This is a genomic window from Nonomuraea basaltis, from assembly GCF_005893125.1.
GTDB lineage: Bacteria > Actinomycetota > Actinomycetes > Streptosporangiales > Streptosporangiaceae > Nonomuraea > Nonomuraea basaltis.
The window spans coordinates 57,342-101,399 of record NZ_VCJS01000023.1 but is presented as its reverse complement, the minus strand read 5'-3'; the positions used below and the strand labels follow the sequence as shown (position 1 = coordinate 101,399).

Annotated in this window: 41 protein-coding genes (1 of these 41 cut by a window edge); 26 read left to right on the top strand and 15 right to left on the bottom strand. The window is 70.8% G+C overall.

The features are described 5' to 3' along the window. The 4 genes from EJK15_RS70525 to EJK15_RS14050 form a co-directional block, all read left to right on the top strand. Window positions 1-892: DUF8094 domain-containing protein (locus EJK15_RS70525; RefSeq protein ID WP_171074287.1), on the top strand; the 892-nt coding region annotated here is incomplete at its 5' end. A gap of 217 nt (window positions 893-1,109) precedes the next feature. Next, window positions 1,110-1,343 carry a hypothetical protein gene (locus EJK15_RS14060; protein ID WP_138710836.1) on the top strand — a complete coding sequence of 78 codons (234 nt, stop codon included), beginning with the start codon at window positions 1,110-1,112 and terminating at the stop codon, window positions 1,341-1,343. A 276-nt stretch (window positions 1,344-1,619) separates the two neighbouring features. Continuing rightward, the gene (locus EJK15_RS14055) at window positions 1,620-2,522 is read left to right on the top strand and encodes an ABC transporter ATP-binding protein (protein WP_138710835.1); all 903 of its coding nucleotides are present in this window, start codon (window positions 1,620-1,622) and stop codon (window positions 2,520-2,522) included. Next, entirely contained in the window at window positions 2,519-3,364 is an 846-nt protein-coding gene (locus tag EJK15_RS14050) for an ABC transporter permease (protein ID WP_138710834.1), read from the top strand. The genes EJK15_RS14055 and EJK15_RS14050 overlap by 4 nt, the downstream gene beginning before the upstream one ends. 54 nt (window positions 3,365-3,418) lie before the next feature. On the opposite strand, the gene EJK15_RS14045 is transcribed toward EJK15_RS14050, so the two are convergent. The 4 genes from EJK15_RS14045 to EJK15_RS14030 form a co-directional block, all read right to left on the bottom strand. Next, entirely contained in the window at window positions 3,419-8,293 is a 4,875-nt protein-coding gene (locus EJK15_RS14045) for an NAD-glutamate dehydrogenase (protein WP_138710833.1), read from the bottom strand. A gap of 38 nt (window positions 8,294-8,331) precedes the next feature. Beyond that, window positions 8,332-9,135, bottom strand: a complete 804-nt coding sequence (locus EJK15_RS14040) for a tryptophan 2,3-dioxygenase (RefSeq protein WP_138710832.1) — start codon at window positions 9,133-9,135, stop codon at window positions 8,332-8,334. A gap of 85 nt (window positions 9,136-9,220) precedes the next feature. Next, window positions 9,221-9,418, bottom strand: a complete 198-nt coding sequence (locus EJK15_RS14035) for a zf-HC2 domain-containing protein (RefSeq protein WP_138710831.1) — start codon at window positions 9,416-9,418, stop codon at window positions 9,221-9,223. Further along, entirely contained in the window at window positions 9,418-9,900 is a 483-nt protein-coding gene (locus EJK15_RS14030) for a sigma-70 family RNA polymerase sigma factor (protein WP_240776961.1), read from the bottom strand. Before EJK15_RS14030 ends, EJK15_RS14035 begins: the two co-directional genes overlap by 1 nt. A 180-nt stretch (window positions 9,901-10,080) precedes the next feature. Here EJK15_RS14030 and EJK15_RS14025 point away from each other — a divergent pair, with 180 nt between their 5' ends. From EJK15_RS14025 to EJK15_RS13980, 10 genes are all read left to right on the top strand, one after another. Next, on the top strand, window positions 10,081-10,725 hold the full coding sequence (locus EJK15_RS14025; RefSeq protein ID WP_138710829.1) for a DUF4142 domain-containing protein: 645 nt from the start codon (window positions 10,081-10,083) through the stop codon (window positions 10,723-10,725). After that, the gene (locus EJK15_RS14020; protein ID WP_240776960.1) at window positions 10,722-12,164 is read left to right on the top strand and encodes a DUF1996 domain-containing protein; all 1,443 of its coding nucleotides are present in this window, start codon (window positions 10,722-10,724) and stop codon (window positions 12,162-12,164) included. Before EJK15_RS14025 ends, EJK15_RS14020 begins: the two co-directional genes overlap by 4 nt. Before the next feature lie 74 nt (window positions 12,165-12,238). Then, a complete protein-coding gene (locus EJK15_RS14015; RefSeq protein ID WP_138710828.1) occupies window positions 12,239-13,093 on the top strand; it encodes a hypothetical protein in 855 nt (284 codons plus the stop codon). A gap of 28 nt (window positions 13,094-13,121) precedes the next feature. Next, window positions 13,122-14,756 (top strand): NADH-ubiquinone oxidoreductase-F iron-sulfur binding region domain-containing protein, encoded by a 1,635-nt coding sequence (locus EJK15_RS14010; protein ID WP_338089869.1) that lies wholly within the window; start codon window positions 13,122-13,124, stop codon window positions 14,754-14,756. 163 nt (window positions 14,757-14,919) lie between these two features. Further along, entirely contained in the window at window positions 14,920-16,377 is a 1,458-nt protein-coding gene (locus tag EJK15_RS14005; protein WP_171074286.1) for an FAD-binding oxidoreductase, read from the top strand. Window positions 16,378-16,471: 94 nt separating this feature from the next. Continuing rightward, entirely contained in the window at window positions 16,472-17,122 is a 651-nt protein-coding gene (locus EJK15_RS14000; RefSeq protein ID WP_138710826.1) for an HAD family hydrolase, read from the top strand. 94 nt (window positions 17,123-17,216) lie between these two features. Further along, window positions 17,217-17,726: a DUF6912 family protein gene (locus EJK15_RS13995; protein WP_138710825.1), complete on the top strand. Its 510-nt coding sequence runs from the start codon at window positions 17,217-17,219 to the stop codon at window positions 17,724-17,726. An 89-nt stretch (window positions 17,727-17,815) separates the two neighbouring features. Beyond that, window positions 17,816-18,268, top strand: coding sequence for a DUF2690 domain-containing protein (locus EJK15_RS13990; protein WP_171074285.1), 453 nt, complete (start codon window positions 17,816-17,818; stop codon window positions 18,266-18,268). A gap of 80 nt (window positions 18,269-18,348) precedes the next feature. After that, window positions 18,349-18,975: an HAD family hydrolase gene (locus EJK15_RS13985; protein ID WP_138710823.1), complete on the top strand. Its 627-nt coding sequence runs from the start codon at window positions 18,349-18,351 to the stop codon at window positions 18,973-18,975. 109 nt (window positions 18,976-19,084) lie between these two features. Then, complete coding sequence (locus EJK15_RS13980) at window positions 19,085-19,792, top strand: HAD family hydrolase (protein WP_138710822.1); 708 nt, start codon at window positions 19,085-19,087, stop codon at window positions 19,790-19,792. A 26-nt stretch (window positions 19,793-19,818) separates the two neighbouring features. Here EJK15_RS13980 and EJK15_RS13975 read toward each other — a convergent pair whose 3' ends face one another. Next, a complete protein-coding gene (locus EJK15_RS13975; RefSeq protein ID WP_138710821.1) occupies window positions 19,819-21,429 on the bottom strand; it encodes a penicillin-binding transpeptidase domain-containing protein in 1,611 nt (536 codons plus the stop codon). Between the two features lie 87 nt (window positions 21,430-21,516). Here EJK15_RS13975 and EJK15_RS13970 point away from each other — a divergent pair, with 87 nt between their 5' ends. The 3 genes from EJK15_RS13970 to EJK15_RS13960 are packed head-to-tail and all read left to right on the top strand — an operon-like array spanning window position 21,517 to window position 25,342. After that, on the top strand, window positions 21,517-22,434 hold the full coding sequence (locus EJK15_RS13970; RefSeq protein ID WP_138710820.1) for a LysR family transcriptional regulator: 918 nt from the start codon (window positions 21,517-21,519) through the stop codon (window positions 22,432-22,434). Beyond that, window positions 22,431-23,309, top strand: a complete 879-nt coding sequence (locus EJK15_RS13965; RefSeq protein WP_138710819.1) for a serine hydrolase — start codon at window positions 22,431-22,433, stop codon at window positions 23,307-23,309. The genes EJK15_RS13970 and EJK15_RS13965 overlap by 4 nt, the downstream gene beginning before the upstream one ends. 59 nt (window positions 23,310-23,368) lie before the next feature. Then, window positions 23,369-25,342, top strand: a complete 1,974-nt coding sequence (locus EJK15_RS13960) for an acetoacetate--CoA ligase (RefSeq protein ID WP_138710818.1) — start codon at window positions 23,369-23,371, stop codon at window positions 25,340-25,342. Here the strand turns inward: EJK15_RS13960 and EJK15_RS13955 are convergent. Then, window positions 25,326-25,889 carry an NADPH-dependent FMN reductase gene (locus EJK15_RS13955; RefSeq protein WP_138710817.1) on the bottom strand — a complete coding sequence of 188 codons (564 nt, stop codon included), beginning with the start codon at window positions 25,887-25,889 and terminating at the stop codon, window positions 25,326-25,328. The two genes, EJK15_RS13960 and EJK15_RS13955, sit on opposite strands and share 17 nt — an antisense overlap. A gap of 9 nt (window positions 25,890-25,898) precedes the next feature. Further along, window positions 25,899-27,572 carry an alcohol dehydrogenase catalytic domain-containing protein gene (locus tag EJK15_RS77165; RefSeq protein WP_338089868.1) on the bottom strand — a complete coding sequence of 558 codons (1,674 nt, stop codon included), beginning with the start codon at window positions 27,570-27,572 and terminating at the stop codon, window positions 25,899-25,901. Window positions 27,573-27,678: 106 nt separating this feature from the next. Here EJK15_RS77165 and EJK15_RS13940 point away from each other — a divergent pair, with 106 nt between their 5' ends. The 5 genes from EJK15_RS13940 (at window position 27,679) to rhaS (ending at window position 33,382) form a co-directional block, all read left to right on the top strand. After that, window positions 27,679-28,638 (top strand): AraC family transcriptional regulator, encoded by a 960-nt coding sequence (locus EJK15_RS13940; protein ID WP_138710816.1) that lies wholly within the window; start codon window positions 27,679-27,681, stop codon window positions 28,636-28,638. A 167-nt stretch (window positions 28,639-28,805) separates the two neighbouring features. Beyond that, window positions 28,806-30,302 (top strand): sugar ABC transporter ATP-binding protein, encoded by a 1,497-nt coding sequence (locus EJK15_RS13935; protein ID WP_138710815.1) that lies wholly within the window; start codon window positions 28,806-28,808, stop codon window positions 30,300-30,302. Beyond that, window positions 30,299-31,339 (top strand): ABC transporter permease, encoded by a 1,041-nt coding sequence (locus tag EJK15_RS13930; protein ID WP_138710814.1) that lies wholly within the window; start codon window positions 30,299-30,301, stop codon window positions 31,337-31,339. The genes EJK15_RS13935 and EJK15_RS13930 overlap by 4 nt, the downstream gene beginning before the upstream one ends. Next, complete coding sequence (locus EJK15_RS13925) at window positions 31,329-32,303, top strand: ABC transporter permease (RefSeq protein ID WP_138710813.1); 975 nt, start codon at window positions 31,329-31,331, stop codon at window positions 32,301-32,303. The genes EJK15_RS13930 and EJK15_RS13925 overlap by 11 nt, the downstream gene beginning before the upstream one ends. Window positions 32,304-32,305: 2 nt before the next feature. After that, window positions 32,306-33,382: a rhamnose ABC transporter substrate-binding protein gene (gene rhaS, locus EJK15_RS13920; protein ID WP_240776959.1), complete on the top strand. Its 1,077-nt coding sequence runs from the start codon at window positions 32,306-32,308 to the stop codon at window positions 33,380-33,382. Window positions 33,383-33,398: 16 nt separating this feature from the next. Here the strand turns inward: rhaS and EJK15_RS13915 are convergent, their stop codons facing one another. Both EJK15_RS13915 and EJK15_RS13910 read right to left on the bottom strand, forming a co-directional pair. Further along, window positions 33,399-34,058 (bottom strand): response regulator, encoded by a 660-nt coding sequence (locus EJK15_RS13915; RefSeq protein ID WP_138710811.1) that lies wholly within the window; start codon window positions 34,056-34,058, stop codon window positions 33,399-33,401. A gap of 84 nt (window positions 34,059-34,142) precedes the next feature. After that, entirely contained in the window at window positions 34,143-35,465 is a 1,323-nt protein-coding gene (locus EJK15_RS13910) for a sensor histidine kinase (RefSeq protein ID WP_206060835.1), read from the bottom strand. Window positions 35,466-35,600: 135 nt separating this feature from the next. Here EJK15_RS13910 and EJK15_RS13905 point away from each other — a divergent pair, with 135 nt between their 5' ends. The 4 genes from EJK15_RS13905 (at window position 35,601) to atpB (ending at window position 39,823) form a co-directional block, all read left to right on the top strand. After that, entirely contained in the window at window positions 35,601-36,518 is a 918-nt protein-coding gene (locus EJK15_RS13905; protein ID WP_138710810.1) for an ATP-binding cassette domain-containing protein, read from the top strand. Continuing rightward, window positions 36,515-38,086 carry a DUF1349 domain-containing protein gene (locus EJK15_RS13900; RefSeq protein WP_138710809.1) on the top strand — a complete coding sequence of 524 codons (1,572 nt, stop codon included), beginning with the start codon at window positions 36,515-36,517 and terminating at the stop codon, window positions 38,084-38,086. The genes EJK15_RS13905 and EJK15_RS13900 overlap by 4 nt, the downstream gene beginning before the upstream one ends. Before the next feature lie 29 nt (window positions 38,087-38,115). Beyond that, window positions 38,116-38,892, top strand: coding sequence for an ABC-2 transporter permease (locus EJK15_RS13895; protein ID WP_138710808.1), 777 nt, complete (start codon window positions 38,116-38,118; stop codon window positions 38,890-38,892). 100 nt (window positions 38,893-38,992) lie between these two features. Then, window positions 38,993-39,823: a F0F1 ATP synthase subunit A gene (gene atpB / locus EJK15_RS13890; protein ID WP_240776958.1), complete on the top strand. Its 831-nt coding sequence runs from the start codon at window positions 38,993-38,995 to the stop codon at window positions 39,821-39,823. Here atpB and nagZ read toward each other — a convergent pair. The 6 genes from nagZ to EJK15_RS13860 form a co-directional block, all read right to left on the bottom strand. After that, window positions 39,820-41,115 carry a beta-N-acetylhexosaminidase gene (nagZ, locus tag EJK15_RS13885; RefSeq protein ID WP_138710807.1) on the bottom strand — a complete coding sequence of 432 codons (1,296 nt, stop codon included), beginning with the start codon at window positions 41,113-41,115 and terminating at the stop codon, window positions 39,820-39,822. The genes atpB and nagZ overlap by 4 nt on opposite strands. 38 nt (window positions 41,116-41,153) lie before the next feature. After that, window positions 41,154-42,821, bottom strand: a complete 1,668-nt coding sequence (gene ptsP, locus EJK15_RS13880) for a phosphoenolpyruvate--protein phosphotransferase (protein WP_240776957.1) — start codon at window positions 42,819-42,821, stop codon at window positions 41,154-41,156. Continuing rightward, window positions 42,818-43,081 (bottom strand): HPr family phosphocarrier protein, encoded by a 264-nt coding sequence (locus EJK15_RS13875; protein WP_138710806.1) that lies wholly within the window; start codon window positions 43,079-43,081, stop codon window positions 42,818-42,820. The genes ptsP and EJK15_RS13875 overlap by 4 nt, the downstream gene beginning before the upstream one ends. Before the next feature lie 117 nt (window positions 43,082-43,198). Next, on the bottom strand, window positions 43,199-43,645 hold the full coding sequence (locus tag EJK15_RS13870; RefSeq protein WP_138710805.1) for a PTS sugar transporter subunit IIA: 447 nt from the start codon (window positions 43,643-43,645) through the stop codon (window positions 43,199-43,201). A 10-nt stretch (window positions 43,646-43,655) separates the two neighbouring features. Continuing rightward, window positions 43,656-43,892: a PTS sugar transporter subunit IIB gene (locus EJK15_RS13865; protein ID WP_138671752.1), complete on the bottom strand. Its 237-nt coding sequence runs from the start codon at window positions 43,890-43,892 to the stop codon at window positions 43,656-43,658. Window positions 43,893-43,924: 32 nt separating this feature from the next. After that, window positions 43,925-44,058, bottom strand: partial view of an SIS domain-containing protein gene (locus EJK15_RS13860; RefSeq protein WP_138710804.1) — the 3' end only. It continues 901 nt past the right edge of the window; the window shows 134 of its 1,035 coding nt (coding positions 902-1,035); its start codon lies off the right edge, out of view — the gene reads right to left on this strand; its stop codon occupies window positions 43,925-43,927.

Genomic DNA, 44,058 nt, shown 5'->3' with positions numbered 1-44,058 from the left:
CTCGCCCTCCCCGGCCCCGGTGGCCGTCACGCGGGACGAAGCCGCCAAGGTGTTCACCGAGATCACCGTCACCGACGACACGCTGCGGGTGAAGAGCGACCTCGATGGGCGTCTGGCCTTCGCGGCCGACCTCACGACCGGCGGCCAGACGCCGCTCACCGTGGCCGCCTATCTGTCCACCGACTACGCGCCGCCCCGCTACAGGTGGGGGCGGCCGACGCTGTTCGTGCCCAAGTTCGCGGCGGGCGAGCGGGCGCCGTGGTTCAGCGCGCTGGCGACGCGCGACGGCCGGCCGACGCTGCTGACGTTCGCCAAGTCCGACCGCTGGCGGCTCAGCTCGGCGGCCCAGCTCCTGCCTGGGCAGCGGGTGCCGGACATCAAGACGGACGCCGACGGCTACGCGACCGCGCTGGCGCCCGACGACAAGACCGTCACGATCAGCCCGCAGTTCATGCAGCCCGTGCACGCCAGCGTGGCCGAGACGGGGACCGCCGGGGTCACGGCCGGGCTCATCGCGGAGGGCCCGTACACGACCGAGGTGGCCGAGCAGATCGCCGAGGACCGGGCGCTGGCGCGCGAGGACGGCTACAGCTACGACTCGATCTTCAGCGCCGACAACTGGCCCGTCTACGCGCTGCGCACCGAGAACGGCGGGGCGTTGATCCAGTACTCGCTCTCGCGGACCACCTCCACGAGAACGGTGGCGAACCGGACGTTCATCATCCCGGTGCCAGAAGAGGCCCAGTGGGCGACCGAGAACGGCACGGTGCCGCTCGTGCTCAGGCTCACGGAGATCCACCAGTACGCCACCGCCGTGCCGCCCCTCTCCACTCCCTCCGCCGCCGACGTCATCGCCCATGACGGGGCTCTCACTCGCGCTTCCGGGCAATGAATCCCTCCTTTACGGCCGGCCCTCAATAGATCTTTCTTTACGGCCGGCCAAGTTGCCCGCACGCGCCGTAGTCCCTCCCGTCTGTCATGGCCGGTCGTGAAGGCTCACGGGTCTCTCGCCGTGACGAGCGTCTTCTTGGCCTGTTTCTTCGCTGAATCGTGGACCACTAAGCAACCAGAGTTGACTATCATCGAATTAGTCAACTACAGTTGCTTGTATGCCGGCAGATGAGATTCCCGTTACCCAGGACCCCGCCGACGCGCTTGCGGCCGTGGCGGCGCTGCGGCGGCTGGCCGACCAGTTGGAGGACGCCGGGGTCGAGCAGGCCATGCGCGCGGGCTGGAGCTGGCCGGAGGTCGCCGAGGCCCTCGGCGTCACCCGCCAGGCGGTCCACAAGAAGCACGCCAACCGGCTCATCGCCGCCGGCGTCACGCTGAGGAGACGACAGTGAGCGCGGTCCTGGCCTCCGCCGGTCTCGGCCGCTCGGACGGGGGTTCGCCACCTCCACCGGCAGCCGGCGCCCTGCAGGCGCCGGCCCACGAGCCCAGGTAACCCGCCCGCTTCCCCATCCCCTGTCCCAGACGCCCCGGCCCCTTGGCCGCCGCCCGCGCAGCGACGCGGGCCGGCCGCCGGTTCGGGGCGCGATGTGTCATGCCCTCACGACGGGCACCGCCGGCATGCGTGCCGCCGCGAGGGCGTGAACCCACCACGAAAGAGAGGTCGACTCATGACGACGAGCGAGAAGGTCGTGCTCGACGTCGACGGGCTGCGCATGCGCTACGGCTCGGCCGACGTCCTGGACGATGTCACGTTCCAGGCCTGCCATGGCGAGGTCCTGGCCCTGTTAGGCCCCAACGGGGCGGGCAAGACCACCACGATCGAGATCCTGGAGGGCTTCCGCGCCCGCTCGGAGGGCCGGGTCCAGGTTCTCGGCACCGATCCCGCGCACGGCGACGAGCGGTGGCGGGCCCGGCTCGGGGTCGTGCTGCAGTCCTGGCGCGACCACGGCAAGTGGCGCGTACGCGAGCTGCTTGCCCACCTCGGCACCTACTACACCGCCTACGCCACCGCCCAGATCGAGCGGCCGTGGAACGCCGACGAGCTGATCGAGGCGGTCGGCCTGACCGGGCACGCGGACAAGAAGATCAAGAAGTTGTCGGGCGGGCAGCGGCGCAGGCTGGACGTGGCGATCGGCCTCGTGGGCCGGCCCGAGCTGCTGTTCCTCGACGAGCCGACGGCGGCGTTCGACCCGCAGGCCAGGCACGAGTTCCACGACCTCGTACGCGGCCTGGTCGACACCCACGAGACCACCGTCCTGCTCACCACCCACGACCTGGACGAGGCCGAGAAGCTGGCCGACCGCATCCTCATCCTGAACGGCGGCCAGATCATCGCCGACGGCTCGGCCGGGGAGCTGGCGCGGCGGATCGCCGGCGAGGACGAGGTGCGCTGGGTACGCGAGGGGAAGCGCTTCACGCACAAGACCACCGACTCGACCGGGTTCGCCCGCGACCTGTTCACCCGGTACGGCGACGACATCCGAGAGCTCGAGGTCCACCGGGCCTCCCTGGAGCAGACGTACCTGGCCCTGGTGCGCCAGGCCGAATCAACACCGGAGGCGACCCGATGAGCCCCACCGCGACGGCACTGCGCGCGGGCTGGTCCCGCGGCCTGATCGAGCTGCGGCAGTCGTTCACCAACGGCGCCGAGCTGTTCTCGCACTTCCTGTGGCCCGGGCTGATGGTGGCAGCCCTGTTCTTCATCCGGGACATGTCGTTCGGGTCCAGCGGGCTCCTGCTGGGCGCCCTGGCCCTGCCGAGCATCCTGGGGATGAACGCCGCGATGGGCATGGTCGGCATGAGCCAGCAGCTCACCGCCGACCGCGAGGACGGTACGCTGCTGCGGGCCAAGGCGACCCCGCACGGAATGCCCGGCTACCTCGTCGGCAAGGTGATCTCGGTCTCCGGCGGCCTGCTCGCCGACCTGGTGATCTTCCTGGTGCCCGGCATGCTGATCATCGGGGGCCTGGAGATCGGCCCCGGCTCCTGGCCGACCCTGGCGTGGGTGCTGGCGCTTGGCCTGGTGGCGAGCCTGCCCATCGGCGCGGTCCTGGGCTCGGTGTTCACCAGCGCACGCGCCCAGGGCGTGCTCCAGCTGCCCATCCTCGCCTTGATCGGGATCTCCGGCATCTTCTACCCGATCACCGCGCTGCCCGAATGGCTCCAGTGGATCGCCCAGGTCTTCCCGATCTACTGGATGGGCCTGGGCATGCGCTCGGCCCTGCTGCCGGACGCGGCGGTCGCGGTCGAGATCGGCGAGTCCTGGCGGCACCTGGAGACCGCCGGCGTGCTGGGTGTCTGGGCGGTGCTCGGCCTCCTCGTGGCGCCGGTCGTGCTGCGCAGGATGGCACGCAAGGAGTCGGGGTCGAGCGTGGCCGCACGCCGCGAGCGGGCCCTCCAGCGGATCGGGTGACGGCCTGGGCGTCGCCGCGGCGGCTGACGTGCCGCCGCGGCGCCGCGTAGGACCTCAGGCCTCCGTGTGCGGGAGGTTGCTGGCGGCCACCAGCGTGCGGATGGCGCGCAGGGCCACTGAGAGGGTGGCCAGGTCGAAGTTGTCGCTCTCCCAGATCTCCGACAGCGTCTGCCTGGCCCGGGAGACGGCCGCCGAGTTGGCCTGGGACCACCGGGCCAGCCGCTCCTCCGGCGGCAGGCCCGACGTGCTGTGGGCCAGCACGTCCCGGGTCAGGGAGGCGTGCGCGGCGTACAGGTCGTCGCGCAGGGCCGAGCGGGCCATGGAGTTCCACCGGTTGTCCCTGGGCAGCGCGATGATGCGCTCCCTGAGGCGGGCCAGCTGGAGGCGGTCGGCCAGGTCGAAGTAGACCTCGCCCACTTCGTTGACCGGCCGGCCCGTCACCGAGGCGACCTCGACCAGGTCGAGCGTGGAGTAGGCGGGCACCATGGCGGCCACCCGCTCGGCCAGGTCCAGCGGCACGTCCCTGGCCAGGAACGAGTCACGGCGCTCCTCGTACGCGGCCAGGTCGGGCCCGGTGAGCAGCTTCGGGATGTGAGCGACCAGGCCGTTGACGCCCTTCACGAAGAAGGCGGCGGACGAGGCCAGGTCCAGCGGCGGGCGGCGGTTGATCAGCAGCCAGCGCGCCCCGCGCTCGACGAGTTTGCGGGCCTCCAGCAGCATGGCGATCTGGGTGGCCGTGTCCGCCTTGTTGTCCAGGGACTCCACGGCCCGGTAGAAGCTCGGCAGGTCGAACACCTCCCGCGCCACGAGGTAGGCCCGCACAATGTCGGGCGTCGAGGCGCCGGTCTCCTCGCCGAAGCGGTGCATGAACGTGGTGCCCATGGAGTTGACCAGCTCGTTCACCACACAGGTGGTGATGATCTCGCGCCGCAGCGGGTGCGCGTCCATGTACGGCCTGAACCGCTCCCGCAGCGCCGACGGGAAGTACGACACCAGCCACGACTCCAGGTAGGACTCGTCGGGCAGGTCGGAGCCGAGCAGCTCGGCGTCGGCCACCAGCTTGGTGTAGGAGAGCAGGACGGAGAACTCGGGGGCGGTCAGGCCCAGCCTGGCCTGGCGGCGCTCGGCCAGCGTCTTGTCCGAGGGCAGGAACTCCAGCTCCCGGTTGACCAGCCCCTCGCGCTCCAGCCGCCGCAGGTAGCGGGCGTGGATGTGGAGCATCTCGACGGCCTGGGCGCGGGCGGCGGCCAGGACTACGTTCTGCCCGTAGTTGTCCCGCAGCACCAGGTCGGCGACCTCACCGGTCATCGAGGTGAAGACCTGGTTGCGCTGCTTGTTGGTCAGCTCGCCGTCGCGTACGACCTGGTCGAGCAGGATCTTGATGTTGACCTCGTGGTCGGAGGTGTCCACGCCGGCCGAGTTGTCGATGAAGTCGGTGTTGACCAGCCCGCCGTTCAGCGCGAACTCGATGCGGGCCAGCTGGGTGAAGCCCAGGTTGCCACCCTCGCCGACGACCTTGCAGCGCAGCTCGCCGGCGTTGACCCGCAGCCCGTCGTTGGCCTTGTCGCCCACGTCGGCGTGGGACTCGGCGCTTGCCTTCACGTACGTGCCGATGCCGCCGTTCCACAGCAGGTCGACCGGGGCCCGCAGGATGGCGCTGATCAGGTCGTTCGGGGCCAGCGACGTGACCCCTGCGGGAATGCCGAGCGCCTCGTGCATCTGCGGCGTGATCTGGATGGACTTGGCGGTACGCGGGAACACGCCGCCGCCCGGCGAGATCAGCTTGGGATCGTAGTCCTCCCAGGAGCTGCGCGGCAGCTCGAACAGGCGCTGCCGCTCGCTGTAGGAGCGGGCGGCGTCCGGCGTGGGGTCCACGAAGATGTGCCGGTGGTCGAACGCGGCCACCAGCAGGGTGTGCTGGGACAGCAGCATGCCGTTGCCGAACACGTCGCCCGACATGTCGCCGATCCCGGCCACCGTGAAGTCGGTGGTCTGCGTGTTCACGCCCATGGTGCGGAAGTGGTACTTGACCGACTCCCACGCGCCGCGGGCGGTGATGCCCATGGCCTTGTGGTCGTAGCCGATCGACCCGCCGGAGGCGAACGCGTCGCCGAGCCAGAACCCGTAGTCCTTGGCCACGCCGTTGGCGATGTCGGAGAAGGTGGCGGTGCCCTTGTCGGCCGCGACAACCAGGTAGGTGTCGTCGCCGTCGTGCCTGACCACGTCGGGCGGCGGCACGACCTTTCCGGCCACGAGATTATCGGTCACGTCCAGAAGGCCCGAAATGAATGTCCGATAACAGGCCACGCCCTCGGCGAGGAACTCCTCCCGAGTGCCGTGCACAGGCGGACGCTTGACGACAAACCCACCCTTAGACCCAGTCGGGACAATGACGGTGTTCTTCACCATCTGCGCCTTTACCAGACCCAATACTTCTGTCCGAAAATCCTCCATTCGGTCAGACCATCTCAGCCCGCCCCGCGCCACCTTCCCGAATCGGAGATGAACACCCTCGACCCGCGGCGAGTACACGAATATCTCGAACTTGGGCCGCGGCAGCGGCAGCACGCTGATGGCCTGCGGATCGAACTTGAGTGAAATGTACGATTTGCGCCGTCCGTTAACCTTTTGGAAGTAATTGGTGCGCAGTGTGGCCTGGATCACTTCCAGGTACGCCCGCAGGATCCGGTCCTCGTCCAGCGAGGCCACCTCGTCCAGCGAGGCCAGGATCTCCTCGGTCAGCGCGTCCACGAGATCGCTCCGCAGGTCGTCACCCCGCCGCGGATCGAGCTTGGCCTCGAACAGGTTCACCAGCAGCCGCGCCAGTCGCACGTTGCCCGTCAGCACCTGCTCCATGTACTCCTGCGAGAACGTGCTCCCGGCCTGGCGCAGGTACTTGGCGTACGCCCGCAGGATCTCCACCTCCTCCCACGTCAGCCCGGCCCACAGGATGAGCGAGTTGAAGTCGTCGGCCTGCACCCGCCCCTGCCACAGCGCGGTGAGCCCCTCCTGGAACAGCCGCTTGAACTCGTTCCTGTCCACCTCGTCGGAGGGCGTGTAGCGCAGCCCGAAGTCGTAGATCCAGGCGTTCTTCGTGTGGGGGTCGTTGTCCCGGTCGACCTCGTAGGGCCGTTCGTCCACGACCTCGACGCCGAGCCGCTGGATCAGGGGCAGCGCGTGGGACAGCGAGATGGGGGAGCCGACCTTGTAGATCTTGAGCCGCCGCTCCCCCTCGGCCGCGTCATACGGCTCGTAGAGGTTGATCCCGACCTCGTCGTCATCGCCCGCGGCGACGAGCTCCTCCAGGCGGCGCAGGTCCACGACGGCCACCTTGGGCGGGAAGTCCGCTTTGTACCCTTCGGGGAACGCGGACGCGTACCGCCTGAGGAGGGTCGGCGCCTCCTCCTCGGAGGTCATCTCCCCCAGCGCGGCGGCCAGGTCGTCCTCCCAGGAGCGGGTGAGCCCGGCCAGCCGGGCCTCCAGCTCCTCCAGGTCCACGCTCGGCGGCGGCAGTTGCTTGCCCCGCTCGCCCCGCACCACCACGTGCAGCCGGGCCAGCACCGACTCGCCGATCATCGCGCTGTAGTCGAGCGACCTGCCGCCCAGGGCCTTGAGCAGCGCCTCCTGCATTTTCAGCCGCACCTTGGTGGTGTAGCGGTCGCGCGGCAGGTAGATCAGGCAGGAGATGTAGCGGCCGTAGTCATCGCGCCGCAGGAACAGCTTGACCTGCTTGCGCTCGCGCAGCCGCAGCACGCCCAGCGCGATCGGGAGCAACTGATCGACCGAGGTCTGGAACAGCTCGTCGCGCGGGAACGACTCGAGGATCTCGATCAGGTCCTTGCCGTCGTGGCTGTCGGGCGCCAGGCCGGCTTGGTTCAGCACGTCGGCCAGTTTCCGCCGGAGCACCGGGATCCTGGAGATCGACTCGTTGTAGGCCACATGTGTGAACAGGCCCAGGAAGCGCCGCTCCCCGATCACCTCGCCCTCGGGCGAGAACAGCTTGACCCCGATGTAGTCCAGGTAGGTAGCCCGGTGGACGGTGGCCCGCGAGTTGGCCTTGGTGGTGATCAGGAGCTGCTTCTCGCGCGCCTTGGCCCGCACCTCGGCGGGCAGGGCGGAGAAGCTCTCCGAGCCGACCCTGTCGTCGCGCAGGATGCCCAGCGCCGCCCCCGGCACGGCCCGCAGCGTCTCGCCCTCGTCGGTGTCCTCGAGCCGGTACTCCCGACAGCCGAGGAAGGTGAAGTGCCCGTCGGCGAGCCAGCGCAGCAGGTCGAGACTGTCCTCGACCTCCGCGGGCTCCAGCGGCGGCGGGTTCATGCTGAGGTCTTCCGCGGTCTGCACGGCCAGCGCCCGCATCTTCCTGAAGTCCTCGACCGCGTTGCGCACGTCCCTGAGCACCCGCTGGAGATCGGCCTCGAGCCCCTTGAGCACCTCGGGGTCGGCCTGCCGGTCGATCTCGATGTGAATCCACGACTCGACCAGCATCTGGCCGGTGACGTCCTCCTGGCCGCGGCCCAGCATCCGGCCCGTCATGTCGCGGCGCACCCGCATCTGCGGATGGACCACCAGGTGGATGCCCAGGTCGTGCCGGTCGAGCTCCATCGTCACCGAGTCGACCAGGAACGGCATGTCGTCGGTGACCACCTCCACGACCGAGTGCCCGGGGTCCCAGCCGTGCTCCTCCAAGGTGGGGGCATAGGCGCGGACCACCGCCCGGCCCTGCGGGCGGACCTCGGCCAGCTGCCGCTGGGACATCGCGGGGCCGTAGACGTCGACGGGGTCGCGGTCGAGCAGGTCCTCCGGCGCCACGTACCGGTAGTAGAACCGGAGGAAGGACAGCGCCTCCTCGGTGGTCACGTGTTCGCTGCTCACCGCGCAGCTCTCAGCGGCTCGCTGGAGCAGCTCGTCCTTGGCCTCATCGAGGGGCATGTAGGTCTCACTCCTTTGTGAGTGTTCGCCATGGCCGTTCATAGCCAGGCCCTTAGTTCCCACAGCAGCGGGAAGTAGTGCAGGCGCGTTCTACCGCGCAGATAGGGCGCGCCGGTCGAGCCGCCGGTGCCCGACTTGGTGCCGATCTGGCGTTCGACCATCTGGACATGACGCATCCGCCACAGGGCGGCGGTCTCGTCGTGCGTCAGGAGGTCCTCGGCCAGCTGCCACAGGTCGTCGTGGGACCGGCGGTCTCTGGCCACGGCCAGCAGCGAAGCCATGATCTCGTCGTCCGAGACCGGCAGACCGCGCTGGGCGAGGGCGGCCACGTAAGCATCCCACAGCGTCGGCTCCGCCAGCCTGCGGCGCAGCCTGGCAAGCTCGGCCTCGTCGGCGTGCCGGAAGCTGGTGAGGTAGCGCTCGTCCTTCAGCCCCGACAGGAACTCCAGCTCGCGGAACTGCACCGACTGGAAACCGCTGGCGGGCGACAGCTTCGCGCGGAACGCCAGGAAGTCCTGGGGCGTCATCGTCTCCAGGACGTCGACCTGCTCGATCAACACCCGCTCGACCGCGTGCACCCGCTGGAACAGGTGCCTGGCCTGCCACAGCTCGCCGCCGAACATGGCGGCGCGGGCCGCCTCCAGCTCGTGGAGCAGCAGCTTGAACCACAGCTCATAGACCTGGTGAATGGTGATGAACAGCAGCTCGTCAGGCGCCTCGGACTGCGGCCGCTGCTGGTCGAGCAGCGCAGGCAGGCGAAGATAGCCGCCGTACGACAGCCGGCCGCCTTCCTCGCCGAACTGCCGATCCGGGGGACTGGGCGCATCACCGTCGATGCCCACCGAACACCTCCCCCTGAACCGCCCGGCCTGGTTCGCCGGACGTCATGCCTCGCCGTATCGATACCACCCGAAAAGGTGGTAGACGTCAACGTGACATCGACATAGGGGGATCGTCGTCGGAGGCCGAGGGGGTGTTCTTGAGCCCGTCGAGCTGCTCCGGCAGCTCGGCAAGCTCAATCAGCTCCGCCTGGCACCGCTCACACGTATCGAGGTGGCGTTCGAACGCCTCGTGCTCCTCTTCATCGAGGACGCCGAGGACGTAGGCGGCCACCCCGTCGTGCATCAGCCGGCTACCCCCTTGTCCCGCAGCTGTTCGCGGAGAGCCCGGATCCCGTAGTAGAGCCGGGACTTCACCGTGCCCGGCGGGATCCCCAGAATCGCCGCCGCCTCACTTATCGTACGGTCTCGAAGGTAGGTCTGCTCTATTACTTCGCGGTGTTCTTCAGACAGGCTGCGGAGCGCGTCGGCGACGACGATCGCCGACAGGGCCCGCTCCGAGCCGTCTGGCACCGCCATCATGTCGACCTCAGGGGGCTCGACCTCGTGAGGTCGAGCACTCTTCCGTCGACGTCCGTCAATGACGATCCGGCGGGCTACCGTCAGTAGCCACGCCCATATGAGGCTTGGTTCCCATTGCAGTCTTGCCGAGTTACGCCAGGCTCTGACGAGCGTCTCCTGCACTACGTCTTCGGCCCATTGAAGGTCGTTACCTGTAGATTTACGTACGTGGCGCAGCAGAGGGCCGCCGAACTCCTGGTAAAGCACCGCAATGCGATGCTCCGCCTCGGCATCCGCACTCTCGAACCTGCCGTCGAGGTGACCTAGCACGGGGCACATCTTTACACCTTTGTTATGGGTTCGGTAGCCACTCCGATAACTCCAGTCATTTCTAACTATCTCCGGCTATAAGTGAACCAGGCCAGGGGCCCCCGCGTACCTCCCACCATGCACAGGCTTTTGCGCGGCGAGTTGTTCATGCTCGGCGGCTTCGTCGTAGCCGCCGCCGTGACGATCGTGCTGGTGATGCCACCCTCGATCAACCCGGTGTCAGCCGCATACACGAGCACGGCCTCAGGCCCGCTCGGTCCCGCGGACCGCGATCTGCTGGTCAAGGTGCGGCAGGCGGGACTCTGGGAGATGCCCGCAGGGGACTACGCCCAGACCCGTGCGGAGTCCGCTCGCGTCAAGACGGTCGGGGCAGAGCTCCGGGATGACCACAAGAAGCTGGACGTGCTGGTCCGCCAGCTCGCGGCCAAGCTCGGCGTGGCGCTGCCCGACGAGCCCAGCCCGGATCAGCAACGCTGGCTGGCCCAGCTGGCCTCCGAGACCGGCCCGGCCTTCGACCGCGACTACGCGAACCTCTTGCGGGCCGCACACGGCAAGGTCTTCTCCGTCATTGCCGGGGTGCGGGCGGGCACCCGCAATGACGAGATAAGGAAGTTCGCCAGCCAGTCGAACAACGTGGTCATGAAACACATGACGCTGCTGGAGTCCATCGGTGTCGTCATGTACCACGAGCTGCCCGAACCCCCCACACCCTCACCCGCTCCACCCGCCGCTCTGGCGGTCGAAACGAGGAGAAACGCATGAGGAGACCCAGACGCATGGCCGCGGCCATGTCGGCTTTGGCCGTGACGGCCGGCGGACTGGTGTCCGCAGCCGTCATCGGCGTCGGCCCGGTGCTGGCCGACCACTGCCTCCCGGGCGAGGCCACTCAGAGTCCGCCAGCCCAGCAGCAGCGGAACCAGCAGCAGGATCAGCAGGAGAATCCCGACCAGCAGGACCAGAACCAGCAGCAGGACCCGAACCAGCAAGACCAGAACCAGGACCAGCAGCAGCAGGCCCCTGACCAGTCGGCCGGCGACCAGCAGCAACAGCAGGACGCCGACCAGCAGGCGCCCCAGGGCGGCGGCGCCGCGCTGCTTGACCCGGCCGAGGACCCCGAGACCCAGAACCCCGAGACACAGAACCCCGAGGGCCAGAACCAGGAGACCCAGGACCCCGAGGGCCAGAACCAGCAGCCGGAGCCCGAGGAGAGCGCCTCGACGTTCTCGCGGCGCGGCCGCCCTCAGCCGACCAACTCCGCGAGCCCCAGCCAGAGCCCGACCGCGTCCGCGTCGCCCTCGGCGTCGCCCACGTCGAGCGAGGACCCGGAGCAGTGCGCCGACCTGGGCCCGTTCCCTGAGGACTTCGTCGACATCCGCCAGGTCCCGCCGCGCCAGCTTGGCGCCCGGATAGGCAGGAGCGGCTCGCGCGGCACCTTCGTCTCCCAGTGCGGGACGAACCGTAACCGCCACAACAACCCCGACAACTTCATCGTCGCCCCCGGCGTCGCCAACGGGGCGCACCACCTGCACGACTACGTGGGCAACCTGTCGACGGACGGATTCTCCACCGACGAGAGCCTGGCCGCCGCGGGGACCACCTGCCGGCAGGGCGACCTGTCCACGTACTTCTGGCCGGTGCTGCGAGACCGCAACTCGGACGCCAACAACAACGACCCTGACGGCAACGTCGGCCAGGTGCTGACCGCCCGCTCCGTGCAGCTTCAGTTCCGTGGCAACGCGACCTCCAGGGTCGTCGCCATGCCGAGGTTCCTCAGGCTGATCACCGGTGACGCCAAGGCCGCGACGAACGGCACGGCCAACGCGCGCGCCGCGTGGAGCTGCACGGGATTCCAAAACCGTATAACTCCCGACAAATACCCGCTTTGCCCGCGCGGCAGCCAGGTCCTTCGTATCCTGGACTTCCCCAGCTGCTGGGACGGGCAGAACACCGACAGCGCCAACCACCGCACACACGTGGTCTTCCCCGACCAGAGTGGTGCCTGTCCTCAGGGCACCCAGGCCATCCCGCAACTGCGCATGACCCTCGCCTACTCGGTGCCCCAGGGTCAGTCGTTCGCGGTGGACGCCTTCCCTGAGCAGAAGCACAACCCGGTCACCGACCACGCCGACTTCGCCAACGTCATGCCCGATCGGTTGATGCGTACCGTCGTCGACTGCATCAACCGGGGCCGCCGTTGCTGACCTGAACCCGCGCCCTGAAGGGCAACTCCGCCTTCCGAGTCGCACCCTCACCTCGATCTTGGAGGGAAACAGAGATGCTCCACGAACGACACCCCCAGCACGCTCCCACCAAGCTGGACACCCGAAGCATCCGGCTGGGGGCCAGCGCCGTGATCATGGCTATCATCCTGACGGGTTTCGCCGTGACCAAGACGGAACGCGGCATCGCGATGCTCGGCCGGGTGGTGGGCTTCCTCGAGTTCTACGTGGGCGTGCTCGCCCTGGTGACGCTGACCGCGACGGTCGCGCTCGGCATCATCACCACTGAACGGGTCTTCCTGTCGCCGCTCAACCGCGTCAGGACGCAGCTCGCGCACAAGGCCTTCGGCATCATCGGGATGACCTTCCTGGTCACGCACATCTCACTCATGATCGGTCTGGGACACATCCCGCCGGGCGCGGCGGTCATCCCGATCGCGGGCCTGTACAAAGGGCTCGGCCTGCTGGCCTTCGACCTGATGATTGTGGCCGTGATCACGGGACTGGTGAGAGGGCGCTTCGCGGTGAAGTCCAGGCCATGGATGTGGCGGGTGATGCACTCCGCCGCATACCTGGCCTGGCCCGTCGCGATCATGCATGGACTCACGGCCGGTCGCCCGCCGGCCGGTTGGGTGGCCTGGTCGTACGTGGCCAGCATGGCGGCGGTCGGCGGAGCGCTGGTCGTGCGCGTGCTGGCCTCGCTGCGCCGGCCACCTGTGGTGACCCAGCGGGTCGAAGGGCCCGCGGTGACGGCCCCCGTCGCCGTGGACGTGCCCGTCGAGCGTCCGCAGACGGTCGCGGCAGCGAACAAGGCCGCCGCTGCCGGCGCCGCCGCAGCAGCGGCGGCGGCGGCCCAGAACGCACCGGTGAGCCTCGCCGAGGCTCGACGCAGATACCGGGAGGCGGGATGAACTTGAACGCAACCGCAGAGGAGCGACCGTGATTCCGGCACGAGTTCCACGGGTGTTACGCATGGGACCGGCCCGGCTGACCGCCGGACTCGACCACACCCGGCGCATCGACCTGCCGGCCCACCGTACCCTCCACGGCATCACGGAGCCGCGCACGCTGGACGAGCTCATGTCGTACGCCAACGAAGTGGACATGCGCGGACGGGGCGGCGCGGCGTTCCCGTTCGCGCGCAAGCTGCGTGCCGTTGCTGACGCGGTGCGCGCGGGGGGCGAGTGCGTCGTCCTCATCAACGGTGCCGAGGGCGAGCCGGCCAGCTCCAAGGACGCCATGATGCTCACCCGCAACCCCCACCTGGTCCTCGACGGCGCCGTGCTCGCCGCCGAGGCCCTGGGGGCCCGCGAGGTGGTGCTCGCCACGCCCGGGGGCGAGGTCTCCGAGGCGTCTGTCAACGCCGCCGTGGCCGAGCGCCGGGCCGCCAACGTGGCCGGCGGCGCCGAGAGCCGCGTACCGATCCGCGTGGTCGGCATCAAGGAGCGGTTCGTCTCCGGGGAAGGCGGCGCGCTCGTCAATGCCGTGAACGGCCTAGAGGGTATCCCGCCCGGCCGCAAGAGGCGGGCCGCGCAGAGCGGCGTGGACGGGCTGCCGACCCTGCTGTCCAACACGGAGACGTACGCGCAGCTCGCGCTGCTGGCCGAGTACGGCCCGCAGAAGTACGCCGAGATCGGCACGGCCAAGGAACCGGGCACGATCCTGCTCACGGTCAGCGGCGGCGCGGCCAACGGCGCGGTCATGGAGGTGCCGACGGGCGTCATGCTGGCCGACGTGCTCGACCTGTGCGAGGCCGACATCGGCGACGGCGTGCTCTTCGGCGGCTACCACGGCGCGTGGCTGTCGGCGGAGGCGGTCCAGACGGCCGTGGTCTCGCGCGAGGGCATGAAGGCGGCCGGGGCCACCCTGGGAGCCGGGATCATCGTCCCGGTCGGCTCATCCACGTGCTCGCTGGGCGAGGCCGCCAGGGTCGCCGCCTATCTGGGGTCCGAGTCGGCGGGCCAGTGCGGCCCGTGCCGCCTCGGCCTGCCGGACATCGGCCGGCTCATGTGCGACCTCGTCGACGGCAGGGGCTCGGTGGACGCGATCCGGCGGGCCGTACGCATGGTGGAGCGCCGCGGCGCGTGCTCCCACCCGGACGGCACGGCCAAGTTCGTGCTGTCCGCGCTGGACGCGTTCGAGAACGAGATCGCGCTCCACCTGGAGCAGGGCTCGTGCGGGCGCCCGGTGACGGGTGTGATGCCGATGCCCGAGCACGAGAAGGAGGCCGAGTACCGCCTGGAGGTGGACTGGTCGCGCTGCGTGGGACACGGCCTGTGCGCGCACCTGCTGCCCGAGTTCGTGCACCTGGACGACTACGGGTTCCCGTCGTTCAGGACCGTCCCCGCGTACATGCTCAAGGAGGCGCGGCGAGTGGTCGACATGTGCCCGGCGCTGGCCATCCGGCTGTCCTCGGCCAGCGGGGACGGACATGGCGGGCCCGCCCCGAAGCCGAGCGGATCGCCGCTGCGGCTGGTCAAGGACGGTATGACGAAGGCCGGCACGAATGTGCCGCGGCTGTCGCGGGTAGGCACCGCTCAGGGAGTCTCGAGAGTCGGGGGGACGGCCGGGTGATCCCGGCATGATGGATTTGTGATGAACCCGGCAGGGCCAGCTGGACGTCTCACCGATCAGTGCTCACATCGAGACCACTAGGGAGACGCCCATGGACCGCCGGGATTCGCCGCGTGGGGAAGTGCCCGTGCATCGGTGTGATCCGCCGCACGGGGAGACGCCGATGGACCGGCGCGACTTCCTGCATGCCGCCGCGCTGGCGCCGCTGGCGCTGTCCGGATCGCTTGATCAGGCCGGATCGGCGCTGTCCGGATCGCTCGATCGGGCTGGATCGGCACCGGCCGCGCCGCCGCCCGACTGGGCACGGCTGCGGGGCCGGCTGTCGGGGACGCTCGTGCTGCCCGGCGACGCCGGGTACGCCGCCGCTCGCCGGCTGTACAACCCTGCCTACGACCGGATCAGGCCGGGCGGGGTCGCCTACTGCGCGAACGCGGCGGACGTTTCGGCGTGCCTGGCGTTCGCGCGGGCCAACCGCGTCCCGGTCACCGCCCGCTCGGGCGGCCATTCGTACGCGGGCTGGTCCACCGGCACCGGACTGGTGATCGACCTGTCCAGGATGCGCTCTGTCGCTTACGCGGACGGCCGGGCCACGATCGGCGCGGGCGCCAAGCTGATCGACGTCTACGACCGGCTCTCCCGCCATGGCGTGAGCGTGCCCGCCGGCACGTGCCCCACGGTAGGTATCAGCGGGCTCACGCTGGGCGGGGGCATCGGGGTCATGTCGCGGAAGTACGGGCTCACGTGCGACGTCCTGGAGTCTGTACGCGTCGTCACGGCCGACGGCCGCGTGCTGACTTGCGACGCCACCCGGAACGCCGGGCTCTTCTGGGCCTGCAGGGGCGGTGGCGGCGGCAACTTCGGCGTGGCCGTGTCCTTCACGTTCAGGACCTTCGAGACACGCGACCTGACCGTGTTCTTCCTGAACTGGCCGTGGTCCAAGGCGCGGGCGGTGGTGCGGGCATGGCAGTCGTGGGCCCCGTCGGCGCCCGGCGAGCTGTGGTCGTCGCTGCACCTGACGCGCTCGGCCGGCGGCCTGGACGTGCAGATCGTCGGCACCTACGAGGGGCGGAAGTCCGCGCTCGACCGGCTGCTCGGCCCGCTCGTGGCCGGGGCCGGCCGGCCCTCGTCGCGCTCGGCGCGGTCGGTCCCCTACCTGGAGGCCATGAAGATCATGGGCGGCTGCTCGTCGAGGACGGTGGCCGAGTGCCGGCGGACACCGCGGACGGTGTACTCGGGCAAGTCGCACATGGCGTACGGGAAGCTGTCGGCGGACGGCGTGCGAGCACTGGTGAACGGGGTGGCGCGCGGCGGCCGGCATTCCGTGCTGATGGACGCCATGGGAGGCGCGATCGCCCGCGTCGGCCCGGCGGCGACGGCGTTTCCGCATCGGGCGGCGCTCTTCAGCGTGCAGTATTACCAGGAAGGAATGGATCGGACGTGGCTTCGCAAAATACACGCCAACATGTCCCGATATTTTGGGGATCACGCCTACGTGAACTACATCGACCCCGATCTGATGACTTGGCGTAGCGCGTACTACGGATCCAACGCGGCGCGGCTGGCCCAGGTCAAGGCCACCTACGACCCTGACCGGCTGTTCCGGCTGCCCCAGGGCTTGTAGGGCTGGTCGCGGACGTACCAGGCGACCATGCCTCGCCGGGTGACGGATTCTGGGAACGTTCTATCCTAGAACGGGATTCGAGCCAGGAGGTGTCGTGGTCACGGGTGTGCTGATCGATTGGGGCGGGGTGCTCACAACCAGCCTCACCGATTCCATCGCGAGGTGGATCGAGGCGGACAGGATCGACGGCGCTCACTACCGCGACGTGATGCGCGAGCTGATCGACCACGCCTACCTCGGCGGCGACGGAGAGAACACCGTCCACGCGCTCGAACGCGGCGAGCTCGACGGCCCCGCCTTCGAGCGTGAGCTGGCCGCCCGGCTGCTGACCCTCGACGGGGTGCCGCCGGTGGCCGAAGGGCTGCTCGACCGGATGTTCGCCGGGTTCGAGCGGGTCGAGGCCATGCACGACATGCTGCGTGACGTGCGCGAACACGGCGTCAAGACATGCCTGGTGTCCAATTCCTGGTCCAACACGTACCCGCGCGACGACTGGGACGACATCTTCGACGCCGTCGTGATCTCCGGGGAGGTCGGCATGCGCAAGCCCGAGCCGGGCATCTTCCACCACGCGCTCGGCCAGGTCGGGCTGCCGGGCGAGGAGTGCGTGTTCATCGACGACATCGAGGCCAACATCGTGGCCGCCCGCACGCTCGGCATGACCGGGATCCACCACCGCGACCCGGACACGACCATCACGAAACTCGAGTCTCTCCTCCGCCTCACGTTGCGCCGGGCACAATAGAGCCCTTGCACGCTGAGATGGACGTCCTCGCTTCGCCGCGGATCCATCTCCGCACGCCGGGCGGAGCTCGGCCAGAAAGTTCGAAAGGTTCGTGATGCGCGTCTATCTGCCGTGTACTCTCCCGGCCCTGGCCGCCGCGGTCGAGGCGGGAGAGCTGGGCCCTGCCCCGCTGACCGGCTACGCGGTGACTCCCGCGCTGACCGAGTGGTACGCCTCGGGAGACACCGAGGAGCTCGAATACGTGGCTTTGACCGAGGCGGCCCGCGCCTCGCTGCGGATGCTGGCCGCCGACCGCGCCGACGGCGTCGAGGCCGCGCCCCGGCGCGTGGTGGTCGCGGCCGAGGTGCCGGAGGGCTCGGTCTCCGCAGGGGTCGATCTCGAGGAACGCGCGAGGGTGCGCCTCGCCGAGCCGATCCCGTTCGCCAAGGTGGCCGCGGCGCACATCGACGACCCCGGCGCGGCGCCCGACATCGAGGCCGCGATCGACGCGCTGCCCGCCTCTGACCAGGGCGACGACGACGCCCGGTTCACCGTGGACGGGGCGGAGGCCCACGAGCTCATGTGGTACGCGACGCAGGAGATCGCCGATTTGCTGCGATCATGACATAGATCACACTTACTTGACCATGCAGAGCCGACCCTCGCTAAGGTCCCGACCCAGCACTGTCTTTTGACGCGAGGAGTCGGTACCTAGTGAAGCTTCGAGTTGTGGCGACCGCGATCGGGGCGGCGGCGGTCGCTCTCGTCGTAAGCTCCCCTGCCAGCGCGCAGGTCGTGCTCAGTAAGTACGACCACAAGGACCCGTACCGGTCGGGCTGCGCGAGCGTGAGGCGCGTGGTCGAAACCGCGAAGATCAACAGCCGGGCCAACGGCCAGGTCGGCACGATCAGGCTCATGTGGTCGAGCAAGTGCAAGACCAACTGGATCGAGACCACTACGCCTCGCTCCGCGAACGGAACCATCAGCGTGTACACGGCGAAGAAGCACGACTCCTTCAGCTTCAAGTCCGGCCGTAGCAAGCACTGGGGCAACATGCTCGAGGCCAACAACGTGTGCGCCTGGGGCAGCGTCTCGATCCAGTGGAACGGCGGCCGCGGCGGCCAGAACGGCTCCGGCGCCACCGACAGGGACGGCGCCTGCCGCTGAGCATTCCAAGGGGCCGCGACCGGTCGCGGCCCCTTGGCGTTCACAGGAATGTCACGCCTGCCCATTAAGCTAGGGGTGACATGACGAAGCACATTATCTGGGATTGGAACGGCACGCTCTTCCACGACATCGATGCCGTGGTCGGAGCCACCAACGAGGTCTTCAAGCCCTACGCGCTGCCCAAGATGACCGCCGACGGTTTCCGCGCGGTCTACACCCGGCCCATCTGGGTCGCCTACGAGCGCATGCTCGGCCGTCCCCTGGCCGAGGGCGAGTGGGAGTTACTGGACGAGGGGTTCCACGAGCACTACTTCCGGCTGAGCGACGCCTGCGGGCTGGCCGCCGACGCCGAGCTCGTGCTCGCCGGCTGGACCGGCACGCAGTCGCTCTGCTCGATGGCGCCGCACGCGCACCTGGTGCCCAAGGTCGGCTCGTTCGGCATCAGCGGGCACTTCACCAGGGTCGACGGGCTGCGCGGCACCACGGGCGGCGAAAAGGCCGCGCACATGACCGAGCACATCCAGGCCCTCAGCGTGGACCCCGGCGAGGTTCTGGTCATCGGCGACAGCGTGGACGACGGGCTCGCGGCCAAGCACGTGGGAGCCCGGGCCGTGCTCTACACCGGCGGGATGACCACGAGGGCCGAGTTGGAGAGCACCGGGCTGCCGGTGGTCGACACCCTGGCCGACGCCCTCGACCACGCATAGCGTCGCGAACGGGTCCGGGCATGCTTAAATCGCTCAGACTGCAGCTCAGAGCTGGGCGCCGCCCGTACTCTTGCAGTGTCCCCCTCAGGAGGCTGCCATCAACCGCCTTGTGCTCTGGAACATCGACCTGACCCTGGTCGACGTCGCCATCGTGGCCCGAGACGCCTACGCCGAGGCGTTCCGCGTCGTGACGGGGCGTCCGCTGGTCAAGCTCGTCCCGCCGATGGGCCGGCCGGACTCCGAGATCGTCTTCGAGACGCTCGCCGTCAACGGCATCCAGGCCGAGGACGATCACCTGCCCACGTTCCTGTCGGCGCTCGCCGTGGCCTTCGCCGACCGGAGCGGGCGGCTGGCCAAGGAGGGGCGGATGATGCCGGGGGCCAGGGCCGCGCTGAAGTCGGTGTCCAGGCTCGACGGCGTGGTGCAGACGGTGCTGACCGGCACGATCAAGAGCAACGCGGTGCTCAAGCTCAAGGCGTTCGGGCTGGACAAGTACATCGACTTCGAGCTCGGCGGCTACGGCGAGGAGGTCTACCCCAAGGCGACGCTGCTCCAGGTCGCCCAGGGACGGGCCAAGCAGCGCCTCGGGACGCCCTTCACGGCGGCCAACACCGTGGTGATCGGGGACTCGACGCGGGACGTGCAGGCCGCCAAGATCGGCGGGGCCGCGGTGATCGCCGTCGCCTCTGGGCGGTCGATGGCGGGCGAACTCCGCCAGGCGGGCGCCGACCTGGTGCTGCCCGACCTCTCCAACGCCTCAGAGGTGGTGACCGCGGTCGCCGACCTGACCGCCCCGGCCGGCCGCAAGGCGAGCTGACAGTGGTGGGAGGTGGGTCGGGGGGATCAGGGTGTGGCGCTGAGGAAGCGGGCCGCGATCGGGGCGGCCACCGCGGAGCCCGCGCCGCCGTCCTCGACGATCACCGCGAAGGCCAGGTCTCCCTGGTAGCCGATGAACCATGAGTGGGCGGGCGGTTCCGTGCCCGAGCCGTACTCCGCCGTGCCGGTCTTGCCTGCCGTGCCCGGCGGGAAGCGTACGGCGTGGGCGGTGCCGTCCGTGACGACGGCGGGCATGAGCTTGCGGAGGGCGGTCACCACTCCGGCCTCCAGCGGGCGCGGGCTGCCGGTCTGGCCGGTGAGCTCCTCGGTGACGAGGCGCGGGTGGATCCAGGCGCCGGAGGCGATGGCGGCGGCCACCGACGCCATGTTGAGCGGGCTCGCCAGCACCCGGCCCTGGCCGATGGAGGCGGAGGCCAGGTCGGTGTCGTCCTTGGGGTCGGGGAACTCGGCGCGTACGGCGGGCACGCCCGGCATGATCGGGATGCCGAAGCCGAAGCTCCTGGCGACCTCGGCCAGCCGCCCGCCGTTCAGCGAGGCCACGCTCATCTCCCCGAATGTGGTGTTGCACGAGTGCGCGAACGCCTCCTGGAACGACAGCGTCCCATAGTCCTTGAAGCCGGCGTTGTGGAACGGGAAGCCGCCGATGTTCTTCTCGGCCGGGCACGTCACCTGCTCCCCCGGCTCCACCCCGCCCGCGACCAGCGCGGAGGCCGTAACGACCTTGAACGTCGATCCCGGCGGGTACTTGCCGAGCAACGCCCGGTTGAACCCGCCCGGCTTGTTGACCACCGCCAGGATCTCCCCGGTCGAGGCCCGCAGCGCCACCAGCGAGGCCGGCTTGCGCACCCCTTCGAGCGCCTTGGCGGCGGCGCGGTGGACCGCCAGGTCGATCGTGGTCTGGAGTGGCCGGTTCCCGCCCGCCTCGACGACGGTCTGGACGACCTCGTCCCCCTGGTAGAGGTCGATCCTGGCGCGGTTCGGGGCCTTGAAGCGGTCGGGGTAGGTTTCCTTGAGGCCCTCGACGAGCTGCTGCACCGAGCCGGGCGCGTCCGGGGTGTTGACCGAGGTGCCGTCGGCGGCCAGGACCCGCAGCGGGTCGCCCTGCTCCGCGACCACCCGCAGCGAGCGGCCCTGCTTGAGCAGGGGGTGGAGGGCGGCAGGGGTCCAGGCGACCTTCCAGGTGCCGTCGCGTTCGACGAACTTGAGCTCCCCGCCGTAGTCCCAGTCCAGCTCCCCGATCAGCCTCGCCCGGAACGACACGACGCCGCCCATGTCCTCGGCCGAGGCGGCGAAGACCCCCGTCGGCGCGTGCCGGCGGAAGGCCGCCTCCGCGACCTTGAGATCGGTGCGAAAGCGCTCATGGCGGGCCTCGAAGTCGGCGGGCGGGTCGGCGACCAGCGCCCGCATGGCGGCGTAGTCCCGCACCGCCCACGCCGCCAGATAGGTGTCGGCGGTCTCCTCCGGCGAGCCGGTCATGCGCGTCGCCCAGACGACCCCGCCCGCCGCGACGACCGGGACCAGGATCCCCGCCGCGATCCACGGCCATCTGCGCCGCCGTCGCCGTGGCGGCTGCTCAGGCCGGAGGTGGGCATAGTTTGTCCCCGTTTGTGGTGCCATGACGCAGAGGACACCAGAGACATGGCAAAGGTGTCCAATATTGATATGACTGTTTCACAGATATAAATCTGGATATAGTGGCTGGTCATGGACCTGGTCCGCCATCTTCGCTACTTCATCGTGGTGGCGGAGGAGCTGCACTTCGGCAACGCCGCGATCCGGCTCGGCATGGCGCAGCCGCCGCTCAGCCAGCGCATCAAGCGCCTGGAGGAGGAGCTCGGCACGCGGCTGTTCGACCGCTCCGCCCGCCAGGTGCGCCTCACCGAGCCGGGCCGGCTGCTGCTGGGCGAGGCCCGCGAGATCGTGGCCAGGGTGGATCGGCTGCACGAGCTGGCCAGGCACGGCGAGGGCACGGTGCTCAAGGTCGGCGTCCCGCCCGACCTGGCCGCCGCCGTGATCGCCGCTCTGGTCGCGGGCTTCCGCGAGACCCATCCCGAGATACGCCTCGCGCCGGCCGAGATCTGGACCGCCGACCAGGTGACCGCGCTGGCCGAGGGCGCGATCGACGTGGGCCTCGTACGCCATCCCGTCTCAGCTCCCGGCCTGCAGTTCGGCGAGGCCCTCGTCCAGGTCCAGGGCGTGCTGCTGGCCGCCGGCGACCCGCTGGCCGGCGTCGGCGAGGTGCATCTGTCCGACCTGGCGGGGCGGGAGCTGCTGATGCCTCCCAAGGAGGGCGAGCCGGGCATGCGTGCCGAGATGCTGTCGGAGTGCCGCCGCCACGGGTACGTCCCCGCGCAGGTGCACCAGGGCGCCGGGCTCGGGCTGGTGCTGGCGGGCGCGGCGGTGGCGTTCGGGCCCAAGATGGAGCTTCCCGGGCTGGCCTGGCGGCCGCTGCTAGGCTCGCCGATCGCGTGCCGGGTCTCCACGGCCTGGCGTGTGGCGACGGCCGCGGTCACCGATTTCTCGGCTGTGGCCGTACGGACGCTGAAGGAGAGCGCCGGGATGACGGACGAAGGCGCCGTGCCCGCGCGGCGGATCAGCCGCAGGCCGGGGATGCTGGCATGAGCGAGCGAACAATCAGGCACAGCGGGCCCGACTTCGAGACCCTGTTCCGGGTGGCGGGCGTCACCGGCTGGCTGTACGCCGCCGACATCGACTCGGGGCGCGAGGTCGGGCACGGGGCCGACGAGCCGCTGCCCACGGCGTCGATGTTCAAGGTGCCGCTGCTGGTGGAGTTCTGCCGGCAGGCCGACGCCGGGCTGCTCGACCCCACGAGCCGGGTGACCGTGACGGCCGGAGACCGGGTGACGGGGCCGACGGGGATCTCCGCGATGCTCGACGACGTGACGATCTCGCTGCGCGACCTGGCTTACCTGATGATCGCGGTGAGCGACAACAGCTCGGCCGACATGCTGCTCGGCCGGGTGGGGATCGACGCGGTCAACGCCATGCTGGCCAAGTACGGGCTGGACTCGACGCGGGTGACGCAGAGCTGCCGGGAGCTCAACGACAGCATGCGCACGGACACCGGGCACGGGTGGCCGTACCTGGATCCCGACGACATCGCCCGGCTGAGCTCGCTCGACCCGGCGCGGGCGAACCGCAGCACCCCGCGCGAGATGGCCCGGCTGTTCGGGCTGATCTGGCGGGACGAGGCGGCCTCCCGCGCGTCGTGCGCCTGGATGCGCGCCGTGCTCAACATGCAGGTGTGGCCGCACCGGCTGGCCTCCGGCTTCCCGTACGACGACGTCGCGGTCAGCGGCAAGACCGGCACGCTGCCGACGCTGCGCACCGAGTCGGGCGTCGTCGAATATCCCGACGGGAGGCGCTACGCGGTGGCCGTCTTCACCCGCTCCTTCAGCACCGCGCTCAACCAGCCGCGCGCCGACGCGGTCATCGGCACGGCCGCGCGTATGGCGGTGGACCACCTAAGGAGATAGCAAGGTGTGTGGAGGGTACAGGTATGACTCTCCATTGATCGGGCGACAGGATGGGGCACATGGTTGCTGAGGGAGAGCTGCTCTGGGAGCCGAGCGAAGAGGTCGTCGTGTCGGCCATGCTGACCCGCTACCTGGAGTGGCTGGGGCGGTCCGGCGGCTATGAGGAGGCGTGGCGGTGGTCCGTCGACGACCCCGCGGCGTTCTGGTCGTCGATCTGGGACTACTTCGACGTGATCGGGGAGCGCGGCCACGGACCCGCGCTGTCCGGGACGATGCCCGGGGCCCGCTGGTTCGCGGGGAGCACGCTCAACTACGCCGAGAACGCGCTGCGCCGGAGCTCGCGCGCCGAGGGCACCGCTGTCGTGTTCGTCTCCGAGGACGGCGCCCGCCAGGAGCTGACCCGCGCCGAGCTGCGCGAGGAGGTCGCCCGCGTGCGGGCCGGGCTGCTCCGGCTGGGCGTGCGACAGGGCGACCGGGTGGCCGGTTACCTGCCGAACATCCCGCAGGCCCTGATCGCCTTCCTGGCCACCGCCTCACTGGGCGCGATCTGGTCGGCCGGCTCGCCCGACTTCGGGGTGCCGAGCATCGTCGACCGGTTCAGGCAGATCGAGCCCAAGGTGCTCATCGCGGTCGACGGCTATCACTACAACGGCAAGAGCTACGACCGCTCGGCCGCGGTCAACGAGATCGCCGCCGAGCTGCCCTCGCTGCGCGCGACCGTGTGGATCCCGTATCTTGCGGCGGCCGAGGAGGGCCGCCCGCCGCAGCAGGCCGAGCCCACCCCCGCGCACACCGAGGAGATGCCGCACGGCGAGGTGATCGGCTGGGAGGGGCTGCGGGCCGAGGAGGGGCCGCTGGAGTTCGAGCGGGTGCCGTTCGACCATCCGCTGTGGATCGTCTACTCCAGCGGCACCACCGGGCTGCCCAAGCCGATCGTGCACGGCCACGGCGGCGTCGTGCTGGAGCATCTCAAGTCGCTCTCCTTCCACCAGGACCTGGGCGAAGGCGACGTGTTCTTCTGGTACACCACCACGGGCTGGATGATGTGGAACTACCTCGTCGGCGCGCTGCTGGTGGGTGCCACGCCGGTGATGTACGACGGCTCGGCCACTCATCCGTCGCCGGCCGCGCTGTGGCGGATCGCCGCCTCGGAGGGGGTGACGTACTTCGGGGTCGGGGCGCCGTACATCATGGCCTCGCTGAAGGCCGGGGTCCGGCTGTCCGGGCTGGAGCGGCTGCGCGGCGTGGGCTCGACCGGATCGCCGCTGCCGCCCGAGGGGTTCGCGTGGGTGGCCGCCGAGCTGCCCGGGGTCCCGATCGGGTCGTTCTCCGGCGGCACCGACGTGTGCACGGGGTTCGTCGGGGCCACCATGCTCCATCCGATCAGGGCGGGGATCATCCCGTGCCGGTCGCTGGGGGCGAAGGTGGAGTCGTTCGACCCGGCGGGCAAGAGCGTCGTCGGCGAGGTGGGCGAGCTGGTGCTGACGCAGCCGATGCCGTCGATGCCGGTGATGTTCTGGAACGACCCCTCCGGCGAGCGGTACGCCGAGAGCTACTTCGATGTCTATCCCGGCGTGTGGCGGCACGGCGACTGGATCAAGATCAACGAGGACGGCAGCTGCGTGATCTACGGCCGCTCCGACTCGACCCTCAACCGGGGCGGCGTCCGGATGGGCACGAGCGAGTTCTACCGGGTGGTCGAGCGGTTCGAGGAGATCGCCGACAGTCTGGTGATCGACACGGGGCAGCTCGGCCAGGAGGGGCGGCTGCTGCTGTACGTGACGCTCGCCGAGGGCGTCACGTACACGGAGTCGCTCGAACGCGCCCTGTGCGACGCGCTGCGGACGGAGCTGTCACCGCGTCACGTGCCCAACGAGATCCGCGTCGTGCCCGGCATCCCCCGCACCCTGTCCGGCAAGAAGCTGGAGGTGCCGGTCCGCAAGATCCTGCTCGGCACCCCGGTGGAGGAGGCGGCCAACCTCGACGCCATGGCCAACCCCGAGGTGCTGCAGCACTTCAGGCCGCGGCCCTGAGCGGCTTCAGCGCGCCGCTCCAGGCGACGACCTGGTCGAGCATGGTGGCGACCATGGCCTCCTGGTGCTCGGCCGGCCGGAAGACCGTGAAGCCCTCGAAGTCGTGCCGCAGCGACAGGGTGACCTGCGCGGGCACGTCGGCGACCTTGAGCTGGCCGAGCACCTGTCTGAGGTGTTCGGCCGCCCGGACTCCGCCGTCGATGCCGTAGCTGACCAGGCCCGCGGCCTTGTCCTGCCATTCGCCGTACAGGAAGTCGATCGCGTTCTTCAGGGCTCCGGAGGTGGAGTGGTTGTACTCCGGCGTGACGAAGACGAAGCCGTCGAAGGAGGCGACGCGCTGCGCCCACGCCTTGGTGTGGTGGTGAGCGTATTGGCCGGCGGCGGCGGGCAGGGGCTCGTCGAGGTGGGGAAGGGCGAAGTCGGCCAGGTCGATCAGCTCGAAGTGGGCGTCGTCGCGCTTGGCCGCCAGGTCGTGGACCCAGCGGGCGACGTTCTCGCCGTTGCGTCCCGGGCGAGTGCTGCCGATGATGATGCCAATCCTGATCATTTCTTCTCCTTAGCCGTACGGATAAATCGTGATCTTGCCGCGGGTGTCGCCTGACTCCGCTCTGCGGTGGATTTCGGCCAGCGCGGACAGCGGGTGCGACTCCGCGACGTCGACGATGAGCATGCCGTCGTCGATCAGGGCCGCGATCTCGGCCAGGTGCTGGGGGTCGTTGCGGGCCACGAAGTGCGTGCCGCCCTCGATCGGGGTCGCGATCGTGACGATCGCCGGGGCGAGCCCGGCCATGGCTCCGGCCGCGGCCTCGGGGAGCGGGACCAGGTTCAGCAGCAGGTCCATGCCACCGGGCAGCGGGGCCTCGGTGTAGTCGATCACCTCGTCCGCGCCGTGCCGTTTCACCGCGGCCGCGCTGCGCGGGCTCGCCGTGGCCGTCACCGTGGCCCCCGCGAGCTTGGCGAACTGCACGGCGAACAGGCCGACGCCGCCGCCCGCGCCGTTGATCAGCACGCGCTGCCCCGGGGTGATGCGGGCGTGCTCGAAGACCGCCTGCCAGGCGGTGAGCCCGGCCACGGGGACGGCGGCGGCGTCGGCGAGCGGGATGCTCTCCGGAGCCCTGGCCAGGATGGCCGCGGGCGCCACGACGTACTCGGCCGCCGCGCCGCTCACCAGGCCGAAGACCCGGTCGCCCGGGGCGAGACCCGTGACGTCGGCGCCGGTCTCGACCACCGTGCCGGAGACGTCCCAGCCGAGCGTGTGCGGCAGGGTCGCCTGGAACACCTCGGGAAGCATCCCGGAGCGCAGGCCGACCTCCGAGGGGTTGAACGACGTGGCGGCCACCTCGATCAGGACCTCTCCAGAGCCGGGCCGGGGCGTGGGGGCCTCGTCCTGGCGGATCTCCGAGGCGTCCCCGAACCGGTGGATGCGCGCCGCCCGCATCGTGGGCGGCGCCCCGGGGACCGTGCGGAAGTCGGCGGCGTGCTCCGCCGCCCACTTCCCGAACGTGCTCGCCGGGGTCTTCGTGACCTCCTCGACCGTCGAGGTGACCGGCGCCGGGTCGGCCACCAGGGCGGCTTGTGCCCGCAGGACGCCGTCCACCACCTCGGGAGGCCAGCCCCTGGCCAGCAGGCCGGCGTGGGCGGTCTCCGGCGGGACCTCCTCCCAGCGGGCCGGGATCCCGGTGGCCTCGGAGATGATCCGCACCTGGCCGGCCTGGGTGATCGACTCCGGGCCGGTCAGATCGTAGATCGCGCCGTGGTGCCCGTCGTCCAGCAACGCCCGTACGGCCACGGCCGCAAGGTCCCGCTCGTGCACCGGCGGCATGGCGGCCAGGCCGTACGCGCCGCTTACCGCTCCCGCTCGCACCTGCCGGGCCCATCGCAGCGCGTTGGCCGCGAAGGCGTGCGGGCGCAGGAACGTCCACTCCAGACCCGACCCCTCGATCAGCCGCTCCACCTCGCGCTCGTGATCGCGCAGCGCGGCGGAGGAGAGGTAGACCACGCGCCGGGCCCGCCCGGCGACGGCCTCGACCACCGCCCGTGCCCCCTCCGCCGTGCCGAACGGCCACACCAGGAACACCGCGTCCACCCCGTCGAGCGGCAGCGACCCCGGGTCGGTCAGATCGCCCGTACTCCTGCTCAGGGCCGTGACCTCGGCCCCGGCCTCCCGCAGTTGCGCCGCCACCCACTGGCCGACCGTGCCGGTCGCCCCGGTGACCAAAACTCGCCTCATGAAGCACTCCTTCTGTCGCAAGCAACCGTAGGAGCCTGCGCAGAGACATCCAATGCGCTGGGGTCTGAGATTTATACGCGAGCGTCTATGGAGTTAGAGTTCTGTTGTGGATGTACTCAGCGACGTGATCGCCATCATGCGCACCGGCCGGCCCCGCTCGGTCCGCGTCGAATGGCACACCCCCTGGGGACAGCGCTTCCCCTCCGCCCCGGGGTCTGCCGGGTTCCAGGTGGTCCTGCAGGGATCGGGCTGGCTGCTCCCGCCGGAGGGCCCGCCGATCGCGCTGTCCGTGGGCGACGTGGTCTTCTTCCCGCACGGACACGGCTACGCCATGGCCGACAGCCCCTCCACGCCGGTGGCCGAGCCGCAGTGCGACCCGGTGACCGACGACGCCGACCTGTTCGCCTCCGCGTCGATCGACGGCCCGGGCGCGGCCACCGTGCTGCTGTGCGGCGGCTACCAGCTCGACCCGAGCCGGGCCCACCCGCTCCTGCGCGACCTGCCCGAGCTGATCCACCTGCCGGCCAGGCTCGGGCTCCACCCGGAGCTACGCGCGGCCGTGGAGCTGCTGGGCGCCGAGATCCATCACCCGCGGCTGGGCGCCGACACGGTCGTCTCGTCCCTCCTGGACATGCTCCTGCTGTTCATCCTGCGCGCCTGGTTCGATGCCCCTCGCGAGCACTGCACGGTCTCGGGCTGGTCGCTGGCGCTGGCCGACCCGGGCATCAGCGCCGCGCTCGACGTGATGCACCGCGACCCGGCGCACCCGTGGACGGTGGCGGAGCTGGGCGCGCGGGCGGGGATGTCGCGGGCGGCGTTCGCGCGCCGCTTCGCCACGCTGGTCGGGCAGCCGCCGCTGACGTACCTCACCTGGTGGCGCCTGGCCACCGCCGGCCGCCTGCTGCGGGAGTCGGACGCCCCGCTGGGCGAGATCGCCGCCCGCGTCGGCTACGGCTCGGAGTTCGCCTTCGCCAACGCCTTCAAGCGCGAGTACGGCCTGGCACCTGGCAGATACCGCCGCAACACCTGCCCGCCGCCGGTCGGCTCCGTCGCCATCGGCGGCTGAGAGGCGCTCGTTTCCCGGGATCAAGACCTTAAAACGTAACAATTCTATGATGGTCGCCGTGTCTGTCGGTTGATCGGAAATCTCGTTGTAATCGGGCATTGACTTGCAGCCAGTCGCTGCTCTACTTTCCTCCCACCGATTAAAACGATTTTTTACCTGGTGCAGCTATGGTTGATGATCCCGTCCTGTCCCTCTCGCAGGTCAGCAAGGCGTTCGGCGCCGTGCGGGCCGTACGCGAGGTCTCTCTGAAATTGTTCGCCGGCGAGGTGCACGCCCTCGCCGGGGAGAACGGCGCGGGAAAATCCACGCTCGTGAAGATCCTCTCCGGCGTGCACCGGCCGGACTCCGGTCAGATCCTGATGGACGGCGAACCGGTGGAATTCGCGGGGCCGGCCGATGCCCAGCGGGCGGGGGTGGCGGTGATCTACCAGGAGCCGACCCTGTTCCCCGATCTGTCCGTCATGGAGAACATCTTCATGGGCAGCCAGCCCCGCGCCCGCTTCGGCATCGACCGGCGGGCCATGCGTACGGCCGCCGCCGAGCTGTTCACCAGGCTCGGCGTGCAACTCGACCCCGGCCAGCCGGCCCGCGGCCTGTCGATCGCCGACCAGCAGCTCGTGGAGATCGCCAAGGCCCTGTCACGGCAGGCGCGGGTGCTCATCATGGACGAGCCGACCGCCGCCCTCTCGGGCAAGGAGGTCGCCCGGCTGTTCGGCGTGGCGAAGGCGCTGCGCGAGCAGGGCTGCGCGCTGCTGTTCATCTCGCACCGGCTGGAGGAGATGTTCGAGCTGTGCCAGCGGGTCACGACCCTGCGGGACGGCGCTTTCGTGGCGAGCGACCTGATCGCCGACATCACCCCCGACGACCTGGTACGCCGCATGGTGGGCAGGGAGCTGGAGGCCCTGTTCCCCAAGCAGGAGACGGACGCCGGGGAGGTCGCGCTGAGCGTGCGCAGGCTCACTCGCGAGGGTGTCTTCACCGACGTGTCGTTCGAGGTGCGGCGCGGCGAGATCGTCGCGCTCGCCGGGCTGGTCGGCGCCGGGCGCAGCGAGGTGGCCAGGGCCGTGTTCGGCATCGACCGGTGGGACGCCGGGAGCGTGGAGGTGGCCGGCAAGCGGCTGCGGCCCGCCAGCCCCACGGCCGCGATGGCGGCCGGACTGGCGCTCGTCCCGGAGGACCGGCGGCAGCAGGGCCTCGTCATGGACCTGTCGATCGAGCGCAACATCGGCCTCGCCGGACTGGCCGCCCTGCATCGCGGACCGCTGATCTCGCGGCTCGCCGAGCGGGAGCGGGCGAAGGACTGGGCGGTGCGGTTGCAGCTGAAGTTCGCCCGGCTGACGGACCCGGTGAACGTGCTCTCCGGCGGCAACCAGCAGAAGGTCGTGCTGGCCAAGTGGCTGGCGCGCAAGCCGTCGGTGCTCATCGTGGACGAGCCCACCAGGGGCATCGACGTGGGCACCAAGGCCGAGGTGCACCGGCTGCTGTCGGAGCTGGCAGGGAGCGGGGTGGCGGTGCTGATGATCTCCTCTGAGCTGCCCGAGGTGCTGGGCATGGCGGACCGGGTGCTGGTCATGCACGAGGGACGGCTGGTCGCGGAGATCGACCGCGCGGCCGCGACCGAGGAGAGCGTGATGGCGGCCGCGACCGGAAGGAGCGCCGCGTGACCGCGACCGCAACCAGGTCGGAAAGCGCGCGGCGCAACGGCGGCCGGAGGCTCGTCGACCGGGTCGCGCGGGTGCGGGAGCTGGGTATCGTGATCGCGCTCGGCGCCCTGTTCGCCGTCACGGGCGCGGTGAACCCGAGCTTCCTCGCCTACGCCAGCCTGCGCGACATCCTGCTCAACTCGGCCATCGTGGCCCTGCTCGCCGTCGGCCAGACGCTCGTCGTGATCACCCGGAACGTGGACCTGTCGGTCAGCTCGGTGGTGGGCCTGTCGGCGTTCGGCGGCGCGCTGGTCCTCGCCGACAACCCCGGCGTGCCGATCCCGGTCGTGATCGCCGGCTGCGTGGCACTCGGCGCCGCCTGCGGCGCCGTCAACGGCCTGCTCGTCGGGGCGGCCAAGGTGCCGGCGTTGGTCGCCACCCTCGGCACCCTGTACGCCTTCCGCGGCATCGACTACGCCTGGGCGGGCGGGCGCCAGGTGAACGCCGCCGACATGCCCGAGGGTTTCCTGTCCCTGGGGACGCGCTCGGTGCTCGGGGTGCCGCTGCTCGCGCTGGTCGCCGTGATCGTGCTGCTGGTGGTCGGCTGGATGCTGCGTAACCTGCGCTCCGGCCGCGAGCTTTACGCCATCGGCTCCAACCCCGAGGCCGCGGTGCTGGCCGGGATCAGGGTGCGGCGCCGGATCGTCGCGGCGTTCGTCGCCAACGGGGCGCTTGCCGGGCTGGCCGGCGTCATGTGGGCGGCCCGCTTCGGCACCGTGGACGCCACCGTGGCGACCGGCAAGGAGCTCGACGTGATCGCGGCCGTCGTGGTGGGCGGCGTAGCGATCTTCGGCGGCAGTGGCACCGTGTACGGGGCCGCGCTCGGCGCGCTGCTGCTGGCGAGCATCACCAGCGCGCTTGCCGTGCTGCGGGTCGACGCGTTCGCGCAGACCGCGATCAACGGCGGGCTGCTGATCGCCGCCATCGTCCTCGACCGGCTGCTCGCCCTGCGGGTGGCCGCCGCACTGCGCCGCAGGAGGTTCCACGATGAGACTTGACCTGGCCCGCCGGTGGGAGGGCCTGATCCTCGTCCTGCTCGCCGGCGTCCTCGTTTGGTCCTCGCTGGGCGTGGACGGCTTCGCCAACGGCTCCAACGTCTCGTTCCTGCTGCTCGACACCACCGAGATCGCCCTCATGGCGCTGACCATGACGCTGGTCATCGTGGCGGCCGAGATCGACCTGTCCGTGGCGTCCACGCTCGGCCTGTCCTGCGCGGTGCTCGGCTGGCTGTGGAACGCCGGGCTCCCGATCGAGGCGATCATGCCGATCTGCCTGCTGGTCGGCGCGGTGTGCGGCGCGTTCAACGGGCTGCTGGTCACCCGGCTCGGCCTGCCCTCGCTGGCGGTGACGATCGGGACGTTCGCCCTGTTCCGCGGCCTCGCCTACGTGATGCTCGGCGACCAGGCGGTGGCCGATCTGCCGCCCGCCTACACGAGCCTGGCGACCTCCTCGATCGGCCCCGTACCGCTGGCGACCGTGCTGGTCGCGGTGCTGGCGGCGGTGGCGGCGGTGGTGCTGCACGCGACGGGCCTCGGCCGGTCCATCTTCGCGCTGGGCTCGAACGAGGAGGCCGCGTACTTCTCGGGCATCCGAGTCAAGCGCATCAAGTTCTGGCTGTTCGTGGCCTCAGGGGTGATGGCCTCGCTGGCATCCCTGGTCTACACGTTCCGGTACGCCAGCGCCCGCGCGGACAACGGCGTCGGCCTGGAGCTGGCCGTGATCGCCGCCGTGCTGCTCGGCGGGGTGTCGATCTTCGGCGGGCGGGGGACGCTGCCCGGAGTGCTGATGGCGGTCCTGCTGCTCGGCGTCGTGCGCAACGCGCTGATCCTCGCGGACGTGGCCAACGAGGTCCTCAACTTCGTGACGGGCCTGCTGCTCGTCGCGTCCGTGCTGGCGCCGAACTTGGGGGCGGTCTGGCGGCGGCGCATATCACCACAAATGGAAGGGAAGTCCCCATCATGAAAATGCGTACCACTTGGCGTCATACAGCGCTCCTGGCCGGTCTGGCTTTGCTGACGGCCGCTTGCGGCGGCACCACCAAGACCGACGTGGCGCAGCAGCAGTCCTCCGCCCCGGCCACCGCCGCGTCGTCGGCCGCGGCCGACCCGAACGCCTCGCTCAAGCAGGGATTGAAGATCGCCTTCCTGCCCAAGCAGGTCAACAACCCGTATTTCACGATCGCCGATGAAGGCGGCATCGCGGCCGCCAAGGAGTTCGGCGGCGAGGGCAAGGAGGTCGGCCCGTCCGACGCCAGCGCGTCCTCGCAGGTGTCCTACATCAACACGCTGATGCAGCAGAAGCAGGACGCCATCGTCATCTCCGCGAACGACCCGAACGCCGTCGTGCCCGCGCTCAAGCAGGCCAGGGCCGCCGGGATCAAGGTCGTCAGCTACGACTCCGACACCGCCGCCGACGGCCGCGACGTGTTCGTCAACCAGGCCAGCCCCGAGGACCTCGGCCGTACGGAGGTGCAGCTCCTGGCCGAGCAGCTCGGCCACAAGGGCAAGATCGCCGTGCTGTCCGCCACCCCGAACGCGACCAACCAGAACACCTGGATCGAGTTCATGAAGGACGAGCTGAAGAAGCCCGAGTACAAGGACATGGAGCTGGTCAAGGTCGCCTACGGCAACGACGACGACCAGAAGTCGTTCACCGAGACCCAGGGTCTCCTGCGCTCGTACCCGGACCTGGCGGGCATCATCTCCCCGACGACCGTGGGCATCGCCGCGGCGGCCCGCTACCTGTCGGACTCGCCGTACAAGGGCAAGGTCAAGCTGACCGGGCTCGGCACGCCGAACCAGCTGCGGAAGTTCGTCAAGGACGGGACCATCGAGGCGTTCGAGCTGTGGAGCCCGGGCGACCTGGGCTACCTGGCCTCGTACGCGGCCGCCGCCCTGGCCTCCGGGCAGATCACCGGCGCCGAGGGCGAGAAGTTCAAGGCCGGCAAGCTCGGCGAGTACACGATCGGCGCCAAGGGCGAGGTGCTGCTCGGCAAGCCGACCGTGTTCAACAAGGACAACATTGACGATTTCGATTTCTGATTCGACATCTGAGTCGTCATGATCGGCTGCGCGGCACGACCAGGCCCGTCTCATAAGCGGCGACGACCGCCTGGGTCCTGTCGCGCAGCCCGAGCTTGTTCAGCACGCGGCTCACGTGGGTCTTCACCGTCTCCTCGGTGACCATCAGCCGGCCCGCGATCTCCGGATTGGACAGCCCCTCGGCGACGAGCCGGAGCACCTGCGTCTCGCGCGGGGTGAGCGTGGACAGCGCCGCCACGGGCGCGCCGGATCGCGGGCCCAGGCGGGCGAACTCGCTGATGAGGCGCCTGGTGACCACCGGGGCCAGCAGCGCCTCGCCGGCCGCGATGACGCGTACCGCGTCGAAGAGCCGCTCGGCGGTGACGTCCTTGAGCAGGAAGCCGCTGGCCCCGGCGCGGAGCGCGTCGTAGACGTACTCGTCGAGGTCGAACGTCGTCAGGATGAGCACCCGCGGCCCGCCCGGCCCGGCCAGCTCCCTGGTGGCCTCTATTCCGCCCATGCCGGGCATGCGCACGTCCATGAGCACCACGTCGGGGGCCAGCTCGCGGCAGATCCGCACCGCCTCCGCCCCGTCGGCGGCGGTGCCGGCGACCTCGAAGTCCGGCTGGGTGTCGAGCAACTCGGCGAACCCTGTGCGGACGACCAGGTGGTCGTCCGCGATGACGATGCGGATCATGGAGCGTTTGGGGTCCTTCCCTGGTAGGCGGCCTCGACGCTCATCCGGCGCTGGTGTCCTTTCCTGGTGGGCGGGCCTCGACGCTCATCCGGCGCTCTCATCCCTTCCTGGTAGGCGGGCCTCGACGAAGAAGCCGCCGCCGGGCGCGGGGCCGGTGCGCAGCTCGCCGCCCACGGCCGCCGCGCGCTCCCGCATGCCGGACAGTCCGTGGCCGCCCGCCTCCCCGCCGGCCGGGCCAGGCCCGTTGTCGCGGACGACCAGCCGCAGGGCGCCGTCAGTGTAGTGCAGCTCCACGTCCACGGCGGCCCCGGGCGCGTGCCGCCGAGCGTTGGTGAGGGCCTCCTGGACGATCCGGTACGCCGCCAGTTCCACGCCGGGGTCGAGCTCGGCCGGGGCACCGCTGAGGACGAGCCGGGTGCCGGTTCCCGACGCATCGCGCGACTCGTCGAGCAGCTCGTTCAGCTCGTGCAGGCGCAGGCCGGGCTGGGGCCGCCAACTCGCCTCCGCCTGGGCGTCCTCGCGCAGCACGCCGAGCAGCCGCCGCATCTCGGTCAGCGCCGCCCTGGCGGTGTCGCCGATCGCCAGCAGCCGCTCCGCGCCCGCGGCCGGCATCCCGGGCACGGCGAGCCGGGCCGTCTCCGCCTGCACGGCGACCATGGAGATGTGGTGGGCCACGACGTCGTGCAGCTCGCGGGCGATGCGGGCGCGCTCGCCGCGGGCGGTGTGCTCCAGCAGGCTGTCCGCGACGACCTGCCGGGCGGCGGTGTCGGCCAGGGCCTTCCCGCGAGCCCGGCGGGCGATCCCGGCCAGCGCCGCCGCAGGGGCCAGGCAGGCCAGCATCAGCATCACCACCCGCAGCTGACCGGCCGGTTCGAGCACCACGGCCAGGATCGGGAATGGCACGGTGACCAGCACGGCCGGCGCCGGCGGCCCGTGGCGGCCGGCCCGGTAGGCGGCGATCACCTGGGCGACCGCGCCGGCCACGGTGAGCGTGTGGAAGGCCGTGATCGAGAGCACGCTCGCCGCGCCGGTCACGATCGCGCCGATGAGCGGCTGGGCCCACAGCAGCGGCAGCGGCAGCGTCGTGGCCAGGGCGAGGAGGGGGAGGACGATGATGGAGAGGGGAGCGTCGGCGGTGTCCATCAGCGGCGCGTCGGCCTGGCCAGGCATCGGCGTGTGAGCCTGGCCGGGCACCGGCGGGCCGCCGTCGACCCCGGCCGGATCGCCCGCCGGCACGCTCACGCTCTCCCCCAGCACGGGCTGCGTCGACGAGACCCCTGCCTGTGTGATCGACTCTGCCACCGCGAGCAGCGCCGGCAGCGCGCCGGGCCCGTACCGGGCCGCCGCCGGGAACGCGGTCGCGATCCGGCGCCCCCATTCGGCCCACCGGCCTCGCGCTCGCTCCACAAAGGCCATTGTCACGGGCGCGCGGCGTCCTGGCATCCCTCGTGTGAGGGACGGGCCGTAGCTGCCGCCAGCGACGGCGGAGATCGCTCCCCCGCGTGACGACCGCGACGGCCGCCGCTGCCTAGTCTTCCTGGCGTGGAAGCAACCATCGAAGTCACCGGGCTGCGCAAGCGGTTCGGCCAGGCCCTGGCGCTGGACGGGATGTCGTTCACCGTGCGGCCAGGGCACGTCACCGGGTTCGTCGGGCCCAACGGGGCGGGCAAGTCCACCACGATGCGGGTGGTGCTCGGCCTGGACGCCGCGGACGAGGGCCGCGCGCTGATCGGCGGGCGGCCGTACCCGAGCCTGGACAGCCCTCTGCGCCACGTCGGCGCGCTGCTGGACGCCGGCGCGCTGCAACCGAGCCGCACCGCGCGCAACCACCTGCTGTGGCTGGCCCACTCCCAGGGGCTGGGCGCCGGGCGGGTGGACGAGGTGATCGAGCAGGTCGGGCTGCGGTCCGCGGCCCGGCGCCGGGCCGGCGGGTTCTCGCTGGGCATGCGCCAGCGGCTGGGGATCGCCGCGGCGCTGCTCGGCGACCCGCCGGTGCTCATGCTGGACGAGCCGTTCAACGGCCTCGACCCCGAGGGCATCGTGTGGATCCGCGGCTTCCTGCGGTCGCTGGCCGCCGAGGGACGGGCCGTGCTGGTGTCCAGCCATCTGATGAGCGAGCTCCAGGACACCGCCGGCCATCTCGTGGTGGTGGGCCGGGGCCAGGTGGTCGCGGACACCAGCGTGGCCGACCTGATCGCGGCCGCGTCCAACGGGCGGGTGACGCTGCGTACGCCGGCGCGGCCGGAGGCGATGCAGGCGCTGGCCCACGCCGGCGCCACCGTGACGGTCACCGAGCGCGACACGCTCACCGTCTCCGGGCTGGCGGCCGAGCACATCGTGCGGGTGCTCGGCGCCCAGTCGGTGCCGTTCTCCGAGGTGGCCGCCCACCGGGCGACGCTGGAAGAGGCGTACCTGGACCTGACCAGGGACGCGGTCGAGTTCAAGGGGGCGGCACGATGACCACCGTCACCCCCTACCGCTCGGACCTGCGGGCCGGGCGCGACGGCTTCGCGCAGCTCCTGCGCGCGGAGTGGACCAAGTTCCGCACGGTACGCGGCTGGACCATCGGCCTGGCCGTCGCGGCGCTGCTCGTCGTGGGGCTCGGCCTGCTGTCCGCGACGGCCAGCAGTTCCTCCTGCAGCCATGGGCCGGTCGAGGTGCCCTGCCCCGTTCCCCCTACGGGGCCGGGCGGCCAGGCCGTGGAGGACGATTTCTACTTCGCGCACCAGCCACTGGACGGGGACGGCAGCATCACCGTGCGGGTGAGCTCCATGACCGGTCAGATCCGCCTGCCCGACGAAACCCCCGGAGTCAGGAACGTCGCCAACGATGTCGTCCCGTGGGCGAAGGCCGGCGTCATGATCAAAGAGAGCACCCGGCAGGGCTCCGCCTACGCGGCCGTGATGGTCACCGCCGAGCACGGCGTGCGGATGCAGCACAACTTCACCGAGGACGTGGCGGGCCGCCCCGGCCGCGTCTCGCCGGAGTCGCCGCGCTGGCTGCGGCTGACCCGCGCGGGCGACACGATCAAGGGTGAGGAGTCGGCCGACGGCAGGCAGTGGAGCGAGGTCGGCACGGCCCGCCTCGAAGGGCTGACGGCCAAGGTCCGCATCGGGCTCTTCGCCGCCTCCCCCGGCGACGTGCGGATTTCCCGGAACGTGGTGGGCGGGTCCATCTCGGCGTCCCGCTTCGCCGAGGTCACCGCCGTCATGGACGAGGTCGGCGTGCGGGGCGCGGGGACCGGCGGCGCGTGGAGCCGCGACGACATCGGGGTCACGTACGAGCCCGACGGCTCGGCCCACCACCCGGGCGGGCTCGTCCGGTCCGGCGGCACGTACACGATCACCGGGGTGGGGGACATCGCGCCGCTCACGGCCGAGGCCCGCGTCGAGCGCACGCTGAGCGGCGCGATGTTCGCGCTGATCGCGGTGATCGTCGTGGCGGTGCTGTTCGTCACCGCCGAGTTCCGGCGGCAACTGATCCGCACCACGCTGCTCGCCAGCCCACGGCGCGGCCGGGTGCTGGTGGCCAAGGCCGTCGTGGTCGGCCTGGTCACCTTCGTCTCCGCGCTGATCGCCGCCGCCGTCACCCTGCCGGTCGGCCGGCGGCTCTTCCAGGGCAACGGCATCCACGTCATGCCGGTGGACCTGCTCACCGAGCTGCGGGTGATCGCCGGGGTCGCGGGTGTGCTCGCCGTGTCCGCCGTGTTCGCCCTCGCGCTCGGCGCGCTGTTCCGGCGCAGCGCCATGGCGGTCATCGCGGCGATCGTGGCGATCCTCGTCCCGTACGTGCTCGCGACCGCGTCCCTCCTGCCCGAGGCGGTGTCGGACTGGCTGCTGCGGGTCACGCCGGCCGCCGGCTTCGCGATCCAGCAGAGCATCCCCGAATATCCGCAGGTGACCGCCCACTATGCGCCGGCGGCCGGCTACTACCCACTCGCGCCGTGGGCCGGCTTCGCCGTCCTGTGCGGGTACGCGGCGCTGACCCTGGCCCTGGCCGCGTACCGACTGCGCCGGAGCGACGTATGAGACCGGGATCGCCGGCCGCGGGAGCACGGATGAGGCGCGAGACGCACGCCGAGTGGACGAAGCTGCGTACCGTGGCGGGACCAGGCTGGCTGCTGGCCGGGACGGTGGTGCTGACCGTGGCACTGAGCGCCGTGGCGGCATCGGCCGTGAGCTGCCCGTCGGCGGGCTGCGGCCACGACGCCACCCGGCTCGGCCTCATGGGCGTGCAACTGGGCCAGGCGATGGTCGCCCTGCTGGCCGTGCTGGCGGTCTGCGGCGAGTACAGCACCGGCCTGATCCGCACCAGCCTCACCGCGATGCCGCGCCGGACCACCATGCTGGCCGCCAAGGCAGGCCTGCTCACCGGCCTGACCCTGGTCGCGGGGACGGTGGCCGTGCTCGGGTCCGTGCTGGCCGGGCGGCTGCTCCTGCCCGGCAGCGGCTTCACCCCGGAGCATGGCTACCCGCCGCTGTCCCTGGCCGACGGTCCGACGCTGCGTGCGGCCGTCGGCTCCGTCCTCTATCTAGCGCTGATCGCGCTGCTCAGCGTAGGGATCGCCATCGCCGTACGTGACTCCGCGGCGGCCACCGGCGTGGTGCTCGGCCTGCTCTACCTGTTCCCGGTCGCCATCCGGATGATCGCCGACGAGGACACGCAGCGCTTCCTCTGGACCATCTCCCCGGCGAACGCCGGGCTGGCCGTCCAGGCCACCACCGACGCCGCCGTCCTGCCTCTCAGCCCGTGGGAGGGCCTCGGCGTGCTCACCGCGTGGACGGCCGCGGCGCTCCTGGTGGGCGGGCTGCTGCTGCGGCGGCGCGACGCCTGACCCCGAAGATCCGGACCATACGGATACCACCAATTAAGACCTACCCAATCGGTCGCTAGGGTGATTCTCCAGCGTTAGACGCTACCCAGAAGGGACCGCCGTGCGGACGACGATCCTGATCACCTCTCTCGGCCCGAACACCTCCAACGGCCTGTTCGCCTCCCCCGACCAGTGGCAAGCCCCGGGCCTCGACCTCTTCCAGTTCGCCCCGATCATCCCCGGCGGACCTGAATGGTTCACCAAGCCGGTGCTGATCGCCCTGCTCAGCTCGGCCGTCATCATCGCCGTGTGCTGGGCCGCGTTCGCCAAGCCGATGATCGTGCCACGGGGCTGGCAGAGCATCGGCGAGTACGCCTACGACTTCGTACGCGACCAGATCGCCCGGCCCAGCCTCGGCAAGGACGCCGACCGATGGATGGGCCTGCTCCTCACCATCTTCCTGACCGTCCTCCTCTGGAACCTGATGGGCGTCATCCCGCTCATCCAGTTTCCCGTCGCCGCGCACATCGCCTTCCCTTTGGTGCTGGCGGTCACCGTGTACGGCATCAAGGTCTACCTCGGCGTCCGGCACCACGGCGTACGCGGCTACCTGCGGGGCATCGTGCACCTGCCGGGCCTGCCCGGCTGGGCCTACGGGCTCTACGCCCCGATGATCCTGGCCGAGGTGTTCATCAACTCGCTGTTCACCCACTTCCTCCGGCTGTTCGCGAACATGTTCGCCGGCCACATCATCGTGGCGTTCTTCAGCTCGGTGGGCTTCTGGTTCCTGTTCGAGCGGCTCACCCCGCTCGGCGTGGGCCTGGGCGTGATCGGCGTGCTGATGACGATCGTGATGACGGCACTGGAGATGCTCATCCAGTTCCTGCAGGCGTTCCTGTTCGCCATGCTGGCCTCGATGTTCATCGCCAGCGGCCTGCACGGCGAGCACTAGCGGGCCACCCGGGCCGCCAGCTTGCGGTGCTCGGCCGAGCGCAGCACGCCGGCCGCCTCCTCCGCCGACGCGACGGGCGCCTTGGTCAGCAGCCCCCTGGCCTGCTTGAGCGTGAGCAGCCGGGTGACCGACTGGTCGAGGCGCTCCTTGCTGATCCGGCCCGACTTCACCGCCGCCAGCACCGCCTGGTAGGCCCTGGGCAGGTCGTTCGGCATGAGCAGCAGGTCGGCCCCGGCCAGCACGGCGCGTACGGCGATCTCGCCGTCGTTGTACTTCTGGCGCACGCCGGCCATGTTGAGCGCGTCGGTGGAGATCACGCCTTTGAAGCCGAGCTTTCCCCGGAGCAGGCCGGTCAGGATGGGCTTGGACAGCGTCGCCGGGTCACCCGACGGGTCGAGCTTGGGGAAGACGATATGGGCGCTCATGACGGCGTCCACCCCGGCGTCGATCGCGGCCTTGAACGGCGGCGCGTCGATCTTCTCCCACTGGGCCTTCGTATGCTTGATCACGGGCAGACCGGTGTGGCTGTCGACGGTGGTGTCACCGTGCCCGGGGAAGTGCTTGGCGGTGGCGGCCACCTCGGCGTCGGCGAAGCCCTTCACCGCCGCCGCGACCATCGTGGCCACCCGCTGCGGGTCCTTGCCGAACGCCCGCGTGCCGATGATCGGATTACGCGGGTTCACGTTCACGTCGGCGACCGGGGCGAAGTCCAGGTTCACGCCCAGCGCGCGCAGCTCCTCGCCGGTCGCCTTGGCCACGGCGCGCGACAGGTCCGGGTCCTTGGTGGCACCGATCCGGGAGGCGCCGGGGAAGTCCGTCATGAGCGCGGACATCCGCGCCACCAGGCCGTTCTCCTGGTCGGTGCCGATCAGCAGCGGGACCTCTTTCGACGCCCGCTGCAGGCCGTTGGTCAGGCCGACGACCTGGCCGACGCTCTTGACGTTCTGCGGGAAGAGGATCACGCCGCCCAGGTGGTATTTGGCGATCACCTTGGCCGGGGTCTGGGCGGAGTATCTCGCCTGGTTCTCGCCAGAGACCGTGCCGGCCGAGGTGCCGTAGAGGACGGGCATGAACAGCTGGCCGACCTTCTCCTCGACGCTCATCTTCGACAGCACGCGCTCGACCGGCCCCGGCTGCGGCTGCGCCTGGGGCGGACTCTGCGGGGGCGCCGTGGTCTGCGCGGGCGGCGCGGCCTTGCCCCCGGTCGGGGTCGCGCCCGCCGGGCCGCCGCCACCGCCGCACGCGGCCAGAGCGATGACGAGGAGAGTTGCCGTGCCGATCCGTCGAAGCATGCATCCAAAGGTATCCATGCGACGACTCGAAACCACCCTTACAGCCCCAGCCTCCCGAGTCCGGGCAGGTGCACGCGGGCCGCCGCGCGGGCCTCGGCCGCCGTGGTCCGTGCCCGCGCCGCGTCGGCCGCCATCCGGCACTGCGCCAGCGTGTGCGCGGCCAGCCCGGCGCGTACGGCGGGCAGCGCGCCCGCCCCCATCGACAGCGTCGAGGCCCCGAGCCCCACCAGCACGCAGGCCAGGGCCGGGTCGGCGGCCGACTCGCCGCAGATCCCGCACGGCTTGCCGGCCTCCGACGCGGCGCTCGCGGCCATGGCGACCAGGTCGAGCAGCGCGGGCTGCCACGGATCCTGCAGCGCGCTGACGACGCCGAGCTGGCGGTCGGCGGCGAAGGCGTATTGGGCGAGGTCGTTGGTCCCGATCGAGACGAAGTCCACCGGCACCAGCAGGTCCCGGGCACGCAGCGCGGCCGACGGGATCTCGATCATCACGCCGACGCTCGGCAGGCCCCTGGCCCGGCACTCCCTCGCGAACCAGCCCGCCTCCTCGGCCGTGGCCACCATCGGCGCCATCACCTGGAGATCCTCGGAGCCGACCGCCGCGAGCGCGCTGAGCTGCTCCTCCATCACCGCGGGGAACCGCCTGAACCTGCGCAGACCACGCTCCCCCAGCGCCGGGTTCGGCTCGGCGGGGGTGGGCAGGAACGCCAGCGGCTTGTCCGCGCCCCCGTCCAGCGTCCGCACGACCACCTTGCCGCCAGGGAACGCCGCCACCGCCGCCCGGTAGGCCCGCGCCTGATCCTCCACAGACGGCGGCTCGGCCCGGTCGAGGAAGAGGAACTCGGTCCGGTAGAGCCCGATCCCCTCGGCCTCCGCGGCCACGGCCGCGTCCAGCTCTGAAGGCCCGCCGACGTTCGCGAGCAGCGGAACAGGGTGCCCGTCGGCGGTCCGGCCCGGGCCCCGCGCAGAGGCGATCGCGGCCTGCCTGGCCGTGTCCGCGCCGACCGCTTCGGCGACGTCGGACTCGGCCGGCTCCACGCGTACGTCGCCGGAGGTGCCGTCGGCCATCACCCGGACGCCGGGCGGGATGCCGGTCGCGCCCGGACAGGCCACGACGGCGGGCACGCCCATCGCCCTGGCCACGATCGCGGTGTGGCTGGTCGGCCCGCCCTCCTCGGTGACGAACGCGGCCACCTGCGCCCGGGACAGCAGCGCCGTGTCGGCGGGCGCGAGATCCCTGGCGACCAGCACGTACGGCTCCGCCGCCGCGGCCGGTAGCCCTGGCATGGCCACCCCGTAGAGCAGCGCGATCACGCGGTTCCTGATGTCGTCCAGATCGGCGGCCCGCTCGCCCAGGTAGCCCCCGGACCCGGCCAGCACGTCCCGATATTTTATGAAAGCCTCAAAGACCGCCCTCGGGGCGGCCAGGCCCCGATCGATCAGGGTCCGCACCTTCACGACCAGACCGGGGTCCTCGGCCATCAGCGCCTGGGCCTTGAGTATCTCCTCGGCCTCGCCGCCCGCCTGGTTGCCGCGAGCCTCCAGCTCGCCCGCGACCCGGGTGAGCGCGGCCATCGCGCGCTCCTTCTCCTCGTCCGCCTCACCTGTGTACGTTGCGCCCTCGGGGGGTTCGGGCACGGAGACGGTCAGCACGTACGCGGGGCCGTGCCCGATGCCCGGGCTGACCCCCACCCCCCGCAGATTCACGGCGTACCGGCGATCTCGGCCAGCTCGTCGAGGACCTCCTCGGCGCCCTCGCCCTCCGCCCTGATCACCACGGTCTCGCCCTGCCTGACGTCCAGCGCCAGGATCCCCAGAATGCTCTTGGCGTTGACCGGGGGCTTTCCGCCGGACATCTTCGCCACGGTGATGTCAATCGGGGCCTTCATCGCCCGTTGCACGAACGTCGCCGCAGGCCGGGCGTGCAGCCCCACCTCCGCCGCCACGGTGACCTTGCGCTCACCCATCGAGTCCTCCTTCTGTGCCGGTCCAGACCACCTGGACGCGCGTGTCCGACGCCTGCCGGATCGGCGGGCCGTGCCTATTGTGTCGCCTTCCGCCCGTCCCAGCCGAAGCGGCGGCCCCTACTCCCATCGGAAGAGCTCGTCCCCCACGTGCACCGTCCCCTCGGCGACCCGGGTCACCGCCGCCGAGAGGGCGTCGAGCGCGACCACCGGGCAGACCGGCGAGCGGCCGCCCGCCTCGATCGCCGCCGGGTCCCACGCCACGACCGGCTGGCCGGCGCTCACCCGGTCACCCTCCGCCGCCAGCAGCTGGAACCCCTTCCCCTTGAGCTGGATCGTGTCGATCCCCAGGTGCACCAGCACGCCCTTGCCGTCGTCCCCCACGATGACGTACGCATGCGGATGCAGTTTCATGATTTTTCCCGCGATGGGGGCCACGGCCTTCCCCGGCCCTCGCAGCGGGTCGATCGCCGTTCCCGGCCCCACCATGCCCGCGGAGAACACCGGATCGGGCACGGCGGCCAACCCCACTGCCACCCCCTCAACCGGGGCGAGAACAGTCGTCATGGTCTCGCCCTTAGCCGATGATGTCCTCGATGTCGCTGGCGATCGTGTCCGCCTCCGGCCCGACGACGACCTGGACCACGTTCCCCGCGGCCATCACGCCATGCGCACCCGCCGCCTTGAGCGCGGCCTGGTCGACCTTGGACGCGTCGTGCACCTCCGTACGCAACCGGGTGATGCAGGGCTCGATATCGATGATGTTGTCCGCGCCGCCGAGCCCGGCGATGATCGCGTTCACATCCGCCGCCATCCGGCCTCCCTAGCTCTCGTGCCCAGGCTAATTCAGTCGGTCTGGGTGACCTTGTTCAACCCGCGCGGCGCGTCGGGGTCGATGCCGAGCCGGCGGGCCAGCGCCTCGGTCAGCAGCTGCCCCGGCACGATCAGCCCCATGGGCGCCACCCATTCGGGCAGGTCGG

Coding starts and splice junctions, on each gene's coding strand:
- EJK15_RS14060 (WP_138710836.1), top strand. CDS start 1,110: ATGCCGGCAGATGAGATTCCCGTTACCCAGGACCCCGCCGACGCGCTT.
- EJK15_RS14055 (WP_138710835.1), top strand. CDS start 1,620: ATGACGACGAGCGAGAAGGTCGTGCTCGACGTCGACGGGCTGCGCATG.
- EJK15_RS14050 (WP_138710834.1), top strand. CDS start 2,519: ATGAGCCCCACCGCGACGGCACTGCGCGCGGGCTGGTCCCGCGGCCTG.
- EJK15_RS14045 (WP_138710833.1), bottom strand. CDS start 8,293: ATGCCCCTCGATGAGGCCAAGGACGAGCTGCTCCAGCGAGCCGCTGAG.
- EJK15_RS14035 (WP_138710831.1), bottom strand. CDS start 9,418: ATGCACGACGGGGTGGCCGCCTACGTCCTCGGCGTCCTCGATGAAGAG.
- EJK15_RS14025 (WP_138710829.1), top strand. CDS start 10,081: ATGCACAGGCTTTTGCGCGGCGAGTTGTTCATGCTCGGCGGCTTCGTC.
- EJK15_RS14020 (WP_240776960.1), top strand. CDS start 10,722: ATGAGGAGACCCAGACGCATGGCCGCGGCCATGTCGGCTTTGGCCGTG.
- EJK15_RS14015 (WP_138710828.1), top strand. CDS start 12,239: ATGCTCCACGAACGACACCCCCAGCACGCTCCCACCAAGCTGGACACC.
- EJK15_RS14005 (WP_171074286.1), top strand. CDS start 14,920: ATGGACCGGCGCGACTTCCTGCATGCCGCCGCGCTGGCGCCGCTGGCG.
- EJK15_RS13995 (WP_138710825.1), top strand. CDS start 17,217: ATGCGCGTCTATCTGCCGTGTACTCTCCCGGCCCTGGCCGCCGCGGTC.
- EJK15_RS13985 (WP_138710823.1), top strand. CDS start 18,349: ATGACGAAGCACATTATCTGGGATTGGAACGGCACGCTCTTCCACGAC.
- EJK15_RS13975 (WP_138710821.1), bottom strand. CDS start 21,429: ATGGCACCACAAACGGGGACAAACTATGCCCACCTCCGGCCTGAGCAG.
- EJK15_RS13970 (WP_138710820.1), top strand. CDS start 21,517: ATGGACCTGGTCCGCCATCTTCGCTACTTCATCGTGGTGGCGGAGGAG.
- EJK15_RS13965 (WP_138710819.1), top strand. CDS start 22,431: ATGAGCGAGCGAACAATCAGGCACAGCGGGCCCGACTTCGAGACCCTG.
- EJK15_RS13960 (WP_138710818.1), top strand. CDS start 23,369: ATGGTTGCTGAGGGAGAGCTGCTCTGGGAGCCGAGCGAAGAGGTCGTC.
- EJK15_RS13955 (WP_138710817.1), bottom strand. CDS start 25,889: ATGATCAGGATTGGCATCATCATCGGCAGCACTCGCCCGGGACGCAAC.
- EJK15_RS77165 (WP_338089868.1), bottom strand. CDS start 27,572: ATGAGGCGAGTTTTGGTCACCGGGGCGACCGGCACGGTCGGCCAGTGG.
- EJK15_RS13935 (WP_138710815.1), top strand. CDS start 28,806: ATGGTTGATGATCCCGTCCTGTCCCTCTCGCAGGTCAGCAAGGCGTTC.
- EJK15_RS13925 (WP_138710813.1), top strand. CDS start 31,329: ATGAGACTTGACCTGGCCCGCCGGTGGGAGGGCCTGATCCTCGTCCTG.
- rhaS (WP_240776959.1), top strand. CDS start 32,306: ATGCGTACCACTTGGCGTCATACAGCGCTCCTGGCCGGTCTGGCTTTG.
- EJK15_RS13915 (WP_138710811.1), bottom strand. CDS start 34,058: ATGATCCGCATCGTCATCGCGGACGACCACCTGGTCGTCCGCACAGGG.
- EJK15_RS13900 (WP_138710809.1), top strand. CDS start 36,515: ATGACCACCGTCACCCCCTACCGCTCGGACCTGCGGGCCGGGCGCGAC.
- EJK15_RS13895 (WP_138710808.1), top strand. CDS start 38,116: ATGAGGCGCGAGACGCACGCCGAGTGGACGAAGCTGCGTACCGTGGCG.
- nagZ (WP_138710807.1), bottom strand. CDS start 41,115: ATGCTTCGACGGATCGGCACGGCAACTCTCCTCGTCATCGCTCTGGCC.
- EJK15_RS13875 (WP_138710806.1), bottom strand. CDS start 43,081: ATGGGTGAGCGCAAGGTCACCGTGGCGGCGGAGGTGGGGCTGCACGCC.
- EJK15_RS13870 (WP_138710805.1), bottom strand. CDS start 43,645: ATGACGACTGTTCTCGCCCCGGTTGAGGGGGTGGCAGTGGGGTTGGCC.
- EJK15_RS13865 (WP_138671752.1), bottom strand. CDS start 43,892: ATGGCGGCGGATGTGAACGCGATCATCGCCGGGCTCGGCGGCGCGGAC.